Source organism: Sphingomonas sp. Leaf198 (assembly GCF_001424005.1).
GTDB lineage: Bacteria > Pseudomonadota > Alphaproteobacteria > Sphingomonadales > Sphingomonadaceae > Sphingomonas.
In genome coordinates, this window is the sequence record NZ_LMPX01000005.1 from 57,672 (window position 1) to 113,808 (window position 56,137).

General features: G+C 62.8%; 56 protein-coding genes (1 of these 56 running past the window's edge). 28 read left to right on the top strand and 28 right to left on the bottom strand.

Annotation, left to right across the window (positions count from 1 at the left end):
• Both ASG20_RS18150 and ASG20_RS18155 read left to right on the top strand, forming a co-directional pair.
• A protein-coding gene (locus ASG20_RS18150; RefSeq protein ID WP_056056175.1) for a sulfotransferase family protein crosses the window boundary here: on the top strand, positions 1-557 show its end. It extends 679 nt beyond the left edge of the window; 557 of the gene's 1,236 nt are visible here — the last part of the coding sequence; its start codon lies off the left edge, out of view; the stop codon is at positions 555-557.
• 139 nt (positions 558-696) lie between these two features.
• Positions 697-1,284, top strand: coding sequence for a phage tail protein (locus tag ASG20_RS18155; RefSeq protein WP_056056177.1), 588 nt, complete (start codon positions 697-699; stop codon positions 1,282-1,284).
• Between the two features lie 267 nt (positions 1,285-1,551).
• Here the strand turns inward: ASG20_RS18155 and ASG20_RS18160 are convergent, their stop codons facing one another.
• Positions 1,552-1,869 carry a DUF6916 family protein gene (locus ASG20_RS18160; protein ID WP_056056179.1) on the bottom strand — a complete coding sequence of 106 codons (318 nt, stop codon included), beginning with the start codon at positions 1,867-1,869 and terminating at the stop codon, positions 1,552-1,554.
• A 173-nt stretch (positions 1,870-2,042) separates the two neighbouring features.
• Between ASG20_RS18160 and ASG20_RS18165 the strand changes: the two genes are divergently transcribed.
• From ASG20_RS18165 to ASG20_RS18175, 3 genes are read left to right on the top strand one after another with little or no spacing between them, the layout of a single operon-like run.
• Positions 2,043-2,966 carry a hypothetical protein gene (locus ASG20_RS18165; protein WP_056056181.1) on the top strand — a complete coding sequence of 308 codons (924 nt, stop codon included), beginning with the start codon at positions 2,043-2,045 and terminating at the stop codon, positions 2,964-2,966.
• Positions 2,963-3,232 (top strand): PqqD family protein, encoded by a 270-nt coding sequence (locus tag ASG20_RS18170; protein WP_056056183.1) that lies wholly within the window; start codon positions 2,963-2,965, stop codon positions 3,230-3,232. The genes ASG20_RS18165 and ASG20_RS18170 overlap by 4 nt, the downstream gene beginning before the upstream one ends.
• Positions 3,233-3,290: 58 nt before the next feature.
• On the top strand, positions 3,291-4,493 hold the full coding sequence (locus ASG20_RS18175; RefSeq protein ID WP_056056185.1) for a 2OG-Fe(II) oxygenase family protein: 1,203 nt from the start codon (positions 3,291-3,293) through the stop codon (positions 4,491-4,493).
• Here ASG20_RS18175 and ASG20_RS18180 read toward each other — a convergent pair.
• Positions 4,490-6,247, bottom strand: a complete 1,758-nt coding sequence (locus ASG20_RS18180) for an asparagine synthase-related protein (protein WP_056056187.1) — start codon at positions 6,245-6,247, stop codon at positions 4,490-4,492. The two genes, ASG20_RS18175 and ASG20_RS18180, sit on opposite strands and share 4 nt — an antisense overlap.
• A gap of 59 nt (positions 6,248-6,306) precedes the next feature.
• On the opposite strand from ASG20_RS18180, the gene ASG20_RS18185 reads away from it, so the two are divergent.
• On the top strand, positions 6,307-7,245 hold the full coding sequence (locus ASG20_RS18185) for a hypothetical protein (protein ID WP_133032094.1): 939 nt from the start codon (positions 6,307-6,309) through the stop codon (positions 7,243-7,245).
• A gap of 145 nt (positions 7,246-7,390) precedes the next feature.
• Here the strand turns inward: ASG20_RS18185 and ASG20_RS19575 are convergent, their stop codons facing one another.
• Together ASG20_RS19575 and ASG20_RS20170 are read right to left on the bottom strand one after the other, a co-directional pair.
• Complete coding sequence (locus ASG20_RS19575; protein WP_156364436.1) at positions 7,391-7,537, bottom strand: hypothetical protein; 147 nt, start codon at positions 7,535-7,537, stop codon at positions 7,391-7,393.
• Between the two features lie 104 nt (positions 7,538-7,641).
• On the bottom strand, positions 7,642-7,770 hold the full coding sequence (locus tag ASG20_RS20170; RefSeq protein WP_165899680.1) for an IS3 family transposase: 129 nt from the start codon (positions 7,768-7,770) through the stop codon (positions 7,642-7,644).
• Positions 7,771-7,837: 67 nt separating this feature from the next.
• Here ASG20_RS20170 and ASG20_RS18190 point away from each other — a divergent pair, with 67 nt between their 5' ends.
• Both ASG20_RS18190 and ASG20_RS18195 read left to right on the top strand, forming a co-directional pair.
• Complete coding sequence (locus tag ASG20_RS18190; RefSeq protein ID WP_056056190.1) at positions 7,838-9,034, top strand: putative 2OG-Fe(II) oxygenase; 1,197 nt, start codon at positions 7,838-7,840, stop codon at positions 9,032-9,034.
• The gene (locus tag ASG20_RS18195; protein WP_056056192.1) at positions 9,031-9,957 is read left to right on the top strand and encodes an HPr kinase/phosphorylase; all 927 of its coding nucleotides are present in this window, start codon (positions 9,031-9,033) and stop codon (positions 9,955-9,957) included. The genes ASG20_RS18190 and ASG20_RS18195 overlap by 4 nt, the downstream gene beginning before the upstream one ends.
• On the opposite strand, the gene ASG20_RS18200 is transcribed toward ASG20_RS18195, so the two are convergent.
• From ASG20_RS18200 to ASG20_RS18210, 3 genes are all read right to left on the bottom strand, one after another.
• Entirely contained in the window at positions 9,914-10,597 is a 684-nt protein-coding gene (locus tag ASG20_RS18200) for a 2OG-Fe(II) oxygenase (RefSeq protein WP_082471077.1), read from the bottom strand. The two genes, ASG20_RS18195 and ASG20_RS18200, sit on opposite strands and share 44 nt — an antisense overlap.
• A gap of 65 nt (positions 10,598-10,662) precedes the next feature.
• Positions 10,663-11,388: a methyltransferase domain-containing protein gene (locus tag ASG20_RS18205; protein WP_082471078.1), complete on the bottom strand. Its 726-nt coding sequence runs from the start codon at positions 11,386-11,388 to the stop codon at positions 10,663-10,665.
• Entirely contained in the window at positions 11,358-11,867 is a 510-nt protein-coding gene (locus ASG20_RS18210; RefSeq protein WP_056056197.1) for a hypothetical protein, read from the bottom strand. Before ASG20_RS18210 ends, ASG20_RS18205 begins: the two co-directional genes overlap by 31 nt.
• Before the next feature lie 137 nt (positions 11,868-12,004).
• On the opposite strand from ASG20_RS18210, the gene ASG20_RS18215 reads away from it, so the two are divergent.
• Both ASG20_RS18215 and ASG20_RS18220 read left to right on the top strand, forming a co-directional pair.
• The gene (locus ASG20_RS18215) at positions 12,005-13,180 is read left to right on the top strand and encodes a hypothetical protein (RefSeq protein WP_056056199.1); all 1,176 of its coding nucleotides are present in this window, start codon (positions 12,005-12,007) and stop codon (positions 13,178-13,180) included.
• Positions 13,177-14,370: a nucleotidyltransferase domain-containing protein gene (locus ASG20_RS18220; RefSeq protein ID WP_133032095.1), complete on the top strand. Its 1,194-nt coding sequence runs from the start codon at positions 13,177-13,179 to the stop codon at positions 14,368-14,370. The genes ASG20_RS18215 and ASG20_RS18220 overlap by 4 nt, the downstream gene beginning before the upstream one ends.
• Before the next feature lie 27 nt (positions 14,371-14,397).
• Here the strand turns inward: ASG20_RS18220 and ASG20_RS18225 are convergent, their stop codons facing one another.
• Positions 14,398-15,432 (bottom strand): phytanoyl-CoA dioxygenase family protein, encoded by a 1,035-nt coding sequence (locus ASG20_RS18225; RefSeq protein WP_231420920.1) that lies wholly within the window; start codon positions 15,430-15,432, stop codon positions 14,398-14,400.
• A 512-nt stretch (positions 15,433-15,944) separates the two neighbouring features.
• Positions 15,945-16,937, bottom strand: a complete 993-nt coding sequence (locus ASG20_RS18230; protein ID WP_056056205.1) for a site-specific integrase — start codon at positions 16,935-16,937, stop codon at positions 15,945-15,947.
• 367 nt (positions 16,938-17,304) lie between these two features.
• Here ASG20_RS18230 and ASG20_RS18235 point away from each other — a divergent pair, with 367 nt between their 5' ends.
• Both ASG20_RS18235 and ASG20_RS18240 read left to right on the top strand, forming a co-directional pair.
• Positions 17,305-18,588 carry a nucleotide sugar dehydrogenase gene (locus ASG20_RS18235; protein ID WP_056056208.1) on the top strand — a complete coding sequence of 428 codons (1,284 nt, stop codon included), beginning with the start codon at positions 17,305-17,307 and terminating at the stop codon, positions 18,586-18,588.
• Positions 18,589-18,655: 67 nt separating this feature from the next.
• A complete protein-coding gene (locus tag ASG20_RS18240; RefSeq protein ID WP_056056209.1) occupies positions 18,656-19,450 on the top strand; it encodes a metallophosphoesterase family protein in 795 nt (264 codons plus the stop codon).
• Here ASG20_RS18240 and ASG20_RS18245 read toward each other — a convergent pair.
• Together ASG20_RS18245 and ASG20_RS18250 are read right to left on the bottom strand one after the other, a co-directional pair.
• Positions 19,434-19,805 carry a hypothetical protein gene (locus tag ASG20_RS18245; RefSeq protein WP_056056211.1) on the bottom strand — a complete coding sequence of 124 codons (372 nt, stop codon included), beginning with the start codon at positions 19,803-19,805 and terminating at the stop codon, positions 19,434-19,436. The two genes, ASG20_RS18240 and ASG20_RS18245, sit on opposite strands and share 17 nt — an antisense overlap.
• Complete coding sequence (locus ASG20_RS18250; protein ID WP_056056214.1) at positions 19,805-20,128, bottom strand: hypothetical protein; 324 nt, start codon at positions 20,126-20,128, stop codon at positions 19,805-19,807. Before ASG20_RS18250 ends, ASG20_RS18245 begins: the two co-directional genes overlap by 1 nt.
• Positions 20,129-20,311: 183 nt before the next feature.
• On the opposite strand from ASG20_RS18250, the gene ASG20_RS18255 reads away from it, so the two are divergent.
• From ASG20_RS18255 to ASG20_RS18270, 4 genes are all read left to right on the top strand, one after another.
• Positions 20,312-21,007 carry a polysaccharide biosynthesis/export family protein gene (locus ASG20_RS18255; protein WP_165899681.1) on the top strand — a complete coding sequence of 232 codons (696 nt, stop codon included), beginning with the start codon at positions 20,312-20,314 and terminating at the stop codon, positions 21,005-21,007.
• A 157-nt stretch (positions 21,008-21,164) separates the two neighbouring features.
• On the top strand, positions 21,165-23,264 hold the full coding sequence (locus ASG20_RS18260) for a GumC family protein (protein ID WP_236698800.1): 2,100 nt from the start codon (positions 21,165-21,167) through the stop codon (positions 23,262-23,264).
• Entirely contained in the window at positions 23,254-24,507 is a 1,254-nt protein-coding gene (locus ASG20_RS18265) for a hypothetical protein (RefSeq protein ID WP_056056217.1), read from the top strand. The genes ASG20_RS18260 and ASG20_RS18265 overlap by 11 nt, the downstream gene beginning before the upstream one ends.
• Positions 24,504-25,853, top strand: coding sequence for an O-antigen ligase family protein (locus ASG20_RS18270; RefSeq protein ID WP_056056220.1), 1,350 nt, complete (start codon positions 24,504-24,506; stop codon positions 25,851-25,853). Before ASG20_RS18265 ends, ASG20_RS18270 begins: the two co-directional genes overlap by 4 nt.
• A gap of 1 nt (position 25,854) precedes the next feature.
• On the opposite strand, the gene ASG20_RS18275 is transcribed toward ASG20_RS18270, so the two are convergent.
• Positions 25,855-27,000, bottom strand: coding sequence for a glycosyltransferase family 4 protein (locus tag ASG20_RS18275; RefSeq protein WP_056056222.1), 1,146 nt, complete (start codon positions 26,998-27,000; stop codon positions 25,855-25,857).
• Positions 27,001-27,122: 122 nt separating this feature from the next.
• On the opposite strand from ASG20_RS18275, the gene ASG20_RS18280 reads away from it, so the two are divergent.
• From ASG20_RS18280 to ASG20_RS18295, 4 genes are all read left to right on the top strand, one after another.
• Positions 27,123-28,190, top strand: a complete 1,068-nt coding sequence (locus ASG20_RS18280; protein WP_056056224.1) for an EpsG family protein — start codon at positions 27,123-27,125, stop codon at positions 28,188-28,190.
• A gap of 207 nt (positions 28,191-28,397) precedes the next feature.
• Complete coding sequence (locus tag ASG20_RS18285) at positions 28,398-28,835, top strand: sugar 3,4-ketoisomerase (RefSeq protein ID WP_056056226.1); 438 nt, start codon at positions 28,398-28,400, stop codon at positions 28,833-28,835.
• On the top strand, positions 28,832-29,935 hold the full coding sequence (locus ASG20_RS18290) for a DegT/DnrJ/EryC1/StrS family aminotransferase (RefSeq protein WP_056056228.1): 1,104 nt from the start codon (positions 28,832-28,834) through the stop codon (positions 29,933-29,935). Before ASG20_RS18285 ends, ASG20_RS18290 begins: the two co-directional genes overlap by 4 nt.
• Positions 29,936-30,067: 132 nt before the next feature.
• Complete coding sequence (locus ASG20_RS18295) at positions 30,068-31,039, top strand: glycosyltransferase family 2 protein (RefSeq protein ID WP_168371646.1); 972 nt, start codon at positions 30,068-30,070, stop codon at positions 31,037-31,039.
• Positions 31,040-31,048: 9 nt separating this feature from the next.
• Here ASG20_RS18295 and ASG20_RS18300 read toward each other — a convergent pair whose 3' ends face one another.
• The 7 genes from ASG20_RS18300 to ASG20_RS18320 form a co-directional block, all read right to left on the bottom strand.
• Positions 31,049-32,089: a glycosyltransferase family 2 protein gene (locus ASG20_RS18300; protein WP_056056232.1), complete on the bottom strand. Its 1,041-nt coding sequence runs from the start codon at positions 32,087-32,089 to the stop codon at positions 31,049-31,051.
• A complete protein-coding gene (locus tag ASG20_RS20060; protein ID WP_201780752.1) occupies positions 32,086-32,508 on the bottom strand; it encodes a DapH/DapD/GlmU-related protein in 423 nt (140 codons plus the stop codon). Before ASG20_RS20060 ends, ASG20_RS18300 begins: the two co-directional genes overlap by 4 nt.
• Before the next feature lie 106 nt (positions 32,509-32,614).
• Positions 32,615-33,511, bottom strand: coding sequence for a class I SAM-dependent methyltransferase (locus tag ASG20_RS18310; protein ID WP_056056236.1), 897 nt, complete (start codon positions 33,509-33,511; stop codon positions 32,615-32,617).
• Positions 33,512-33,597: 86 nt separating this feature from the next.
• Positions 33,598-34,563 (bottom strand): glycosyltransferase family 4 protein, encoded by a 966-nt coding sequence (locus tag ASG20_RS18315; RefSeq protein WP_330218694.1) that lies wholly within the window; start codon positions 34,561-34,563, stop codon positions 33,598-33,600.
• A 224-nt stretch (positions 34,564-34,787) separates the two neighbouring features.
• Positions 34,788-35,705 (bottom strand): glycosyltransferase family 2 protein, encoded by a 918-nt coding sequence (locus ASG20_RS19160; RefSeq protein ID WP_082471083.1) that lies wholly within the window; start codon positions 35,703-35,705, stop codon positions 34,788-34,790.
• A complete protein-coding gene (locus ASG20_RS19165; RefSeq protein ID WP_082471084.1) occupies positions 35,702-37,195 on the bottom strand; it encodes an oligosaccharide flippase family protein in 1,494 nt (497 codons plus the stop codon). Before ASG20_RS19165 ends, ASG20_RS19160 begins: the two co-directional genes overlap by 4 nt.
• Positions 37,196-37,197: 2 nt before the next feature.
• Positions 37,198-38,280: a glycosyltransferase family 4 protein gene (locus ASG20_RS18320; protein ID WP_082471085.1), complete on the bottom strand. Its 1,083-nt coding sequence runs from the start codon at positions 38,278-38,280 to the stop codon at positions 37,198-37,200.
• A 398-nt stretch (positions 38,281-38,678) separates the two neighbouring features.
• Here ASG20_RS18320 and asnB point away from each other — a divergent pair, with 398 nt between their 5' ends.
• The 5 genes from asnB to ASG20_RS18345 all read left to right on the top strand — a co-directional run bounded on the left by asnB (position 38,679) and on the right by ASG20_RS18345 (position 43,730).
• On the top strand, positions 38,679-40,643 hold the full coding sequence (asnB, locus tag ASG20_RS18325) for an asparagine synthase (glutamine-hydrolyzing) (RefSeq protein WP_056056241.1): 1,965 nt from the start codon (positions 38,679-38,681) through the stop codon (positions 40,641-40,643).
• Between the two features lie 100 nt (positions 40,644-40,743).
• Positions 40,744-41,739 carry an NAD-dependent epimerase/dehydratase family protein gene (locus ASG20_RS18330; RefSeq protein WP_056056243.1) on the top strand — a complete coding sequence of 332 codons (996 nt, stop codon included), beginning with the start codon at positions 40,744-40,746 and terminating at the stop codon, positions 41,737-41,739.
• A 205-nt stretch (positions 41,740-41,944) separates the two neighbouring features.
• Positions 41,945-42,184, top strand: coding sequence for a hypothetical protein (locus ASG20_RS18335; protein WP_133032097.1), 240 nt, complete (start codon positions 41,945-41,947; stop codon positions 42,182-42,184).
• A 125-nt stretch (positions 42,185-42,309) separates the two neighbouring features.
• Entirely contained in the window at positions 42,310-43,323 is a 1,014-nt protein-coding gene (locus ASG20_RS18340; protein WP_168371648.1) for a M48 family metalloprotease, read from the top strand.
• On the top strand, positions 43,320-43,730 hold the full coding sequence (locus tag ASG20_RS18345) for a J domain-containing protein (RefSeq protein ID WP_056056249.1): 411 nt from the start codon (positions 43,320-43,322) through the stop codon (positions 43,728-43,730). Before ASG20_RS18340 ends, ASG20_RS18345 begins: the two co-directional genes overlap by 4 nt.
• Before the next feature lie 34 nt (positions 43,731-43,764).
• Here ASG20_RS18345 and ASG20_RS18350 read toward each other — a convergent pair whose 3' ends face one another.
• The 7 genes from ASG20_RS18350 to traA all read right to left on the bottom strand — a co-directional run bounded on the left by ASG20_RS18350 (position 43,765) and on the right by traA (position 52,642).
• Entirely contained in the window at positions 43,765-45,024 is a 1,260-nt protein-coding gene (locus tag ASG20_RS18350; protein ID WP_231420924.1) for a sugar transferase, read from the bottom strand.
• A 202-nt stretch (positions 45,025-45,226) separates the two neighbouring features.
• On the bottom strand, positions 45,227-46,114 hold the full coding sequence (rfbA, locus tag ASG20_RS18355; protein ID WP_056056253.1) for a glucose-1-phosphate thymidylyltransferase RfbA: 888 nt from the start codon (positions 46,112-46,114) through the stop codon (positions 45,227-45,229).
• Positions 46,111-47,040: a dTDP-4-dehydrorhamnose reductase gene (gene rfbD / locus ASG20_RS18360; RefSeq protein WP_056056255.1), complete on the bottom strand. Its 930-nt coding sequence runs from the start codon at positions 47,038-47,040 to the stop codon at positions 46,111-46,113. The genes rfbA and rfbD overlap by 4 nt, the downstream gene beginning before the upstream one ends.
• On the bottom strand, positions 47,037-48,092 hold the full coding sequence (rfbB, locus tag ASG20_RS18365; protein ID WP_056056257.1) for a dTDP-glucose 4,6-dehydratase: 1,056 nt from the start codon (positions 48,090-48,092) through the stop codon (positions 47,037-47,039). The genes rfbD and rfbB overlap by 4 nt, the downstream gene beginning before the upstream one ends.
• A gap of 11 nt (positions 48,093-48,103) precedes the next feature.
• Complete coding sequence (gene rfbC, locus ASG20_RS18370) at positions 48,104-48,706, bottom strand: dTDP-4-dehydrorhamnose 3,5-epimerase (RefSeq protein WP_330218695.1); 603 nt, start codon at positions 48,704-48,706, stop codon at positions 48,104-48,106.
• Positions 48,707-49,061: 355 nt separating this feature from the next.
• Positions 49,062-49,745 (bottom strand): DUF6118 family protein, encoded by a 684-nt coding sequence (locus tag ASG20_RS18375; protein ID WP_056056261.1) that lies wholly within the window; start codon positions 49,743-49,745, stop codon positions 49,062-49,064.
• 11 nt (positions 49,746-49,756) lie between these two features.
• The gene (gene traA, locus ASG20_RS18380; protein ID WP_056056262.1) at positions 49,757-52,642 is read right to left on the bottom strand and encodes a Ti-type conjugative transfer relaxase TraA; all 2,886 of its coding nucleotides are present in this window, start codon (positions 52,640-52,642) and stop codon (positions 49,757-49,759) included.
• A gap of 151 nt (positions 52,643-52,793) precedes the next feature.
• Here traA and ASG20_RS19170 point away from each other — a divergent pair, with 151 nt between their 5' ends.
• From ASG20_RS19170 to ASG20_RS18390, 3 genes are read left to right on the top strand one after another with little or no spacing between them, the layout of a single operon-like run.
• A complete protein-coding gene (locus ASG20_RS19170) occupies positions 52,794-53,102 on the top strand; it encodes a conjugal transfer protein TraD (protein ID WP_082471087.1) in 309 nt (102 codons plus the stop codon).
• A gap of 58 nt (positions 53,103-53,160) precedes the next feature.
• Positions 53,161-53,367 carry a conjugal transfer protein TraD gene (locus tag ASG20_RS18385; protein WP_056056264.1) on the top strand — a complete coding sequence of 69 codons (207 nt, stop codon included), beginning with the start codon at positions 53,161-53,163 and terminating at the stop codon, positions 53,365-53,367.
• A 1-nt stretch (position 53,368) separates the two neighbouring features.
• Positions 53,369-54,883, top strand: coding sequence for a right-handed parallel beta-helix repeat-containing protein (locus tag ASG20_RS18390; RefSeq protein ID WP_133032098.1), 1,515 nt, complete (start codon positions 53,369-53,371; stop codon positions 54,881-54,883).
• A gap of 415 nt (positions 54,884-55,298) precedes the next feature.
• On the opposite strand, the gene ASG20_RS18395 is transcribed toward ASG20_RS18390, so the two are convergent.
• On the bottom strand, positions 55,299-55,589 hold the full coding sequence (locus tag ASG20_RS18395) for a type II toxin-antitoxin system RelE/ParE family toxin (protein ID WP_056056269.1): 291 nt from the start codon (positions 55,587-55,589) through the stop codon (positions 55,299-55,301).
• Positions 55,586-55,852: a hypothetical protein gene (locus ASG20_RS18400; RefSeq protein ID WP_056056272.1), complete on the bottom strand. Its 267-nt coding sequence runs from the start codon at positions 55,850-55,852 to the stop codon at positions 55,586-55,588. Before ASG20_RS18400 ends, ASG20_RS18395 begins: the two co-directional genes overlap by 4 nt.
• Between the last annotated feature and the right edge of the window lie 285 nt (positions 55,853-56,137).

Genomic DNA, 56,137 nt, shown 5'->3' on the forward strand with positions numbered 1-56,137 from the left:
AGACGCGCCGCGTCGTCTTCAAGCTCGACAGCTGGCACGCAGTGGCGCTGCCGCTGTTCCGCGCGGCGTTTCCCGAAACGCCCTGGGTGTTCCTGTACCGCGATCCGGTCGAGATACTCGTCTCGCAGCAGCGGCAGCGTGGCATCCACACAGTGCCGGGGCTGTTGCCGGCGAGCATCGTCGACATCGCGGGCGGCGCGGCCATGGCCGCGGATCGCTATGCGGCGTGCGTCCTCAAGCGGATCGGCGAGGCGGTCCTGGATCATTGGCCCCTCGATCATTCGCCGTCGGGAGGCGGACTGCTGGTCGACTATGCGGAAATGCCGGATGCGGTCGTCGATCGGATCGCCCCGCATTTCGGATTCGTGCCCGACGCCGGCCAGCGCGCTGCGATGATGCAGGTGGCGACGCGCGACGCCAAGGCGCCCGACCGGCGCTTCACACCCGACACTACCGCGAAACGACGCGATGCGACCCCCGAGATCGAAGCGGCGCGCGTCCTAGTCGATCCGGTCCATGCCAGGCTCGAGACCTTGCGCAAGGCCTCAAAACCATGACCCAGCCTGCAACAGTATAATGTTTGCGCTAAACTTGATCGAAAATCGATCATGATTTTCGTTTTTGCTGTCATCTGCATGATGTTGACTTCTAGTATCAATATATCGATTGTAACCTCTGACCAGGGGAGAATGTCATATGGGTGCCGAACCATTTTTAGGCGAAATCTGCATTCTCGGGTTCACGTTTGCACCATCTGGCTATGCTTTATGCAATGGGCAGATCATGTCCATCGCTCAGAACACCGCGCTGTTTTCCTTGCTGGGCACGACTTATGGCGGCAACGGCTCGACGACGTTTGCGCTCCCCGATCTGCGCGGTCGCGCTCCAATCCATTTCGGACAAGGGCCTAGCCTTGCGCCATATGCCCAAGGCCAGGTCGGCGGTATAGAGGCAACCACGCTTACGACTGCTCAGTTGCCCGCGCATACGCATGGTTTCGCCGACAACGGCTCGGCACTGAACGCGATAACGACCAAGGCAACCTCTCAGATACCGGCTGCGGGCTCGTTTCTGGCCAGGACCGTCGACGGCAGTACGTCGGGCGCCCAGCCGCTCATCTATGTCCCGGCAGGTACAGCCGGCACGTCCGTGGCAATGGGCGGCCTGAACGTCGCAGGGACCATTGCACCCACAGGCCAGAACCAGCCGGTTCCGATCATGCAGCCGTATCTTGTGCTAAACTATTCGATAGCCCTCCAGGGTATTTTCCCGTCGCGCAACTAGCGCCGGGATACGCGGGAGTTGGTGTTGAACAAGGGGCGTTTTGGCAATAATCGGGGCGTGATCGAGCATACCGAAAAGCTGTCCGATAGCCCCCCGCCCGGCGGTCATCTGCCGCACGGACCGCTTCAGAGCCGACCGCTTATTACGAGGCCCATGTACGTCGAAAACCGCTGCGATTTCGATATCTTCGGAGTCCAGAATGACGGTTGTCGAACCTCGACAGCTACTCGGCAAAACCTCTGCTCCAGCCGCGAAAATTCGCGATACTCAGTTGAACACCGCCTGGTAATAATAGCCCGGTTCACCGGACAGGGGACGCGAAATCTGCACGATATCGATCCGGTCGGGGCCGAACCCCTGGCCGCGCAGGACATAGGTGCCCGACGTAAGCATGGCTTCCGGCGCGGAACGGAAGATCAGAATGAACGGCAGCCGATCGAGCTTGGCATGATTGGCCAGCGAAGTCGCTTCGACAAGGTGCAGCGCGACGGGTTGCGGATCGCAATCGGCCATCAGTGCGGATCCGACCAACGGAACGAATTCGGCGAGATGGATAGGACGGAAAAGCGGCACGCTGTTCGACATCCCGCAGGCTTAGCATCGCGCCCGCCCCGATCACAGCGTCCATCGACGGATATGCCACCGATGTCGATCCGATTGTCGGCATATCGACCGCAACTTCTGAAAGACCGACCGGCCGCTCCGGTCCTCCCGGCTTCGGCGCGGTCCGAGCCAGTATCGAAAAGGGAACGATCATCATGACCGACGGCGGTCTTCATGCCGGCGTCGATCGCCAGCGCTGCATCGGGTTCGACCGAATACTCGATACCGACCGGCGCATCCGAGGCACCCTTGCCGCGTCACCAGCAGTATTGGCATCGCGCGAGAGGGGAGACCCCATCGCGATCGGCTGGCAGCCGGCGATCGCGGTCTCCGCCCATCCCCGGCCAATCTGGTCGCAAATCGGGGAGTATCTGTACTTCAACGCGCCGGCGGTCGCCGAATATCGCTGCACACGGGCGCTGATCGACGTGACTCCATTCGCAGGCGCGCCCGACGCGGCGGTCGAGGCGCTGCTGGTCGCGACCGCGCTACCCGCGACCTTGTGGATGCGCGGCGACGTCATGCTGCATGCCGCGGCGATCGTCCCGCATGACTGCGACGACGATGGCGCGCTGGCGATCGCGGGCGCTTCGGGCAGCGGCAAGTCGCGGCTTGCCGCAGAATTCCTCGCGCGCGGTGCCTCACTGGTCGCCGACGACAGCATCGCGGTTCGCCGCCAGCATGGCCAGGTGCGGTGCGCCGGACTTGCCGGTGGCTATCACCTGGAACGGCATCTAAAATCGAACCCGGCGACCAGAGACACGACCGAGCGCGCCTTCCACGCCGTCGCGGAGCACCGCGCGCGGGGCTCGGCTCGGCTGGCGGCGATTGTCGTTCTCGAAGACGATCTACAGACCGATCGGACTCGCTTGCACGGTGTCGCGGCGGTCGAAGCGCTACTGGCGAACCGGCACCGCGCCAGCGTGCCGCGCCGCTGCGGCCTCGAGCCGCGCGGGCTCCGCGATGTGGCACATTTTGCGCGAACCGTCCCCGTCTGGAAGTGGCCGAGACACGACGCGGATGCGCTGCTCGACGACGATGTTCGACACATGATCATGCAAGAGAAGGGACAGCAATGACCGAGACACTATGGCAGCGGACCGACGAATGGGTAGGCACCGAGGTCGAGGACAGCTTCGTCATGATCAACCTGGAAACGGGGACCTATGTAACGCTGAACCCAACCGCCAACGCGGTCTGGGACATGCTCGAGACGCCGCGGACGCAGAGCGCGGTCGAGGCGTCGCTGCTCGACCAATTCGACGTTACCGTAGCGGACTGCACGACCGCGGTGACGACGCTTCTCGCGAAGATGCACGCCATGAAGCTCGCCGCACCGGTCTGATCACACCGAACTGATCACACCGATCTGGTCGTCGTCGCTTGCAACAGGGGAGGGGCCCATGCTGATACGTCCCGAACCCGCTAAGGCGCTGAGCGCACGCCAGGAATGCGCCATCCTGACCCATGCGGTTGCCCGCAATCCCGGATCCGCATCGTTGCGCCTGCGGCTAGCGAGGCTGCTTAACCAGCTCGACGCGTTCGACGAAGCGATCGCCGTGCTGACCGCGCCCGATGCCGCGACGCCTAACTCCCCCGATTACGGTGCGTGCATGGCGCTGGCGGCGGCCTGGTTCGGGCGGGACCAGCCCGGTGATACGGTCCGCGCGCACCATACCGCGATCCGCGCGGAGGCGCTCGCCACGACCAGTACACAGCGCAGCGCGGCGCTGGCCGATCAGGGCAAGGCGTTGCTGCGGCTAGATCGTCTCAACGCCGCGCGCGATCGGTTGACCAAGGCGCTGCGACGCGATCCCGGCAACATGCCGGCCTGCCGACACCTCGCCACCGAATTGCTGCGGACTGGCGACACCGAGGCGGCGATCGCGATGACCGACCGGCTGGCGGCGCAGGGCATCGGTCATGCCCGGCTGTTCATGGCACGGATGCTCGCCTTCGCGCAGCTCGACCGGATCGCGGAGGCGCGCGCGATCATCGATCCGGAGCGGTTCCGGCATCGCCGGATCCTGACGCCTCCGCTTGGCTGGGCGGATATCGCGGCGTTCAATACCGCACTCGTAGAGGAACTGAAGACGCACCCCGGGCTGCGCTACGAACGCCACGGTACCGCATCGCGCAGCACCTGGCGGATCGATGCGCTGGCGACTGGCGCCGCACCGATCGCGCGCGCGCTGCTGGCACAGATCGCGGAGACTGCGGAACGGCATGTCGCCGCGTTGTCGGACATCGCGCATCCCTGGCTTGCGGCACGTCCCGATCGCGGCGAGCTGCGGAGCTGGTGCGTCATCACCGAAGGCGAAGGCTTCGAGCAATGGCACGCGCATCCGTTCGGCTGGATGAGCGGGGTCTATTACGCTCAGGTCCCCGATACGGTCGTCACCGGCAGTGATGCCGGCGGGTGCATCGCGTTCGGTCTGCCCGATGGCTTGATCGGTGCCGACAGGGCAGCGCAGTTCGGCGAGGATCTGGTCCGCCCGCAGCCGGGCTTGCTGATGCTGTTCCCGTCGCACAGCTATCACCGCACGTTCCCGCATGGTGCCGAAGATCGCCGGATCTGCGTGTCGTTCGATATTTGGCCTGCTTAGGAGCGCGCGCGCCACCAGGTCAGGAATTCCGCGGTGATCGCGGTCAGTTGCACCTCGTAGGATTCAGCGAAGTTTGTCGGCCCGCGCTCGGCGACCTTTGCAAGCGCCTGGTCGAGCCAGTCGAGGTCGATCCACTCCTGCACCTCGGCCTTGCGGAACTCGGCGATCCGCCCGCGCGCCGCAGGCGCCTGGCGTTGGAGCCGCGCCATGTGATCGGGCGATGCCGGCCTGCCCGAGCGCCGCAACCGGATCGTGTCGGGCAGATAACCCGCGAGCATGTGGCGTACCGGCGCACGATCGAGACCGTCATGGACGAGAAAGCCCGCCGGAAACCCTGCGAACAGCCGAAGCAGCCGCACGTCGCGGAACGGGAATTCCATCCGCAGCGCACCCGGATAGAATTCGTTCGGATGGAGCAGCGCCTTGTCCGCGCCGGGTAGATACCCCCACGCGTCACGCGGACGCCGGACCTCGTTTTTCACCGTGGCAGCGGGGGGCGCGCGCATCGCCTCAGGCAGCGCGCCGAGACGCTCCGCCGACAACCGGACATGGAACGCCCCCCCCGCCGGCTCCACCGCGGTCCCCGCCAGATAGCGGCGCACACGTCCCGCGGTGCCGCGCAGTTGCTGCCGCATCGTCGTCAGCGCGAACTTACCCGTCAGTGTCGCCTCGCCGAACGAGCCGTCGAACAGCGCGGTCGCGCCTAGCGCCTTGCCGCGCATCTGAAACGTCTCGGTCAGACAGTGCCGCACCGGCATCGGCGGACGACTCGCCCCGCCCAGGATCAGGTCGGAGGGGCGGTAGATATCGGCGTTTTCGGGCGGCGAGACATGCTCGGCGGTCAGACCGATCCGATCAGCGACCGCATCGGCGAACACGGCTTCGTCGACAAGCCCGCTACCGGGCGGCGCGACCGAGGTCAGCAGGATCATCCGCTGGTCCGCCGCCCGCTCGCGCGCAGCCAGCCACGCGATCGTCGAGGAATCCAGCCCGCCGCTGAGCAGCACGCCCGGCACCGCCGTCCGGGCGATCCGCGCCCGCAAAATCGTCTGCATCGTTTCTTCGGACGCGACGACCGCATCGTCGAACGACCCTGTCCACCGAGGCTGCGGGACTAGGATCGCTGCGACATCACGGTAGATGCCGTCCGCCATAATCGTTAGCCGCGTCGCGGGCTCGAGCTGCCGGACCTTGGCCAGCATCGTCCGATCACCCATCTCCTCGCGCAGCGCCGCACGTAGGTCAGCACGCCCGATCGACGCCAGCAACCCCATTTCGTCGAGCCGGTTGCCGATCCACGCAATCCGTGACAACGCGAACAGGTTCGGGGCGACCGCGACGCGCGGACCGTCGACTGCGAAGAACAGCCGATCGCGCCGCGCGGCCGACATCGTCAACACCAGCCGGCGGTCCCGACGATCCCAGTGGAGAAGCGACCACTCACCGATCATCTCGGCCGGGGTTTCGCTTCCGAACCGGTCCAGCGCGGCGCGCGCGAGCAACGCTGCAGGCAGCGTCGGCGGAACGTTCAGCCGCACCGCTAACGCTTGCGGTTCCTCGATATGGCCAACAAGGATGGTCAACGCATCGTCCGCCTCGATCCGGTGCAACGCGGTGCGATCTTGCGGGTCGACCTCATGCGCGAACGCCGCACCCGACACGTTGCCGCTATCCAGTCCAAGCGCGGCGACATCGCGCGGATCGACCGGTCCGCCATCGAGACGGAACAGACCGTAGATTCCGCTGCTCAGCATTGTACCGACCCATGATTGACGCGCGTGCGGCGTCGGATAAACAATGGCGGATGCCCGACATGGATCGTCTTGCCGCCAAGAGTGCGCTGCGCGAAGCGATGGCGCGCAACGCCTATGCGCGCGGCGAAGTACGCATCGCCGATCCCGATCTGACCGAACAGACCTGGCTGGTCGCGTCGCATCGCGGGCTCTTCGCGATCTCCGCCGATGGCGGGCCGGGGGCCGGCGTGGAAACCGCCAGCGTAAAAACCATAGTCTATGGCTGGTTCTTTGGCCTTTGCCGGCACCACGACGTGCTCTACGTATTTGAGAATTGCGGACACCGCGACCGCACCATACCGATGGGGCGAATCGTCCGTTTCGATCTTGCCGGAGACCGGCTGGCCACGCCCGAGGTAATCGTCATCGGGTTGCACACCAATTGCCACCAGATCGCAGTCATCGATGGGCTGTTGTGCGTACTCGACACCGCGAACCAGGCGATCCTTCGGTTCACACTTGAAGGCAACGCGGTCGACGTCCAGCGCCCGTTCGCGGCCGCGCCGCCATACGACACCAGCGGTGCGTATCTGCATATCAACGCGATAGCAGCAGTCGGCGACCGCACGGCGATCATGCTTCACAACGGCAAGGCGATCCCCGCAAAGACTAGTGAGCTCGCTTGGCTCGACCGCGACTGGCGGGTGATCGAGCGTCAGCCGCTGCCCGGGTATAGCTGTCACGACATCGTCGCGGACGAACGCGGGATGCTATGGCACTGCGACTCGATGGCCGGCGACATCATGGCCGCGGATGGCACGCGTGCGCATGTCACCGACACGCTCATGACGCGAGGACTGGCAATCACGCGCAATGCAATCATCGTCGGCATGTCCAGTTTCGGCCCCCGCCATCTGCGCAGCAAGCTGCATGGCGGAGTCGTGATACTCGATCGCGCGCTCGAACTGCGCATGACGATGGTCCTCGATGGATCGCCGACGGATATTATCGCACTGTAACAATATCCTGTCGCGACGGCCGTAGCGACGCGCTTCAACGACAACCCGAACAATACCCCGTACCGTCGGCTCGTACCGACGACGCAGAACCCCGACGCAACGACGTAGCCACGCGATCAAGCGCTCCGGCGTACGCTAGGAGCGATCAGGACCTCTGGCAATCCGGGGAGGGGTTGCCCCCGACATCGTTACCCAAACCAGGTGACAGCGCGGTTTCACGGACATCGAGTTCGCGAATTTCAGGTGCGATCCAGGTCTTGCGCTGGCCTGAAGGAATGATCTGATCTGTCATTGTACTATCCTCGTATACTGCGTCCAAGTCTACGCAATGCCCTATAGGTGCGATCTACGCCTGTTTTTCTCTCATAGACAAGAGATTCGATTATCCATCGATTTTCATCTGCGCACGTCGTTGAACCAACGAATATACTCAAATTGGTTTTTCTTTAGCAGGTATAGCCTTTTAAAACATATGTTTCCATATATAATTTCGCCGATAACTGATCCATACTGTAGAGATTGCACCAGTTTTTTATGCTGAATCGTCGCAAGGGGTCATGCTTGGTGAATTCGCCGAACCGTGAGAGCGTTCATGTTGCAGCGCACTAAGATCGACCTTGAAGTCGCCAAGCAGTTGACGCTTCCGCAAGAGTTGGCGATCGTCCGAGCAGCCTATGCCCGTCATCAGGGGCTCGTGGTCCGCAGCCGATTGGCGACGCTTTTGCTGGTTTGCGATGCGTTTGACGACCTTGTCACCTTGCTGTCGCCACACGACGACCTGAATTTCCTCGAAGAAATGCTCTTGGCCCAAGCATGCCTTGCCCGCGAGACGCCGGAGGATGACGACCATGCGCGGCGCGTTGCGAACCGCGCGCTAGCGTCGGCGACCAGCGACGTGCAGCGCGCGGCCGCGCTCGCGGTACGCGGCAAGGCGGAAATTCGGCTCGGCGCAGTCGAGGCGGCGCGGACGACGCTTGATCGCGCGCTGCGCTACGACCCGCGCGAGAAGGACGCCTGCAAGCGGCTCGCTGCACTCGATCTCGCCGCGAACGATCCCGCTGCGGTGCTGGCGATGGTCGAGCGCCTGACCGCGCGCGGCGCCGCGCATGCCCGATTGTTCGCCGCTCAATCGCTTGCCTTGGCGCAGGCTGGCGCGATTCAGGCGGCACGCGCAGCGACCGGGCAGGGAGAACTCACCGCGATGGCGACGCTCGCACCGCCGCCCGGCTGGGACGACATCCACGCGTTCAACGCGGCGCTGGCCGAGGAACTACTTGCGCATCCGGGGCTCCGCTACGAACGCTATGGTACCGCATCGGCACGGACTTGGCGGATCGATTCCCCGGCAACGCGCGAAGCGCCTCTGGTCCGCCTGCTGCTCGCGCATATCGCCGACGCGATCGCGGCGCATCTGGAAGGCCTGGCCGATCTCGACCACCCCTGGGCCCGCGCACGACCGACCGCGGCGATGCTGCGCAGCTGGTGCGTCATCACCGAGAGCGACGGTTTTGAAACTTGGCACGTTCACCAATTCGGTTGGCTGAGCGGAGTCTATTACGTCCGGGTTCCGGACTCGATCACGCACGGCGAGGACCCAGGCGGATGCCTAGCGTTCGGAATCCCCGAAGACCTGGTCGGGGATGACGCCGCGTCCGCGTTCGGCACGCGGACGGTGCGGCCGCACGACGGCCTGATGCTCGCCTTTCCGTCGCACAGCTATCACCGCACCTTCCCGCACGGCCTGATCGAGAAGCGGATCTGCGTCGCGTTCGATCTCAGGCCGCTGTGAGCGAAGAGTACCGCGCATCGGCGTTCGGCCTAACATGGCATTCGGACATCGCGCTCGACGGCTTCGACCAATGGTCCCCGACACTTGATACGCCGCGACCCTGCGTGCGCGTGACGCGCGTCGCCGCGCTTGCCGACCGCGGGCCGGGACACGCGCTCAACCGGGGACAACTCTATCCCGACGGCATCCGGCTCGGCTGGGGAGACGCGGTCGTTTTCGACATGATCGATGGCGCCCGGATCGACTATCTGCCCGGCCCCGGCTGGCGCGGCTCGCTGCCGTTCACCTTCTACAGCACGATCAGCGCGGTGACGCTGGCGTGGCGCGGCACGATCCCGTTCCATGCCTGCATGGTCGAAGTCGACGGTTGCGCGGTACTGATCGCGGGCCGATCGGGGGCAGGTAAATCGAGCCTCACCGCAGCGCTGCTCAGGCTCGGCGCGCGCCTCGTCGCCGACGATCTGGCCGTGATCGGTGTCGCCGACGGCCGGATCGAGGCGCTGCGCGGTCGCCCGACGATGCGCCAGCACCGCGATACAGCCGCGCGGATCGACGCCGATCTTCGCGTACCCGTGCCCGACGACCCGCGCGGCAAATGGCTGGTGCGTCCGCGCGCGCGCGCAGCCGATGTCGCGCTACCGCTTGCCGGCCTGCTGACACTGACTGACCGGCCTTTGGCGCTCGACGCACGCGCGAAGCTCGCCGCGCTCTCAGTGCATCTCTTCCGGCCGAGGTGGCTCGCCGCGCTCCCGAACCAAGCGGTCCGCCGCCACGACCTGCTGAAGATCGCCGCAGCGATACCCATCGCCACCTTGCCCGCGATCGCGACATTCGACCCCCACGATCAGAAGGACCGCGCCCACCGGGCGCTCGCGCAGATCAGGACGATGATCGCGGCACGGCCTGCACGAACCAGCCAGTGAACACGCGCCGCGGTCCCCCGCTCGCCAACGGCAGAACGCGGTGTTCAAGGTCGCTGGCAATATCAAAGATCAACGCGGTCCCGGCACGATCGTGACGATAGCGGACCAGCGTCTCCTGCGTCCCGGTCATACGCAGCTCGAAACTGCCCCCCTCATAGGCGGCATCGGACAGGTTGATGGTAATCCCGAGTTTGCGAGCGCCTGCCGCATCGTCGTGCGTGTCGTTATGCCAGTCGAGCGCGTCTAAGCCGTTGGCGCGGTTCTGTACGAGCCGTCCTTCGACGCGGTGCAGGTCGTGGCAACCGGTGACCACCTCGATCCAGTGCAGGAACGACGGACGACTGAGCACGATGTTCAGCGCGGCGCCGACCCGCTGTGGTGCCTCGACCTCGCGCGATCCAAGCTGGTCGACATGGTCGGCGACGAACCCCCCGCGACGACAGCGATCAAGCAGGCTGGCGAGCAGGTCAGGGGCTATGAGGTCACGACATTCGATCGCACGCTGCCGTTTGAAATCCTGCGCAGCGCCCGCGGGTGCGACGAGTATCTCGGTACGTTGCGCACCAATCGCGATCGGCCGCCCCCCAAGACCCGACAGCGAAGCCGGTTCGAACGGCGACGGCATGATTGATACGGGCATTTCCCCTTCCCCATAAAAGCGCGCGATAGGCCAACGAACCCGCGCGCAGGGATCGCGTCAAGCCGCTACCGTTTCAAGAACACGAACGCGGCGTAGTTGTCGTGGGGTAACAGCCGATCGTCGGCGCCGTAAAACGGGCCCGGTTGTAGCTTTATGCCCGGTGTCACGATCGCCCGGTAGCGTACCGCTACAGGGGCGTCGGTGAACCGGAAATTGCATCCCCACAGGATGAGAAGCCCCCCCGGACGGATACATCGGTCAAGCGCGTCGACCGCCGCGGCGAACCGCGAGAACGGGAGCAATCGGGTACAACGGTCGGGACGCCACGCATCGAGATCGCCGTGGCGCAGCACCGACAGGCAGAACACCGCATCATATCCCTCTGCCGTCAGCACGTTCGGCGTATCGGCACAGGCGAACCGGATCTGCCCCAGCCCCAGGCGATCGGCGGTCCGTCGAGCCTGCGCGATGCAGGCAGGGTTCGCGTCGATCGCGTCGATCCGCGCATGCGGCAGATACCGCGCCAGCGTGACCGCTTCCTCGCCCGTCGAACACCCGAACGACAACAGGCGCGGTGCCGGATTATCCCCTAATCGCGCCGCCACGGCTGCGAACAATCCCGGATGCCGATCCAGTCGCGTCACCGTGGCAGGCTGAAACAGCTGTGCGCCCCGCCGTCCGGCGTCGAGCCGCCCGCGGCCGAGCGGCGTCGCCAGCGCCCGAACAAAACGAACGAGGGCAACGAGCCTCGGGAACGCTTTCAGGCGGTTACGCACGAAAGTCGCAACCATGTCCGCATCGCCGGAAAGCGCGGAGCCCCATCACCCGGGCGTGCCGCCATCCGCCAATATTGCAGCATCGGCAGCCCGATAAAGCTTCCCCAAGCAAACGCCGCGATCAGATAGTCGGGGCCACCCTTATAGCCTGCGTGGAACAGCGTGGCCGTAGGGATGCCGATCGCCATCGCCGCGGCATAGGACCAGGCGATCGCCGCCATCTCTTCGGCGGGATCGTCGCCGACCTGCGACAGCGTATCCCAAAGCGCCGGATTGGTCACCGCAAGGTGCCCCGCCTCGTGGAGCAGGTCGCCGATCCGGCCCGGCTGCGCGGGGTCGTACACCACCGCGCCACCCCGAACCGTCATCGCCAGCAGAACCGCATCGGCAGGCACGATCCCGACCGCGGCCGTCAGCCCGATACGCTCCAGGAAAGCGAGAATATCGGCCAGTTCCGGCGCATTGCCTAGCGGAGAAGGGTGCCCGGTCTGCATGTAGACACGTCTACGCGTCTACGACCATACCGGCAAGGCGCGCGCAAATACCCGCTTGTTAAACGCCCGCCAATGGCCGACCATCGATCCGCACGCGTCGCTGTGCGGGTCGAATTCCTTCTATCCAGGAACCGCGCATGACCAGGATCGTGCTTTTCGCAGTATCGACGCTTACGCTAGCCGGCCCCGCAGCCGCGCAGGTCGATCCGGTCGCGCGCGCGATGGCGGCGAAGGCGCTCTCGGTCGCGACTGCACCGACGACGATGAAGACGACGATCGTCGGTGGCGAGCAACCCGATACGCCGGCCGTCTCGGGCGCTTCGGGGACAATCGGCAACTCGCCGATCCAGGTCAACGGCAGCGCCGCCAACGACACCGGCTATCTTGCATTCAAATACGGCGCAGACGGCAAGGGGGTGACCAATTACTGGGTCAAGACGCGCAGCCCGGCGATGAACGGCTATGCCGCGGTCCAGAACGGCGATCGCATCGTCGTCGACCTGTGGCAGGCGGGCACCGGCGGACAGACCGGGCATGTCGGCGGGAGCCGGGTCACCGTCGACAATGCGGTCTTTTCGGCAGGCGAGGTCGCCGGGCGCTGGGCGCTGTTCACCGGCACCGGGGTCGCGTCGTCACAGGTGAGCAAGCAGTATCCGGTTCGCTACGGCACGATGAACGCGATCGTCGCCAACAGCTATCAGCAGGTGATTTTCCCTGGCGGCGTCAACCCGGCGCTGCCATCGGCGGGGAGCAATTTCGGCGGATGGGTGGTGATCGGCGCGGGTGCGGCGTCGCCCGGTTTCGGCGCGCTGAAGTTTCTGCGGTCGGGCGCCGCGCTGCTCGCCACGCCTGAGGCGGGCGCGTTCGAGGTCGATGCGAACGCCCGGCCGTATTTCACCGCGGCCGACGGCGTCCGGCGCGGCGTCATGCTCGCCGACACCAGCGATCCGAGCGTCACGGTGCTGCCGGGCGCGGGCGCAGGCGCGACCGTCACGATCGACGCGAACGGCAATGCGGGGGTCGTCCTGCTGGTCACGGGCCCGGGACCCGGTAACGGACCGGGCAGCAGACCGGGCGCGGGGCTTGGCGCGGGCGACCTGTTCACGGTGACCTATGCGCATGCCTATCCGTCCGCCAGCTACCCGGTGATCTCGGCCGCCAACGCAGCTGCGGTCGCACTGGTCCGGAACGGCTATCTGACCGCGACGAAGACAGGCTTCACCGTCAGCGTGCCGATCGGTCCTGGGGATGGCCCGGGCGCAGCGCTTCCGACCGGCAGCTATGCCATCACCTTCAACGCACCCGGCGCTTGACCCGACCAGCGCTTCCCGAGCCGGCGTTTCCCGAGCCAGCGCACCGGTCGATGGTCTCGCCCGAATTCGCGTTCGTCTGCGCCTGCGCCGGACCGCTCGCCACATCCGACACGGACGGCGATCTCGACGGTCCCTCGCTCGCCGCGATAGCCCACCGGCATCAGGTCGTGTCGCTGGTGGTCGAGGCGCTCAAACGACACGGCCGGCCGATCCCGCCGGCGCTTGCCGCGCGCCACGATCCGCTGGCGCCGCTGCGCGCGGCACGCGAGGCGATCCGGTTGCGGACGCTGTTGCTGGCGGAAGAGATCGAGCCGATCTTCCTTAAGGGGAGCGCGCTGGCGGTGCTGGCCTACGGCGCGCTCGCCCGTCGTCAGTTCAGCGATATCGATCTGCTGGTTCGCCCCGAGGATGCCCGCCGCGCAGCTGCGCTGCTCGAGAACGCCGGGTATCGCGCACGCAGCGATACGGGCGCCAATCTCGCAAACAGGGTCGCGCGGCTCTCGCCGCTCGCCAAGGACATGGAAGTGCGTCACGCCGGCACCGGCCAGATCGTCGAGCTTCACTGGCGCATGACCGACGCTCTGCGCGAACGCCCGGCCCAGGATCGCGAAGCCGTCCAGTGGGTAGACCTGGCCCCCGGCGCAGCCGTCCCCACGCTCGCGACCGACGCGCTGTTCGCCTATATCTGCAACCACGGCGCCGCGCATATGTGGGCGCGGCTGCGCTGGCTGGCCGACGTCGCGGCGTTGCTGGCGCGCGAGCCCGACGGCGGGGACCGGCTCTGGCACGCCGCGGTCGCGCGCCGCCAGGGTCGCGCGGCCGCCTCCGCCATCCTGCTGGCCCGGCGGTATTTTGGCACGCCCGTCCCGCCAGCCTTCGCGGCCCCCGTATCGCTGCGCCTGAGGTTGCTCGTCGCACTGTCCCGACGCGTGATCGAAGCGGGTGGCGGCACCACCGAGCTCGCCCGCACGCGCTGGCGCGGCTGGGCCGAGATGACGGGCAAGCTGCTCGTCGCGTCGAGCCCCGGCGATCTCGGCGGATGGTGCGTCCGCCTGCTGTTCTCGGCGTCCGATGCCGAGGCAGAGCCCTCGCGCTTCTGGTTCGTGCTCCACCCGCTGCAGCGCATCCCGAGGCTACTCAAGCGACGCAGGCTGCGGCAGGACCTGCGCCGCACGCGCGAGCGCGCCTGAACCCCGCAAGTCCCTGAACCCCGCACGTCACAGCCAGCGACGCGTATCGGGCCAGCGCATCGGCGACATCGTCACATACTGCGCCATGCGCGGACGATCCGCGGTGTTGGCGCTGGCGCCATGCGGCAAGTCCTGGCGCCAGATCACCAAGTCGCCCGCCGCTGCCGCGATCGGCACGGCTTCGCGCGTCAGGTCGATCGTCCGCGGGTCGCGGGTCCCGAGCGTCTCCAACCACCCTTGCGCCAGCCGGTGATGGAAGCCCGGAACGACGCGTAGCGCCCCCTGCGTCGCCTCGGTATCGGTCAGATAGAGGATCGCCTGTGTCTCGAACGGAATCTCTCCGGCCAAGCTGGTGTCCCAGTGCAGGTTGGGCCCCGGAAACGCGTAGCGATCGGTCACCGGTGGGTTGAAGCTCAATCGATCGGTCGACATCAGAAGGTCGGCATGACCGTAAAGCTGGGCGAACCCGCGATGCACTCGCGCCGATCGACGCGGGACCTCCATCGTCGGGTGCTGGAACGCCTGCACCATGATGCCGTTCTCACCGCGGCCGTACCAGCTGGCCCGATCGGCCGGCGTGGCCGCCTTCAGCCTCCACAAATGCGCCGTGATCGCGGCCGCCTCGTCGCGCGTGATCGCCTGGTGCAGGACGACGACGCCGTCGCGCGCCCATGCGGCCATTTCGACCTCGGAGAACACCGGTTCGGCCGCCATGATCGCCGCTTGTCGCCTCAGCTCCGCATCCGGTATCGGCGCGTCGTCGTACCAGGCATGATAGCGCGCGATCGCCGCGCCGCGCGTGCCGTCAGATGCCCCGCCTGCCGTCGCCTCGGTCCAAGCGACGAACGCGTCCCACGCAGGACGCTCCCGACCGAGATACGAGATCGTCTGCTCCAGACCCAGGCCCAGCGTATCGAGCAAGGCGCGCAACGGCACGGGCCGCGCCGCGCCGCGCGCGACGCCACCCGTCACGCTTCGCCATACGTCTTCGAGGCCGCGTATCGTTCGAAAATCCAGCCGACCATCGGTCATGTCTTCGCTCTCGCCCACTGCCAAGCTCATCAATAGTTTTTTCACGATTGAATTGACGCGCTTAGCAAAAAACATTTCCAAATAAATAAATAGTATCGGACTTCATCTGAATAACTCTTTGATATCTATCCAATTGTATTTCTATATGTCAGATTCTTGCAATTAATATATATTACGATTGATCTATGCCGCTCTACACAGGTATCACTATGCTTCTTTCATAAAAGTTTTATTTTCTGTATTTGCCCGACTTATCTATATTTAATTATCTCATAGCATCAATGACAAACCATCATTATCAAAGGCTTATCCATGAGACCATTAATAGTTGAAGCCTTGCTCATTGCCTTGCTAGCGACTGGATGGTATATTTACACTAAGATGATGGAATCTAAGAGAAAGCACCGGTTTGCTCGCAAACGTGCGCGCGATGCGCTCGCATGGCAGAAGGTGTTGGACAAGAACGCCGCGGACCGCGCAATGGCCGACACCGCCACAGGTTCGGCCTGAGGCTTGGAACCTATCCGATACGGCCATACCATCTAGAGAAAGCGCTCTCCGGCGTGGTCGCGGAAGAGTTCGTGGTTGCGGACATAGTCGGACAGGATCTCGAGCGACTTGTGTCGGCTGACCTCCTTCATCTTGAACACCGTCGCGCCTTGTCGCGCCGCCTCGGTCAGGAATCCGGCGCGTAGCGAATGGCCCGAGACCTGCGCCGGATCATAGCCCGCAGCCGCAGCGCGGGCCTTCACCACCAGCGCCACGCCGCGGTCGCTCATCGGCCTGGTCGTGATCCGCCCCTGCGGCGTGAGCTTGCGGAACACCGGCCCCGTGTCGAACCCGGCACAGGCGATCCACGCCAGCAATAACGCCTTGGGCCGGATCCGCCGGCCCTCGGGGATCGCAATGATCGCGCCCTCACCTTCCTGGTCGGTCTTGGATTTGCGGACCGTGATCATCAGTCCCTCGGGCGTGATCGCGACATCGTCGATCTCGAGCGCGACCAGTTCGGACCGGCGCAAGGCCGCAGCCATGCCGATCGCCAGCAACGCCCGGTCACGGACTGCGCGCACGCTGTCGCCGTCGCATCCGCGCAGCATATCACGCAGCATGTCACCGTCCGCGGCGCGTTTCTGTACCTTCCTGATACCGTGCGTGCGGCGGATACCCGCGACGGCATTGCGGATCGCGACCGCCCCGGGCTTTTGCTGCGGCGGATCATACCCAGCCTGGGCATGCATATAACCGATCGCCGCCAGCCGGCGCCCGATCGTCGAGGGCCGCACGCCGGCCTGTGCTTCGGCCGACAGGAATATCGCGACGGACTCGGGCGCGGCGGGCAACGACGTGATCGCGCGCGGCGCGCACCAGGCCTGAAATATCCGCCAATCGGAGTCATAGGCCCGCCGCGTCGCCGGCGCGCGCGCGGCGGCGACATAGGCGCGCGCCGCCTCGATCTCGTCGTCCAGCAACAACGGGATCAACGGTGTCGACGCAATGCGCGTGAGCGCGGTATCGTCGAGGTCGTCGTTCATGCGTCGGTGCCTTCGCCTGGAGCCTGTTCGGTGGCCCGGTTTCATCTACGATCGAAAATACGGTCGGCCGACCTGTCGCCGCGCAGCCGGCCGCCCGCCCCAAAACCAGCTGGTTCGTTTATTCCGAGAATAACGATTATCGGAATAAACGAACTTGTAAACGACCGTGATATGGCGTGCTCGACGATGCTCGAGGCTCCGGAATCGACGGTGCGGATCGTCGCGTCATCCGCGCGAGCGCTGTCGACGGGATTTACGCGTCCTTTCGCAGGACGCCGGACGGCGCCGCTGTAATGATCGCGACTTGTCGTTACGCCGGTTAACGGTATGGAACCGGATTCTTGCAGAACATGTAAAGGTGTCGAACATGGTCGATAACACGCGCGTAATAGTGATCGGGCTCGGCTATGTCGGGTTGCCGCTCGCTGTTGCGCTGGCCAAGTCGTTCGAAACCTGGGGTCTCGATGTCGATACCGGCCGCATCGCTGAACTCGAACGCAAACATGACCGCACCGGCGAAATCGACGCCGATCGTCTCACCGCATCGAGCCTGCGCCTGACGACCGATCCCGCAGCCTGTCCGGATGCCGATTTCTACATCGTCACCGTGCCGACCCCGGTCGATGCGGACAACCGGCCGGATCTCGGCATCGTGATGGCGGCGACGCGGACCGTCGGCAGCATGTTGAAGCCGGGTCGGCGCTCGATCGTCGTCTATGAGAGCACCGTCTATCCCGGTGTCACCGAGGACCTGTGCGGCCCCGAGCTCGAACGCATCAGCGGACTCGTCTGCGGCGAAGACTTCTTCCTCGGCTATTCGCCCGAGCGGATCAATCCGGGCGACCGCGAGCATACCGTCGACCGGATCACCAAGGTGATCTCCGGCCAGACGCCCGAAGTCCTCGAGGCGATCGCCGACCTGTATAACAAGGTGACGACGGGCGGCGTGTTCCGCGCCGCTTCGATCAAGGCGGCCGAGGCAGCCAAGGTGATCGAGAACGCGCAACGCGACATCAACATCGCCTTCGTCAACGAGATCACGCAGATTTTCTCGAAGATGGACCTGTCGGTATGGGACGTGCTCGCCGCGGCGGGCACTAAGTGGAACTTCCTGAAGTTCGAGCCAGGTCTCGTCGGCGGACACTGCATCGGCGTCGATCCCTATTATCTCGCCCACCGCGCGACCGAACTCGGCTGCGATCCGCGCATCATCCTGGCCGGCCGCGACATGAACGACGGTATGGCCACATGGGTCGCAAAGGACGTCCACGACTGGCACGCGGGTGCGGATGCTGCGCGCGTCGCGAAGGTGCTGATGCTCGGGCTGGCGTTCAAGCAGGACGTGCCCGACCTGCGCAATTCGAAGGTCGCCGATCTGGTCGCCGCGTTCCAGGGTCTCGGCCATCAGGTCGACGTCCACGATCCGCTCGTCTCCGCGCCCGAAGCGCTGCACGAATATGGCCTGGAACTCGTCGCCGCGCCCGTCGATGTCTATGATCTGATCGTCCTTGCCGTCCCCCACCGCGAACTGGTCGAGGATTTCGCCCGGTTTACGAGCCAGTTGGCGCCGGATGGCGGGATCGTCGATCTGAAGAACGCGCTCGCCGGGTCGGGACAGGTGCCCGATGGAATGAAGCTATGGACGATGTGACAATCGCGCCTACATGCAGCCGGAGCGGTCATCGTGCGGCCGCCCGGGTCTGCGTTCGAGGTTTTGCGTGTTTTCTAAGCTGTTCCGCCGCATGTCGGCCTCCGTGTCGTCGAAACCCGTGTTCGCAGGGCCACCCGGCGCGCGTCTTTACGCGATCGGCGATATCCATGGCCGGCTCGATCTCGTCGACGATCTGCTCGGCCGGATCGAGGACGACATCGCCGACCGACCGGTGGAGACCGCAGCGGTGGTTTTCCTGGGCGACCTGATCGATCGCGGCCCGGAGTCCGCCGGCGTCGTCGATCGGTTGCAGAGCCTCCGGCATTTTCCCGCCAAGATGCTGTTCATCCTCGGCAATCACGAAGAATTCCTGCTGCGTGTCCTGAACGGCGAGCCGGGAGTCGCGCATGACTGGCTCGGCTTTGGTGGCGATGCCTGCGCGGAGAGCTACGGTGTCGCGACCGCCGCGTTGCAGGCGATGGACGAACAGCGGATCGCCGAAGTGCTGCGCCAGGCGATTCCGGCCGCGCATGTCGCCTTTCTGAAGACCTTCGGCGACACCTTTCGGTTCGGCGACTATCTTCTGGTGCATGCCGGAATCCGGCCCGGCGTGCCGATCGACGAGCAGCAACCGCGCGATCTGCGCTGGATCCGCCAACCTTTCCTGTCCGATGCGCATGATCATGGCTGCATGGTGATCCACGGCCACACGATCAGTGACGGTGTCGACCGGCGTATCAACCGGATCGGAATCGATACCGGTGCCTATCGGACCGGCATCCTGACCGCCGCGGTGATCGAAGAGGAGGATCTCCGCTTCCTGGCGACGGGGCCGCAGCAGGCGGTTAGCGCAGTGGCCTGAAGCGCTGAAACTCCGGTGAGTCCCACCGTGCGGCCAGCACGATCACGAGGGGAGGCAACGTGGTCAGCGCGATATCGACGAGCATCGGGCCCGGCCCCCAGGGGTAGCTGTCGATATGATAGCGAATGAAGTCGAACGCTTCGTTGATCAGTTCGAGACCGAGGACGAGGATCAACGGCAGCCAGGACCCCAGTGGCCGACGCAGCAGCCAGCCAAACCCCAGCGTCAGCAGCACGCCGAGCAGCAGATGGAAATCATGATGCGTCAGCCCGGACGTCGCTGTCAGCCAGACCTTGAACACCTCCCAGTCTAGAACGATCCCGACCATAGCGCTGCTATGCGCAACAACGCCCATCAGTCTGCCTTCCCCGGCGCGATTTCAATTATCGGCGTACCGGGCATGTCGACAAATTCGGCCTGCGTCACACCGTGATCGTGCAGTTTGAACATGATTTTGGCGAGACACTTCGTTCGTGCAGCCCGCGGAACGATGATCCTGACCGGTCGACCGGCCGCCCATTCGGCTGCGTATTTCTTGAAGTCGGCATTTCGCAACGTCCGCCCGGCACTCGACAGATCGCATTTTCGGGATTTCGCCACGACGATAATTTCGCTGGGGATCTCATCAGGCTCTGCGCTATTCGACAGAAACAGCGCAAGAGCGGTGATCAGGATCATGCAACCGCATTCGCTACCCTGGCTACGCTGTCAACACAGTCTCGATCGCTATTGCGACAAGGGCCAGCTTATTGCCTGTCTCATTGAACATTGCAGTGCTCGACTTGCGGCAGACCGGGGTTAATTGTAGGTGTGCATCCGTGCATCACGGGGATGCAGGGTCGGTTGCAGGGCAGTGACATTATGAAAATCGGATTGATGGGCCGGACGGCCATCATCGGTCTCGCCTTGCTGCTGGCGGCGTGCGCGTCGACGCGCGGTGGAAAGATCTCGTATGATTCCAGCAACTTCGGCACTCCCGATGCACCCAAGGTCGTCGCGATCGACGATACCTATAAGCTCGCCCCGCTTGATACGGTAAGCGTCATGGTATTCCAGGTCGCCGATCTCAGCCGCGACTATGACATCGATCAGAGCGGACGCATCACTATGCCGTTGCTCGGCCGCGTCGATGCGGTCGGCCTCAGCACGACCGAGCTCGGCACCGTGATCGGACACCGGCTGGACGAGAAATACCTGCGAAACCCGAGCGTTACGGTTTCGTTGAAGTCGTCGGCCAGCCGCGTCGTCACGGTCGATGGATCGGTCCGCCAGCCCGGCATCTATCCGGCAACCAGCACGCTTTCTCTGGTTCAGGTCATTGCACTGGCGCGCGGTACCGACGATCTTGCCAATCCGCGTCGCGTCGCCATTTTCCGGACCATCGGTGGGAAGCGCATGGCGGCCGCATTCGACCTGACGAGCATCCGCCGTGGCGAGATGAAGGATCCGGAAGTCTATCCCGGTGACACGGTCGTCGTAGACGGATCGGCGGTCAAGAAAACACAGCGCGACCTGATGCAGAGCCTGCCGCTCGCGTCCATCTTCCTGGCGCTTTGACGCCCCGCCTTTAGGACTTTTGTACATGGCAAGCCCAGGGGCCGTGGGTCCTACAAACCTGACCGTGCAACCGGATCAGCGCCGCGATCTCGCCCCTTTGGCCCCGGAAAGCGGGTATGGCGGGTATGGAACCACGAATAACAGTCGCGAACTGTCGTTGTCGCTGCTGTGGCGCATCGCCGTCGAATGGCGCTGGCTGATCCTTGCAGCGATCGGCACCGGTATTGCCGCAGCGGTGCTCATCACGCTGCTGACACCTCTAAAGTATCGCTCCGTCGCCACGCTTGAGCTCAACCCACCCGAGGTAGAGATCATGGCAGACGAAGGGAATAAGGGTGGGCGGCAAAGCAGCGGGCGCAACGATACCAATTTCGTCGGCACGCAACTTTCCCTGCTTGGCAGTCGAGCGCTCGCCGAACGCGTCGCACAAAATCTCAATCTTGCTGCCGACCCGGCAATTGTCGGTGAGAGTACCGATCGCACCGCCAACACCGAGATCGCGGCAGGGTTCGTACAAGGCGGAACGAAGGTAAAGCTTCAGCCACAGAGCATGATCGTTATCGTATCGTTCGTTGCACGCAATCCGCAACTTGCAGCGAAGGTCGTCAACGGTATCACCGACGCATATATCGCGACCAATCTAGAACGACGCTACCAGTCGTCATCCTACGCGCGGGAATTCCTTCAGCGCCAGATCGCGACCACACGGCGTGACCTGGAAAAGTCGGAACGCGGGCTTACCACCTATGCGCAACAGCAACGGCTGATCAGCACGGGTAGCAGCGAAGAAGGTAGCGACACCAATTCGCTGACCGGTAGTTCGCTCGTCTCGCTGAACACCGCTCTTGCCGCCACCCAGGCACGCCGGATCGCAGCCGAACAGAAATATCGCGAGGCGACCCTAGGCGGTGCAACGACTGAGGGAAGCGCTAACGCTGCACCGTTACGCGCGCAGATCGCTGCGCTCGATGCCGAATATCAGCAGAAACTCCAGACGTTCCGTCCCGACTATCCCGAAATGGTCGCGCTCAAGGCGCGTATCGATGCCTTACGGGCGTCAGTGGTCACCGAGACGCGCACCGCGAATTCTGATCGCGTCGGCACGCTCCGTCAGGATTTCCAGGCGGCACGCGCCGAGGAAGACCGACTTCGTGCGCAAGTGTCCGGGCTTAGCGGCACGGTGCTCAATCAACGTGGCCGGCTGATCCAGTATAACATTCTCAAGCGTGACGTTGATACCAACCGTACGCTCTACGATGCGCTTTTGCAGCGCTACAAGGAGATCGGGGTCGCTGGCGGTATTGGCACCGCAGTCGCGTCGGTGGTCGATCGCGGCCTGGTTCCGGGCGGGGCGTTTTCCCCTAACCTGTATCTCAATCTTTTGATCGGTGCCGTCCTGGGCTTTGTCGTCGGCATGCTGGCGGCGATCGCCCTCGAGTTCATCAACGACACGATCAAGACACCCGACGACGTCCGCAACAAGCTGCAGCTACCTTTCCTGGGGGGCATCCCCACTGCCAAGAGTGCAAAGCCTGTCGAGGAGTTGAAGGATACGCTGTCGCCGGTCGCCGAGGCCTATCTGTCGACCGCGTCGGCCATGCAGTTCGTGACCGAAGGCGGCGCACCCAAGACGCTGCTGGTCACCAGCACGCGTCCGGCAGAAGGTAAATCGACGTCGGCGTGGGCGCTCGCGCACAGCTTTACGCGGTTGGGCAAGTCCGTCCTGCTGATCGATGCCGACATGCGTCGTCCCGCCTTCGTTACCGGGCGCGACAATATTGGCCTCTCGCATATCCTCACCAACACGGGTTCGCTGAGCGAGCACGTCCTGCACACCGATGTGGAGGGATTGTGGATCATGCCATCGGGCACCATTCCACCGAGCCCGCCCGAACTGATCGCCTCGGCGCGCTTCGCGTCGCTGCTCGCCGACGCCTCCTCGACGTTTGATGTCGTCGTGATCGACGGTCCACCGATCCTTGGTCTCGCAGATTCTCCGCTGTTGTCGTCGATCGCGCAGGCGACGCTGATGGTGATCGAATCCGGCCGCACCAGAACACGGGCAGTCGTCGAAGCGCAAAACCGTCTGCGGACTGCGGGCGCGCATATGGTCGGCGCCATCCTGACGCGCTTTCAAGCGCAGGCATCGTACGGCTATGGCTATGGCTATGGACAGACCAAGGATCAGTATCGCTACGTTGCCGACGACAACGACAAGAAGCGCCGGATCATGCTGACGATGCACGATGAGCCGTAAGAACGGCAGACGTACGCCGCGCAACGCCCTGAGCGTTCGCGGCATGGCCTCTGCTGCGATCCTGGCGGTCGCGGGCCTATCGCTCGGTTGGCTGTCGTTCAAATCCGCGATGGTCAATACGCTGCCGACTTCGTCAGGCGAAATCGTACGTTTGGCTGCCGATGATCCCGGCGTCGTACTGGGTCGAACAGCCACAAGGCTCGTGGCGCAACACGGTATCCTCGATGCGCAAACTCTCGACGCCGTCCGGCGGGCAGCTGCGGCCGCGCCGCTGGATGCGCGTGCCTATCTGATCCTCGGGCATCAACAGTTGCTCGACAATACACCGGACCGCGCGGTCGCGACGCTGGAAGCCGGACAACGGCTCGATCCGCGCCAGCGGTTGATTCATCTGTTGCTGCTCGATCGCTATCTGCGGACCGCGCACTACGCCGACGCCGCAATGCAATTCTCCGTCCTCGCACGCATTCTCGGCGCGGCGCAGGCACCGATTGCGACGGCGATGGCACAGATGACGATGGCGCCGGAAACCCGCGAGGCGGTCCGCCGCACGCTGAACACAGATCCGGTACTCGAACGCGCGGTGCTGATTGCTCTGGCCAAGTCGGCCATCGCGCCGGATGCGATCTTCGCGCTCGCGAGCCCTGCGGCTAGCGCCGATGCAGGCAATGCCGAGAGCTGGGGTCCCGCTCTCGTAAACCGGCTTGTCGAGCGCAGCCAGTACGCAGCCGCGCGGTCGGTATGGCAACGTATCTACGGCATATCAGCTGCGCAGGCCGCGATGCCGATCACCAATGCCGGGTTCCGCGACACCAAGGCAGCCCCCCCGTTCGACTGGACGCTGACCGCCAGCAGCCTCGGCGCAACGGATTTGCGGAGTGGGAGTATGGCGGTGGAGTATTATGGGCGGGACAGCGGTGCCTTGGCGAGCCAGTTGCTGGTGCTGCGGCCGGGGCGCTACCGCTTTGCGATCACCGTCGATCCGGGCAAAACCGATGCCACCACCACGCTAGCCTGGACGCTGGCCTGCAAGGCCGCGGCGTCCGACACGCGCGATACGCTGATGACGCTTCTCGTCACCGCAACCGCCAAACCGCACCGTATCGCGGCCGATGTCGTGGTACCGGCAAACTGCCCGAGCCAGATCCTGACGCTGCGCGGCGAAGCCGGCGAGTTTCCCTCGCCGCTGAGCGTGACCCTGCGCGATCTGGATCTTCGCCCCGTACCGGACTCCACTTCATGATCCGCCACGCGATCGTTCCCGTCTTCCTTCTCGCCTGCCTGCTGCTCGGAGGCGCGAGCGCGGCGGGCTTCACCGCCAACTTCATTCTCCAGATCACGAGCCTGCCGCTGATCGGCTGGGCGCTGTGGACGATGCTGCAGGAGCGTCCGTCGGCACAGATTCGCGCGCTACTCGGCCTGCTCGCGATCTTCGTCTTGATAGCGGTCCTGCAACTCGTGCCCCTGCCGCCCGCGCTGTGGACGCTGCTGCCGGGCCGCGCCCCGGTCGTGGAAGGCTATCGGCTGCTCGGCATCCCACTGCCCTGGCTGCCGCTGACGCTGGCCCCCGATATCGCGCCGGCGAGCCTGTTGTGGTTGCTGCCGGCGATCGCCGTGCTGTTAAGCGTAATCGTGCTCGGCGCGTTTCGCGGTCGCTGGATCGCCGCGACGATCGTCGCGGTCACGCTCGCCTCGGTCGCGCTGGGCGCCTTGCAAGTCATCGGCGGGACCGGCGCCTATCTCTATGCGATTACCAATTACGGCGTCGCGGTCGGGTTCTTCGCCAACGCCAACCACAATGCGACGCTGTTGCTGGTCTGCATCCCGTTCCTCGCCGCGCTCCAGGCGACACTGCTGCGGCGCAGCAAATCGCAGCGCAGCGCCTCGGCGGTCCACCTGCTCGTGGGCGCGACCTATGCGGTCATCTTCGTCGGCCTGCTGATCAATTCCTCGCTCGCGGGGATCGGCCTCAGCGTGCCCGTGGCGCTCGTCTCGTGGCTGACGTTCGGGCGCCGCCGCAGCGCCGTCGTCCAGCGCGGCCTGATCGTCGCCACCGGGCTGGTCTCGCTGGCGGCCATCGTCACGATCGTCGTCGGTCCGTTCGGCAACAACCTGTTCGGCGCACAGAAGGCCAATGCCGAGCTGTCGCGCCAGACCTCGTTCGCGCTCACCTTCCAGGCGGCGCGCGCGTATTTCCCCATCGGCTCGGGCACCGCCAGCTTCCAGCCGGTCTATCACATGCAGGAGCCGCTCGCGTCGGTCACGACGACCTTCATGAACCATGCGCATAGTGACTGGCTCGAATTACTCCTCGAAACGGGCGCCGTCGGAATGGCGTTCGCGGCGCTATTCCTGGCATGGTGGGTAATCCGCCTGCGCGCGATCTGGCGGGTCGAAGAGCCCGATCCGTTCGCCCAGGCCGCGGTCATCGCGACCGCCGCGATACTGCTCCACAGCGTCGTCGACTATCCGCTGCGCACTGCCGCGTTATCTGCGGTGTTTGCGGCATGTATCGGCCTCATGTCGGGGGTGCGCCCCTATACGCAGCGCAGTCGTGCCCCCTCCTCGGCGCGGCATCTGAGCCTGTAGCTCAGGGCTGCGCTACCCCGGAGTCGGCAACCGCGCCGGCGGTCACCTTGGCGATCGCCTCGAGATACCGCGCTTCGACGACCGACACGTCGAATTCGCGCTCGGCAATCTCCCGACTGCGACGCCCCATCGCCGTCCGCTCAGCAGGGTCGAGCGCGAGGAAGGCAAGCATCGCGTCGGCCAGCGATCGTGCGTCGCGCACGGTGCACAGGAACGCGTTCTCGCCTGTCCGCGCGATCTCTGTACAGCCGGGAACGTCGGTCGCGATCAGCGGCCGCCCCATCGCAGCCGCCTCGAGCAGCGAGCGCGGCATGCCTTCGCGGTACGACGGCAGCACCACAGCTGCGGCGAGGACCAGATGCGGCCGCACATCGGCAGCCTCGCCGAGATAGCGCAGCGTGCCCTCCTGTCCCCAGCGCTCGACGGTAGCACGATCGATCGCGGTCCGGTTCTGGACGTCGAGGAAACCGAGCAAATGGAATTCGACGTCGGGCCGGCTGGCGCGGACGATCCGCGCGGCATCGGCGAACTCGACCACGCCCTTGTCGCGCAGCAGCCGTGCAACCATCAGGAAGACCAGGGGCGCGCCATCCCCTGCCGGTTCGGGAACGAACTGCGCCAGATCGATCCCCGAGCCCGGGAGCAGCACGGTACGCTCCTGACGGACCAGCCGCTGTTCTACGAACAGATCGCGGTCGTGACGGTTCTGGAAGAAGACGGTGGCCGACCGGGCGAGCGCGGTTCGGTAGAGCAGCCGCACCACCCGCGTCACCAGGCCGATCTTGATGAACGCGGTGCCGAGGCCGGAAATGTTGTTGATGACCGGAATACCGAGCGCGTGCGCGGCCAGCGAGCCGTAGACATTGGGCTTGATCGTCCAGCCCAGGAACGCGACCGGGCGCACCTGTTTCAGGATATGGAGATACGCCGCGGCAAGCTTCAGGTCGCGGACCGGCGAGAGTCCCTTGCTGTCGATCTCGATCGAAAAATACCGGACGCCCAGCGCGACGAGCGCGTCGCTATGCGCGTCACGCGGCGCGATCACGACGACGTCATACCCTTCGCGCTGCAGTCTAGCGATCAGGTTGCGACGAAAATTCACGATGTTCCAGGAGGTATTGATCGACAATACGATAGCGCCAGCCATGACAGTCGGTTCATCCCTTTCCGGTTATGGCGCAGGCTCTACCGGGTAGACCTGCCAAGCGCGAGCGCTATAGCTGCGTCGGTGGATCGCATGAACTCCTCTTACATTGTGCCGAGGCGGACGTGACGGCGTATTGGATTTTGTTTGCGATATGGGCGGCCGGTGCGGTTCAATTCGCCCGTCGGCAATATCAGGCGTACAATCTCGCATTTTATATTTTTGCTGCCACGCTGACGGCGCTAATGATCGGGCTCCGCTATGATGTCGGCGGCGACTGGTACACCTATCTACACATGTATGAGACCATTGCGTTCCAGACGCTCGGCCCCGCACTGACGACCACCGACCCAGGATATGCGCTTTTGAACTGGATGTCCGCTGGCGCGGACTGGGGAATCTGGTTTCCGAACCTGGGTTGCGGCATCCTGTTCATGGCAGGCCTCGCGCGACTTGCGTGGCGGCAACCCAATCCGTGGCTAGCCGTCTTGGTCGCGGTACCATATCTCATAATCGTCGTCGCGATGGGCTATACGCGCCAGGCTGCGGCGATCGGCATCATCTGCTGGGCAGTCGCCGACGCATCGCCGAAGCGGCTGGGTCGGCTGGTGCTGATGATCGCCTTCGCGGCCCTGTTTCACAAGACTGCGATCCTGTTCCTGCCCATCCTCCTGCTTCCGGTGGTAGTCCGCAGTCCGTTACTCGGCATCGTGGGTGCGATCGCATTCGCGCTGCTGTTCAACGTTTTTCTGGGCAGTTCTTCCGACGATCTGATCAACAACTACGTCAACAGCGACTATAATTCGCAGGGTGCAGCCATTCGCGTAGCGATGAACGTGATCGCGGCCATTGCTATGCTGCTATTGCGAAATCGGCTCGGGCTGGAAGACTTTGCAAAGAGTTTTTGGACGAACTGCTCGATCCTATCAATCTTGTCTGTCATCGGCCTATTAGTATTTTCGGCCTCGTCAGGCGTCGATCGTATCGCCCTGTTCCTGATCCCGTTACAGGTGGTGACGTTCTCGCGTATTCCCTACGTGCTATCGACCACTGGCCGATCGCATTTGTCGGGAGTGCTGGCGGTAATCGGTTACAGTTTTGCAGTTCAGTTCGTTTGGCTCAATTTTGCCGATAACGCTGAGCTGTGGAAACCGTACGATACAGTGCTTAGGGCAGATGACCTCGGACAATAGCCGGCTTGATCAGACCTCGACGTCGACGCTGTACGTCGGACCCGCCGTCATAAACACCCGTAAATCATTGGGAAGAATATATCGAGAGTTTGGGTCCTACATACGACATCGATGACGCGTCGAGATCGGCTGAGCCTGCTCATTGCACTGCCGTGGTGCGGCTGATACTGGCGGCAAATGAATGCTTTTCAACCTGATGACAGCCAAATGCCGTCTGTCGAAGTACCATTGCAAGGTACGTCCGACCCGCTGATTCGGCAATTGCCGGTACTGGGCGATCACCGCGGCAGCCTGATCGCGATCGAGGGGGGGAGCACCGTACCGTTCGACGTGAAACGCATTTACTACATCTTCGGGACGCAGCCGGGAGTGGAGCGGGGGTTTCACGCGCACGTCGCACTGCGCCAGCTCGCCGTCTGCGTGGCGGGGAGCTGCGAGATGATCCTAGACGACGGGCGGGAAAGAACCACGTATCTGCTCGATCGCCCCGATCGTGGGCTTCTGATCCAGGCCATGATGTGGCGGGAAATGCGTAACTTCTCTGCGGATGCCGTGCTGCTCGTTCTCGCCGATCATGCCTATGACGAAGCCGATTACATACGCGACTATGACCGCTTTCTCGAGACGGTGAACAGCCTGACATGACGATCTCCTTTCTCGAATTAAAACCTATCTACGACGAGTTGAAGGACGAGATCGATACCGCGATCGCCGAGGTCATGGCCAGCGGCTGGTTCGTGGGCGGCCCCATCTGCACGCGGTTCGAAGAGCGTTTTGCAGATTTCTGCGGTGCCAAGCACTGCGTCGGCGTAGGCAACGGGCTGGATGCCCTTCACCTAGCGATCCGCGCGCTGAGCATCGGTGCCGGCGACGAGGTCATCATCGCCAGCAATTCGTTCGTAGCGACGGCGCTGGCCATAACGATGGCTGGCGCTACCCCGATTTTCGTCGAACCGGATCCGATCAGCAGCAATCTTGATCCCTTGCTGATCGAGACGAAGATTACGCCCCGAACCCGCGCGATAATCCCGACGCACCTATACGGCCAGCCGGCCGATATGGCGCCGATCAAGGACATCGCCGATCGCCATGGCCTGAGACTGATCGAGGATGCGGCCCAGGCGCATGGTGCGCGATATCGAGGACAGCGCGTCGGCAGTGGATATGGCGATATCGTCTGCTGGAGCTTCTATCCGTCGAAGAATCTCGGCGCTTTGGGCGACGGCGGAGCGATCACGACCGACGATGCCGACCTCGCCGAACGTATCCGCGTCCTGGGGAATTACGGTTCGCGTCTGCGTTACGTGAACGAAGAGCGCGGGGTCAATTCCCGGCTCGATCCGCTTCACGCCGCGGTGCTGGCGGCGAAACTGCCCTATCTCGACGCGTGGAACGCCCGCCGTGCCCAGGTCGCGGCTCTCTATCTGACCGAGTTGGCGGATTGCCCGATCCAGTTGCCGCATGTGCCCGAATGGGCCGACCCCGTCTGGCATCTGTTCGTCATCCACTCGCCACACCGCGACGCGATCCGTACCGCCCTGGCGGAGCAGGGAATCGCGACTCAGCTTCACTATCCGATCCCGCCCCATCTGCAGCAGGCCTATACCGATCTGGGGCTTGGCGAAGGCAGCTTCCCGATCGCCGAGCGGCTTGCCCGAGAAACGCTGAGCCTGCCGATAGGGCCGCATCTTGCCCTCGACGATGCCAGGCGAGTTGCCGAGGCTATCAGGAAGTGTGTGATATAAGCCGATCGCTGCCTGATGTGGCGATCTTTTCAATCAATCGCGTGTCCTGTTCACACGGATCAGGGCACCGCCGGGCGCCAGATACGATACCTATGCGGCATGTTACTCAATGCCATTCCAACAGGATCATCCATGATCAATTCTGAGCACCCTTTGGTCAGTGTGATCATCCCCGCCTATAATCACGATAAATATGTCGAGCGCGCAATTCGCAGTGTCTTGACCCAGACCTACCGCCACATCGAGTTGATCGTGGTCGATGATGGATCAACCGATAATACGCTCGCGGTGATAGAGCAGGTTCGCAGCAAGTCGGAAAAAGACTTCAAGATCATAGCGAAAAAGAATGGCGGCGTATCGTCCGCACTGAATGCCGGCATAGCCGCTTCGCACGGTGAATATATTGCGATACTGGCGTCGGACGACTGGTTCCTGCCCGAAAAGATCGCGCGGCAAATCGCGATGTTCAGCGCGGCAGGTCCGACGACGGGCATGGTCCACGCCAACGGTTTGATTCAGAGCGAGGACGGCGGAGCACCGGTGAATCTGCTTGGCAGCTATCGGCCCGCCGAAGGTCTGTGTTTCAAGGAACTCGTTGCTCGCGGCGTTACCGCGATCGCCCCAAGTATCATGGTACGGCGATCGGTGGTCGACGAAGTCGGCGGATTTGACGAAACGCTCGTTGGCGAGGATCTGGATTTCTATGCAGCGGTCGCAGCCCATGGCTACGCGATCGGATTTGATCCGACCCCACAAATCGTGAAATCCGCCCGAGCAGACAATCTGGCGACGAGGGTCGAGTTGTTCTTCAACGATCCGTTCATAACGCTTGCCAAATATCGCGACCGTTTCACCGCAGCAGAATATCTGGCGATGGAGAACGGTTTTTATGCCGGCATGGGTCGCGCTTCGGCGGGAGTCGGTGAGTTTGCCTTGTCTTGGAAGGCGTATCTGACGCTCTTCCGCCGACGGCGAAATGCCGCACCCCTTGTGGAATTCGCCGCTCAGAACGCACGATACCTTGTACTTGCCGCCTTACCGCGACCTCTGCGCTCCCGTCTCAGACGCGCGCGCGCTGACATTCGTTCTAAAGCCGATAGGTGACAGAGCGGCTCACCTAGCTTTCGATGTTTGTCTAAGCTGTTGCAGGCGGGTTCGTGCGATCATGGGCAGAACGCGAATTCCGACGGCGCTCTTCATCCATCGGCGACTTGCGAAGCGGAGCGTCATCAGTCGCGACGATGTGCTCAGATCGCTCCATCGGCCTACGCGATCGAAATAGGCGATATCGCGAGCGATCCGGTTGGATAAGGGGAATACGCCTTCAGCCTGCCGCCCATGCCATCTCCTGAAACTGTCGAGCGTTGTCCCGAAGGCGGCAGAACGCCGCTGCCATTCACGGTCTGCCCGTTCGATCGCTTCGCGATCGGTCCCGGCTGCGCTCTCGAAATTGGTCAGGGCGCCCGAATGGCGGCGATATTGGACCAGCACGTCGGGAACATGGGCAATGCGAGCGTCCATCGACGCGAACGCCAACCCGAGCCAGGTATCTTCGAACAAGACCATCTCGTCGTTCCGGGGTCGGCCCAGCGCCTTCAAGTGCTCTATGTAGTAGACCGACGAGGCACCGTGAATGTTTATCCCCTTGGTCTCGGGAATATAGTCCTGCGGAGAAAAGCCTGAATCGTCGAACCGGTAATGATCGTCGATGATCGTGCCGATGTCGTCGATCACCGCATAGTCGGCGAATGCAGCCGCATAGGGCTGGCGGGACCATGTAGTGGCCATGACTTCGGTGCGCCGGGGCAGCGACACGTCATCCGCCGCGCTGACGATAAGCAAACTGCCCGATGCCAGCTCGGCTATGTCCAGGAGGTGATGAAGGACCCCGCGATTGGTCGGGCTACGGCGCACCACAAGGCGATGCGGCCCCTCGTACGTCGCCGCGACCGCCTCCATACGGCGCATCGTTCCGTCGGACGAACCGTCGTCACTGACGATGATCTCCAGATTCTCGTAGGTCTGGGCAAACGCCGCACGCATCGCGGTTTCGACGAACTGCTCCTGGTTGAACGCCATGATGCAAAAAGTGAGCAAGGGCGGTTTAGCGATCGCCACGACGCTATCATCCGGCATGGTGCTGGCGCCGGTCATTGGACGGCCCGCGCGGGATTACCCACCATCGTCGCTCCCGCCGGCACGTCGCGGGTCACGACGGCCCCCGCGCCGATCATCGCGCCTTTGCCGATACGCACGCCCGGCAATATAATCGCACCGGCACCGATGCTAGCCCCCTGCTCGACCACGGTTTGCGCGTAAGCCGTGGGATGCTGCTTGGAACGGGGCCGCTTGTCGTTGGTAAAGGTGGCATTGGGCCCGCAGAAAACGTCATTCTCCAGCGTTATGCCATCCCAGACATAGACGCCGCACTTCAGTGTCACGCGGTCGCCCAATATCGCGCCGCCCTCGACCAAAGTATGGGCGTTCAGATTGCAATCTCGACCGATCACGGCGCCGGCCAGGACGACGGAGAACTGCCAGATGCGGGTTCCCTCACCGATGACATCGGACATCACGTTTGCCAAAGGGTGAATCATCTTGGGTATCCGATATGGAGAGAATTGGTGCACGGTCCTGCGGGTGACGCCTACGGAGTACTTAACCGTCACGCGGTATAGTTCACCCTAACTTGCGCAGCCAGACGAAGAGGTTGCGGCGGTCGTGATGCTGAAACCAGGGGCGGATCATCTCCTTTGCAAACGTTTTCGGTTTGCCGAGATCGACAGCGCCGCGGTGCTGCAAGAAGGCAAACCGATGACGCATGCTGGGCAGGACCGGCTCCAGCCCTGCAGCGGCTGCCATCGCCTCGATTGCCGGCCGGGAGAAGAGGTTGACATGTTCCAGCGGTTGAACCGGCACGATCGTCGGATAATCGCCGGCATACTCTCCATCACGCAGAAGCTTTATGAGCGACATCTGGTCCGGGGCGGTCGGCACCGATATCTTCAAGATGCCACCAGTGCGCAGAGCCTGAGCCAGACGCCGGAACATATCGAGCGGTGCAATCAGATGCTCGAACACCTGCTCGGTGTTGATGAAATCGAACTGAAGCGTATCGATCTCTTCCAGATCGACGGCCTTCACTCCATGTGAACGCGCGAAATCCATGCGCGACTGCGACAGGTCGGATCCGTAGGATTGGCAACCGAGGATCGCTGCTATGCGCGCCCACAATGCCCACCCCATGCCGAAATCCAACGTACGCAACTCCTGTAGCGGAACGCCCAGATACGACGCGGCGGCCATCACCTCATGCGCATCGCGGGACAGCAGCGGTGCCCGGATATCGCGCCGATACGTATCGATTTCCGCTTCCGGATCCTGCGGGTTCTCGACCCAATCGGTATAGAGATCGCGCAGCAGCTCGTCCGAACCGACATTATGCTGATATACCAGATCGCACTTTGCGCATTGATCAAGTCGGTAGGTCGCGCGTGAAAGCCTTACGGTATCGACGCCGTAATAGGTCCGGACAAACGTACCGATCCCGGCCTGATCAAACCCGCTTTCGAACAATATCGTGCTGTCCGGGCATTCGCACGCAGGGCAAACCGTCCGAGCCTCAAAATCATATAATGACCGAGAGGGCGTTCCAAATGCTGTCATATCGCCTCCAGTGCGGTCGCATAATCGCCGACGGCACGATCCAAAGAGAAGTGTGCAAGACCGATCTCGCGCGCGTGTCGCCGAATGTCTTCGGCGTCGGCCCTCATCAACCGTTCTTCTAGCCACTCGGCCGCAGCGTCGTGGCCTGCACTTTCGTCCATGAAGACCCCTGCCGCGACCGCGCTCCGCACGTCACCGATCGCTGCCGTGCCGACCACTGGCGTTCCACACAATAGATATTCGGCGACCTTGACCGGTGCGACCGCGCGCATGGAGAATCCGGTGTTCCGGTATGCGGTAGCGAGATCGGCGCAGGCAAGATAGGCCGATACCGCATCGGGTGGGACACGGCGGACGATCACATGGTGCGGGCTGTACGGCACGGCGGCCAGGGCGTCAGGCACCAGGTCGGGCGAGCCGGTCAGGATCAACAGCTTGGCATCGGGCCGCTTGCGCCGCACCGCAGCCAGCAATCCGACGCTTTCATCGAGCCGATATTGCGGCCCTACGGATCCGGCATACACAATCAGCGGCGCATCCGTCGCCACCCCCAATTCGGTCCGGATACGCACCCGTTCGGCTTGCGGGATGGGCGCGAACAGCGTTGCGTCGCGCCCATTGGTAACGATACGCACCCGGGCCGGCGATACCATCGGCCCAGCCCGCGCGAGAAGGATATCCCGGGCCGCATCGGTACGGGCGAGCGTGATATCGGCCTTCCGAACCATCGACGCCTCGATCTCGCGCAGCAATCGATAGGGCGCGCCATTCGCATCGAGCCCCGCAAACTCCACCCGCTCGTCCGCCGGCAGTCCGTCCGCATCAAATATGATAGGCTGCGTCCAGCGACGACCCGCCAGAATGGCCAGCGCCGGCATCAGGCTGCGCGGCATGATGACATCGCTACCGAACGCCGCAGCGGCCGACCGCACGGCGCGTGCGCCGACGACTGCGGTCGCCATCGCCCCCATGCTGCCCCCGCGCCGCAGAACACGGTGAAGGCGAAGACCGATACCGGCCTCGGCGCAGAGGCGCTTCAGCGGCTCGGCCGTGTCACCGGAACCCCAGCGAAACTGCAAGATGTCGAAATGAAACCCCCTGCCCCCAAGAGCCTTGAAGATCGGAACGAAGAGACCTTCGACATAGCTGACCTGCGGGCCATCCCATGTGACGAAAAGAACTCTCTTCACCTATGGCGACCATGACGGAGTAAAAAAAAAGGACGAACCAGGTATATCGCAACCCTATATGGCACATCCATAATAATCCAAGGTATATCAAGTGCAACTACACTTTTAGCGATATCCAAAATTACCAGCTTATCTCTCGCAGATGGAATTCCCCTTTTGACTATAGCTAGTAGGTTTAAAATAATGTTGTTTCTCGCGATGCGTAACTTGTCAACGGCAACACCGTGTTGGACAGCAAGCTGCAGAGTTCGCATATTTGTAAGAGCTTGCCCTAATATTTGCTGAGCAGTATATTCGCGAGTCCTGTCACGATATAGGTAAACTCCGTGATTTCCACCTACCTGTGCAGCAGATAGAAAAATATACCGCGTAATTACCTCGTCATCCGAGTGACCATGAAAATCAAATTCATTTGTGGCCGTATCGTAAACTTCTCTTTTAAATACACCCATAGGATGAATTGCCCATCCACCGATCGTTCGACCAAAAGCCTCATTTCCACTAATAACCTCTGTTAATGGTGGTATATAAAAATGAGTCTTTCCACTCGGATCAAGTCTTAGCATAGTATATATTGAAATATCAAGCTGACGATTAACTAAGTCCGAAGCCGCATCTCTTACTGCTTTGGGACCAAGAATATCGTCAGAGTCGAGAAATGTGATCAACGGATAGGAAGATAATGCTATGGCTTGGTGCCGAGCCCTTGCCGCCCCCACATTAGCAGAATTACGAATTATTTTAACTTTAGGTATATTAGCTAATGTTACCAATGACACTGAATTATCCGTTGAAGCATTGTCAATGACAATGACCTCACCAATCATGTCATCGGTAGTATCGATGGAGTTAAGACACTCAATAATATAGGATGCGTCGTTCCACATTGGAACAATGACCGATACTAGCGTCATAAGCGTACCGACCCTTTGAATTTTCCGATGATCCGCCTCAGGCGTTCGCCTATGGCTGCATCAGCGGCGCCTATCGCTTTCAGTCCACGGACTCCGAAAACTGTTGCGACCAGCATACCGACCATAAGCCCTGCAATGTGCGATTCAATCGAAACCAGACATATGCCAACTGCGCTAGCGCACACGACCAGAGTTACTGCCCAGTTTTCCCATGATAATCTTACACCCCGCCGCATACTTAATATTACCGACACTGCAACCGACGATATCAGGCCAGCAGCATATCCAACGGCAATACTGTCGAGGCCCAGCGTCGCAAAAAATATCCATGGCACTCCAACCAAAAATACGTCAAAAGCTAATTCCGCTGCAATAAATCCTAACGCACTACGTGTAACTATAAGAATATATCCAAGCGCCCAACTTAGTATTTTTAGACTATCCGCAGCTACTTGCCACTGAAACAATGGTACGGCATTAGAAAAATCTTTACTGTATAGTAATGGCATAACCCATGGCGCCGCAGCTACTGCTGATATTAATATCGGCGCCGACAATATCAATGCTAGTCTATATTGTTCATTCAATATATCAGTAAGGCCGGAAGAATTATCTGCTGAAGAACTAAGTTTAGGGAAATATTCTACGCTCATAGCGGCTAAAACTATGCTGAGATTCACATTGGTTAGGGTGTAGGCTGCCTGAAAGAAGCCCGCTGCCTGAAGATTACCGCGCTCGGTAATAATCCACCTTACCCAAAGCTGGCCAAAATTGCCTATCCAAGCCGCTACGGATACGCCGATACCGAGCATCAAGAGCGCACGCCACTCGCCCAGAACCGCTTTATCAAACCGGCGCCAAGGCATGCGGGGCACTCGACGGAAATAGGGAACCGTAACCAGCAAACTTGCCAGCGGCATTGCAAGCACCGCCATATACAGGCCCGGTGTTCCAGTCGCGGCAACCGCGATTACGCCAGCAATCGCACCGAGCACAGAACCATAAATGCGGATACGGGCAATATCGCCGATACGGCTGTAAACCTGAAGAAAGACAAGTTGCGCGGCGTTGATCACCGCGACTGCAACCGCCAGAGCAATCCACGGCACGGTTGGCGAAGCGCCGGCACCCTCTGTATAGAACCTCTCAAACCCCCACAGACCGACCCCGCCGACGACCGCTGCGACAAGCGCAAAATACCAGACCGCAGACTCTGCTAAAGACCTCGCTTCGGTGTCGGTATCATGCTCGCTAATCTGCCGCACACCGCTGACGCCAAGATTTAGGCCCGCTAAAGCCGAGCCCGTGGACCATAGTACGTTAAGTAGGCCAAACAGACCGACGCCGGCAGGGCCCGTTAAGAGCGCAATTACCTTCATCCGGCCAAGACCGACTAGCAGCGATATCACCGTAGCTCCGCCGATCAGACCGGTGGACCGCAGCGTCCGCTTCATCGATTCGTTGCGGTTTTCCACGGCGCTATTTTCCAAGGCTATTTCCCACGGCGCCGACCTTGCGCAGCATCACGGAAGGCATCGGCCATTGCCGATTGTTGCGACTGGAGTGAATAGTGCGCCTCGACCCGTGCTCTACCATTCGCACCCATGGTGGCACGCAATCCGGCATCGTTCATCAGCAAACCGATGCGATCACGCCAAGCCTCGGGCGACGTGCACAGAAAACCCGTCTTGCCGTCTTCGACGATCTGGGCATTCACCCCTACCGGCGACGCAAGCGTGGGGAGTCCGCACGCCATGTATTGAATCAGCTTGTACCCGCACTTGCCACGCGCCCATGGCTCATCCGGCAACGGCATGATGCCGATATCGATCTGCTGGACTTCAGCGATCTCGGTCGCTTCCTGCCACGGAATATTGTCCACGCCGGCATGGCAATCCGCCATCGGCCCTGCGCCGACCGCGCGAAACCGCCAGCCGGCGCGCTCGATAAGAGGCAGCAGTACGGGCAATATCGGTTCGACGTAGCGCCACGTCGATGGCGACCCGATCCACCCTACCGTCCCCCCCCTGGACGTTGGCGAACTGTCCTGCTTCGTGGGAATATAGGCTTCGATGTCGACCACGGTGGGAATGACCCTGACATCGGCGTGCGATCGCACATACTCCGCCAGATACGCATTGCCAGCGACGACCAGCGCCGCATGGTCGAGCAAGGTGGCGATCTTCCCACCTAGCGCCTTGCGGACAGCACCATTGGCATGAGCATCATATTGGTGGAAGATCGCATCATCCATATCGATCATGAATGGCGGGCCGCCCTTCATCGCCAGCAGCTCCACAAAAGCCGGCATGAAAGGCAGCGCCTCGAAATGTATCCAATTCAGATCATAGTCGTGGTTCTTCAACAGAACGCCAAGCCTGTTGATATAGGACTTCGCGACCAACAATCTGTTTTTTGGTTTGTTTTCCGCCAAGTCACTTAAATATTGCGCGTTGAACAAAGGCTTTACGTCAACCTTAATACCCTGATCAGCCAAGAAGGGCAGATATTGCAAAAGGCGTTGTCGCGTACTTGCGGCTTGCCTTTCATATTTGGTAAGGGCAAGAACACGCATATATTGTTAAAATTTCTCTTTGTCGGCTAGCCGCTTGCTGCGCATCCTCATGATGCCGGTTTGTTACACGGTAAAGCTTTTTTTGCCATCGTCCGACGTAGCGGCTCCAGTGCGCATGCCTGTTGCCCACCGGACTTTGGTTTATCGGTCAAACGCTATCCACTCGTTCGTAGAGCCTTCGACAGTTTTCAGATCGATCAGCTGCGTGACGTGTCACCTGTCGTACACGACCTCCCATAAACGACGCGCCAGCGGATCGACGCTCTTCAGCAAGACCTTCCGGTCCGGCAACCCGGTCTCACGAGGGCAGGCCAGCCGCTGGACTTTACCGCGGCGATACGCTTTGGACCTCCCTGCTGCGGTTCTTAGACTTGCTGTCATCGCTGGGAGAGTATCGCATGTGTGGGATAGCAGGATATTGGAGCGCATCGAGCGCTACCGTCGATGCCACCCCGATGGCGGACGCGCTGACGCACCGCGGTCCCGACGATGGCGGTGCTTGGGCCGATCCTGCGGTAGGGATCGCCTTGTCGCATCGCCGCCTGTCGATCGTCGATCTATCACCCGCCGGGCATCAGCCGATGGCGTCATCCTGCGGACGCTACATGATCGTCTTCAATGGCGAGATCTATAATCATCTCGACCTGCGCCGCGAGCTCGAGGCGACCGGAGCGATCGGGTGGCGCGGGCATTCCGATACCGAGACGCTGGTCCACAGCATCGCGCGCTGGGGCCTGGATGCGACGCTCGAACGCGCCGTCGGGATGTTCGCAATCGCGCTGTGGGACCGCCACGCGCACACGCTGAGCCTCGCGCGCGACCGGATGGGCGAGAAACCGCTTTTCTATGGGTGGAGCGGGATCGGACTGGTGTTCGGCTCCGAGTTGAAGGCGTTGCGCGCCGCCCCCGGCTTTGCCAACCCGGTCGATCCGAACGTGCTGTCGCTATACCTGCGCTTCAACTACGTGCCCGCCCCCTGGTCGATCCTTCGACATGTCTACAAGGTGGAACCCGGCGTGATCCTGACACTGGGTCGCGATGCGCTCAGTGTACCGCCCGCACTGCCGCCAACCGCAGACGGTGCATCGATGCTGCCCGGTGTTACATGTCGCCGGTACTGGTCGCTTGACGCAGTCGTCGCGGCGGGGGCCGATCCGGCGATGACCGAGAGCGAGGCGCTGTCCGGTCTCGAAGCCAAGCTGACGGAGGCGGTGAAGATCCAGACGGTCGCCGACGTACCGGTCGGTGCGTTCCTCTCGGGCGGCGTCGATTCCTCGGCGATCGTCGCGTTAATGCGCAACGTCACCAGCGCCGACGTGAAGACCTTCACGATCGGCTTTGCCGAAACCGGGTTCGACGAGGCACCGCATGCCCGCGCGGTCGCCACGCATCTCGGCACCGATCATCACGAGATGTACGTGGGTGCTGAAGACGTCCGCGCGGTGATCCCCGACCTAGCGCGGATCTACGACGAGCCGTTTGCCGATTCCTCGCAGATCCCGACCGTGCTGCTCAGCCGGCTGACGCGGCAGTCGGTCACCGTCGCGCTGTCGGGGGATGGCGGCGACGAGCTGTTCTGCGGGTATAATCGCTACCTCGTGTCGCGCCGTTATTGGGATGCGGCCGCGCGCGTGCCGGCGCCGTTGCGAGCGGGTATTGGCAAGGCGCTTACCCGGTTGTCACCGGGCACCTGGGACGCGCTGACCCGACTCCCGGGGGCGCCGCGCATCTCGATGCTGGGCGACAAGGTGCACAAGGTCGGCCGGATGCTGCAAACCGAGGTCGGGATCGCCGACATCTATCGCACCTCCAGCGAGGAATGGTCGGGCGGGCTGCCGCTGACATCCGACATACGCCTGGCCGCATCGATCGATACGCCGCCTGCGCTGCGAAACGAGGCAGCCGAACAGATGATGCACTGGGACATGCAGTCCTATCTGCCCAACGACATCCTGACCAAGGTCGACCGCGCGGCGATGGCGGCCAGCCTGGAGACCCGCGTTCCGCTGCTCGATCACCGCGTCGTCGAACAGGCGTGGCGCACGCCGCTCGGATTCAAGGTTCGTGACGGCCAAGGCAAATGGGCGCTGCGCCAGATCCTGTATCGCTATGTTCCCAAGGCACTGATCGAGCGGCCCAAGGCGGGGTTCGCGATCCCGATCGGGGCCTGGCTGCGCGGTCCGCTGCGCGACTGGGCGGACTCGCTCTTGTCGGTGCAGGCGCTGGCCGAGCAGCCGACGCTCGACATCGCCGCGATCCGCACGCGCTGGACCGAGCACCTCGCTGGCACGCACGACCGGACTGCATCCTTATGGGGCGTGCTGATGTTCCAGGCTTGGGCGCGCGAATGGCATGCACGCTGAACGAAGATAGTCTTTCGCAAGCGACCGCCCTCAAACCGCCGGGCGTTGCCGTTTACGGGACCGCGCCGTAGAGGCATTTTGAATTTTCAGGAGTGACCGCATGCGCGTTCTCGTTACCGGCGCAGCCGGATTCATCGGCTTCAACGTCAGCCGCCATCTGCTCGCACGCGGTGACACGGTGCTCGGCATCGACAGCCTCAATGGATACTACGACGTCACGCTGAAGCATGCGCGCCTCGCCGAGCTCGACAAGCTGGGAGACGGCTTCGCATTCAAGCAGGTCGACTTCTCCGATCATGTCGCGCTTGAGGCTGCGCTCGACGGCGAACCGTTCGACCGCATCGTCCATCTCGGCGCGCAGGCCGGCGTGCGCTATTCGATCGAGAACCCGCGCGCCTATTTGCAGGCCAATCTCGCAGGGCATCTCAACATGATCGAGATCGCCCGCCACCGGAAGGTCGAGCATATGGTCTATGCCTCGTCCTCGTCGGTCTATGGCGGCAACGACACGCTGCCGTTCCGCGTCGAGGACCGCGTCGACCAGCCGCTGTCGCTCTATGCCGCCACCAAGAAGGCGGACGAGCTGATGAGCGAGACCTACGCGCATCTCTACCGGATTCCGCTGACCGGCCTGCGCTTCTTCACCGTCTATGGCCCGTGGGGCCGTCCCGACATGGCGATGTGGCTGTTCACCAAGGCGATCTTCGAGGGTCGTCCGATCGACGTGTTCGGCGAGGGCAATATGCGCCGCGACTTCACCTATATCGACGACATCGTTGCCGGCATCGTCGCCTGCGTCGACAATCCGCCCGCCGACGATGGCAGCGTGAAGGCAGGCGGCAGCGTCAGCCCGCACCGGATCTACAATATCGGCAACAGCCAGTCGGAGGATCTCGGCGAGATGATCTCGCTGATCGAACAGGCCTGCGGTCGCCCCGCCGAACGCCGGCTGCTGCCGATGCAGCCCGGCGACGTGCGCGATACCTTCGCCGACATCAGCGCGATCCAGAACGACCTCGGCTTCGAACCGCGGACGACGATCGCCGAAGGCGTGCCGCGGTTCGTCGAATGGTATCGCAGCTATCACGGCCTCTGAGCCATGCGATGACGGAATCTGTCTAGAACACCCCGGAAGCACCTCGGACAAAGGAACTTGCCTTTGCTCGACGAGTTTCGATACCGTCTATAAGTCTATGACGAATAGCAAAACTTGCCACTATTTGATGTGGACAAGGATCGCGATTCGGGGCTATGGAAACTGCGATATTAGGTTTTCCGAATCCTAAAAGGGGATGAAGGCAATGAAATTGAAGGCACTCTACACGGCGATGACGGCGCTTTCGCTCGTCGCAGCGCCGACCATCGCGGCAGCGGCTCCCGTCGCTACCCCGCTCACGCAGCCGGCCAAGGAATCGGTCGATGGCGACAACGCACTTGCTAGCGGTGGTGGCTTCATCGTCGCCGCACTCGCAGTCGTTGCAGTCGGTCTCGGCATCTATGTTGCCGTCGACAAGAACGACGACACGCCCAACAGCCCGTAAGCCATTTGGTTTTCGGTAGAAGAACGGCTCGGATGGTCATCCATTCCGGGCCTTTTTCTTGTCCGGACGCTTTTGTCTGCCCTCTTAGATCGATCGATTGATCGCCCATGGCTTCGGTCAATCCCATGCTTGTAATGCTCGGTATCGTCGCCGTGATCGCGGCCGGACCGGTAACCGGCCTTGTCGCTGCGCAGGCCGTACAGCCCTTATCGAAGTCGATCTCGGCGCGGGGCCCCCACCCTTCCCCTGCCCCCGCCCCGGTAGCGACCGCAGTATCGACTTTGCCGGGCCGGGAGGCGGATGGCCGGGTGGAGCGCATCGCGTTTCGTCTCGCCACCGCCGGCCGCCCCCGTTGCCCGGCGCTCGAGCCCGCTCTCGGCCTCGTGCTCCAGCACCTGTCGCAATTCGAGCTGGCCGATCGCGCGGGCATGATCGCCGGACTGTCGCTCGATCGCGGCCCTGGCGTGATCGCGGTCGTTCCGGGCGGTCCCGCGGCGCTGGCAGGGATCCGTCCCGGCGACGTGCTGCTGGGGATCGATGGCCACGCGCCCCCCCCCGAGACGGCGCTTACCATGCCGTTCGATGCCGCCCGCGCGCATGCCCGCGCCGACGCCGTTCGCGACCTGCTGGCGCACACGAAGACCACGCCGTTTGCGATCTCGCTACTGCGCCACGGGGTAGCCATGACCGTCACGGTGACGCCGCGTCTCGCGTGCCCGTCCTACATCCACCTCGCGCGCTCGGACCAGCGCAATGCCTATGCCGACGGCCTCCATGTCTTCACCACCACCGGTCTGCTGTCGACGGTCCGGAACGACGACGAACTCGCGTTCATCCTTGCGCACGAGATGGCACACAACATCCTGCATCACGCCGTCGTCATGCGGGGCAGCGAGGTCGGACACGGCATCGGCCGCAATCTGGGACGCAGCGGCCGGATCGTGCGCGCAACCGAACGCGAGGCCGATGCGCTTGGCGGAACACTGATGCTCGACGCGGGGTTCGACCCGGTCCGGGGGGCCGCCATCCTCGGGCGTCTCGGGGGAGGCGATCTCGGTATCGAGCTGTTCGCCGCGCATGACTCTGCCGGCAAACGCATCGCCGCGATGCGCGCGCTGGCCGCGGCGCGCCAACGGTGAGCCAGCGTGATTTCTACCAGGTCCTCGGCGTCGCCCGCGATGCGTCGGCCCTCGACATCCGTGCCGCGTTCGTCCGGCTGGCGAAGCATCATCATCCCGATCACGGGCAATCAGCGCACCTGCCAGGACGCCTCCACGAGGTCCAGCAAGCCTATCGCTGTCTGTCGGAGCCGAGCACAAAGGCCCGGCACGACGTTGCCCTGGCGGAAAGCGAGCGGCTCCATATCGCGCACCAGCGCCGTATTCGGAGCCGGCTAGCTCGCTATGACGGGCGCCATATCAGACGCGATTCCGGGCCCGACCCCACCCCCAGACTCGGGGCCCATCGCAGGATACGCTGGTGGGCAGTCGGGGTGCTCGTCGTGAGCGCGGCGATCGCAGCGAACGTAGCAGGCCTCGTCCGCTGACTATTGGCGTCCGCGACTGTTTGGCGTCCGCGGACTATTTGGCGCCGAAGCCGGTAAACATGATACCGATGGTGCGGAGCGCGATCAGCAGGTCGAGCCACGACGAGAAGAACTTGATGTAGTAGAAATCATAGTGGAGCTTGACGTGGACGTCGTCGAGCCCGGCGACATGGCCCTGGTTGACCTGCGCCCATCCCGTGATCCCCGGTCGCACGATATGGCGATAGGCGTAGAACGGGAGCTCGCTCTCGTACCAGGTCGACAGCGGCACCGCTTCCGGCCGCGGACCGATCCAGCTCATCTCGCCGCGCAGGATGTTGATGATCTGTGGCAGTTCGTCGATCCGCGACCGGCGCAGGAAGCGACCGATACCGGTGATCCGGTCGTCGGCATCGCGGGTGATCGCCGAGTGCCGCGCGGCGACATCGCCGGTCGTCGTCGCCTGCTCGACCATCGTGCGGAACTTGATCATGTTGAAGGGGATGCCGCGATACCCCATGCGCTGCTGACGGAACAGGACGGGTCCGGGCGAGCTCGCCCGCACCAGCAGCGCAACGACGACGAGAGGCAGCAGCAGGACCGGCAGCAGCACGATGCTCGCGACGATATCGATCGTCCGCTTGATCCCGCGATAGCCGAGCGCCGGCAGCAACGAGCCGAAGCTGTTCTCGGACAGATGCTCAATCTGGACACGCCCGGTCACCGATTCGCGCAACTGCTTGGTATGGTAGACGGGAATGCCCGAGATCGCCGCCTGCGCCAGCATCCGCTCCCATTCGGGCGAATGGTTCGACCGCAGGTCGACGACGATCGAGGCATGCGGATCGTCGGGCACGACCGGTTCGATGAGCTTGATCCAATCGATCTCGGGCGTGTCGTCGACGATGCCCGTCTTGCCCACGGGGACGTAGTACATGCGCCTGGGTGCTGCGCTCTGATTAAAATAGCCGAGCAGGAACGTCACGCCCACCGATGCGAGATACCCGGTCAGCAGCATCGAGCCGCTATAGCTCAGACGCGAAGTCAACAGGATCGCCGCAGCCATCCCGAATGTCGTTGAGAAGGCGGGCAAGATGAAGCCGAACGCGCGCGCGCCCGGATAGATCGTGACCCGCCGGAAGACGAGCAACGCCGTAACCGCCGCGATCAGCGACGTCAGCTGAGTGTTGCCCGTGCTCGAAAGGTCTAGGGAGAGCGTGCCCGATGCTACCAGCGGCGCGGCCAGCGGAACGAAATACGCCGTCAACGCCACCACCAAGAGCGGCTTGAGCAATCGAACGTCGGTATGGCTCACCCGCGTGGACCGTCCATTATCGCCGGTTATAAGCAAGAACCACCCCATACCGTATTAACAGCTTGTACGTTTTGCCGAGCCACGACCAAATTGACTTGCACAGCGCGGTATGCCCTCCACCTCTTTCCAGCAAGCATTACAATCCTGCTTGCTGCTGGAATGCGATCTTCACGTCGACAGCCTCTGCCGACAGGAGTCTTACTTATCCGACCAATCCACGATCTCGGTCAGAAACGGCGTTCAGGATTGCTCGGCCATATGCCGTCTTCTTAAACCGCTCGCCTGCTGCACGCGCCTGATCGGCGGTGATGAAGCCCTGCTGGAACGCGATCTCCTCGAGACACGCGACCTGGATTCCCTGGCGATTCTGGATGGTCCGGACGAACTCGCTGGCCTCGAGCAGGCTGTCGTGCGTACCGGTATCGAGCCAGGCATAGCCGCGGCCCATCGGTTCGACGAACAGGTCGCCGGCGTCCATGTAGAGGCGGTTCAGGTCGGTGATCTCGAGTTCGCCGCGGGTCGACGGCTTGAGGTCGCGGGCGAATTGCACCACCCGATTGTCGTAGAAATACAGGCCGGTGACCGCATGGTGCGACTTGGGCCTTGCCGGCTTCTCCTCGAGGCTGACGGCCTTGCCGCCTTCCCCGAACTCGACGACGCCGTAGCGCTCGGGATCCTCGACGCGGTACGAGAACACCGTCGCGCCGCCCTTGCGCGCAACCGCGCTCGCCAGCAGCTCGGTCAGATGCGCGCCGAAGAAGATGTTGTCCCCAAGCACGAGCGCGACGTCGTCGTCGCCGATGAAGTCTGCGCCGATCGTGAAGGCCTGGGCGAGACCCTCGGGGCGGGGCTGTTCGGCATAGGAGATCGCCAGCCCGATCGCCGACCCGTCCTCGAACAGGCGACGGTAATTGTCGAGATATTCGGGGCTCGAGATGATCAGGATGTCACGGATGCCGGCGAGCATCAGCACCGACAGCGGATAATAGATCATCGGCTTGTCGTAGACCGGCAGCAGCTGCTTGTTCACGGCCAGCGTCGCCGGATGCAGCCGCGTACCCGTGCCGCCTGCGAGAATGATGCCCTTCATCGGGAAATGTCCTTCTTGGGAGTCCCGAGCAGTTCGTCGAGGATGTTCCCGAGCGCGGTCTGCCAGGCTGGGGGACGGATACCATAGTCACGCGTGATCGCGTCATGGCTGAGCAGCGAGTTGGCGGGTCGTATGGCCGGCGTCGGATATTCGGCGGTGGTTATGCCCTGCACTTCGGCGCGGGCACCGCCGCGCGCCGCACTCTGTGCGAAGATCTCGCGCGCGAAACCGGCCCAGGTCACCGCACCGGCGTTGCTGAAATGATAAGTGCCGGTAGGGGCGGAAGGATCGTCGACGAGGCGCATTGCGATCGTCGCGAGCGCGGCTGCGAGATCGGCCGCGGACGTGGGGCTGCCATGCTGGTCGTCGACCACGCGCAATGTCGGGTTGGTCGCGCCGACGCGGAGCATCGTCTTCACGAAATTGCTGCCGTGCGCGCTGACCACCCAGGCGGTCCGGACAATCGCATGGCGCGCGCCCGACGTCCGTACCGCCAGTTCGCCCCCAAGCTTCGACGCACCGTAGACGCCGAGCGGGGCGACCGGATCGGTCACCTCCCATGCGCCGTCGCGCGCGCCGTCGAAGACGTAGTCGGTCGAGACCTGGACGATCGGGATACCGGCCTTCGCGCAGCCTTCCGCAAACGCCGCGGGCGCCAGCGCGTTGACCGCCCAGGCGGTAACGATGTCGCTCTCGGCCTTGTCGACGGCGGTATAGGCGCCGGCGGAGATCACCGCCCCCCAAGGTTCGGACGCGACCATCGCGGCGATCGCAGTGGTATCGCGCAGGTCGAGTTCGTCGATATCGATCGCGGTGACCGCCCAGCCCTCCGGCCAGGAATAGCGCTTCAGTTCGGTACCGAGCTGGCCGTTCCCGCCGGTGACGAGGATCTGCTTAACGCCGCCAGCCCGAGGGGCGTCAGTCATACCGAGAGCCCACGGCGCTGGTCGGCGCTGTGCTCGGCAACGATCGCCTGCCACCAGTCCTGATTGTCGAGATACCAGGCGACGGTCTTCTCGATTCCCGTCTCGAACGTCTCGGTCGGCGTCCAGCCAAGCTCGTCCCTGATCCGGGTCGCGTCGATCGCATAGCGCTTGTCGTGGCCGGGCCGGTCGGCGACATAGGCGATCTGCGTCGCATAGGACTGGCCGTCGGCGCGCGGGCGCAGCCGGTCGAGGATCGTGCAGACGGTCTTCACGACCTCGAGGTTCTGCTTCTCGTTGTTGCCACCGACATTGTAGGTCCGGCCGGGTTCACCCTTTTCGAACACCGCGTGTAGCGCGCGGACGTGATCCTCGACGTACAGCCAGTCGCGGACCTGATCGCCCTTGCCGTAGACCGGCAGGTCAGCGCCAGCGAGCGCCTTGACGATCATTAAAGGCACCAGCTTTTCGGGGAAGTGATACGGCCCGTAGTTGTTCGAGCAGTTGGTGATCAGCACCGGCAGCCCGAAGGTGTGACCCCAGGCGCTGACGAGATGGTCCGAGCCCGCCTTCGACGCCGAATAGGGCGAGCGCGGATCGTACGGCGTCTCCTCGGTGAACAGCCCGGTATCGCCGAGCGAGCCATAGACCTCGTCGGTCGAGATGTGATGGAACCGAAAGCGCTGGCGTGCCGCCTCGTCGAGCGACAACCAATAGGCGCGCGCCTCGGCGAGCATCGTATAGGTGCCGACGACGTTGGTCTGGACGAACGCACCAGGGCCATCGATCGAGCGATCGACATGGCTCTCGGCCGCGAGATGCGTGATCACGTCGGGCTTGAACTCGGCAACCGCCGCGCGGACGGCATCAGCATCGCAGATGTCGCCCTGGACGAAGCGGTAGCGGTTCGACTGCGCGACCCGCTCGACCGTCGTCAGCGTCCCGGCATAGGTCAGCTTGTCGAAGTTGAGCACCTCGTACTGCGTGTTTTCCAGCAGATGGCGGACTAGCGCCGAGCCGATGAAACCCGCCCCGCCGGTGACGAAAATGCGCATCAATCTATCCTTCAAACGAGCGAGACGAGCGGACAGCCATCATAGGAAAATGGGCTATCGAAGTTTGCCAATAGCGGCTGGACCTGATCCTTCGCGCTCAGCTCGGGCGTCGTACCGATCGGGATCGGCCAGGCGATGCCACCCGAACCGATTGCGGGATCGTCCCAGCGTATGCCCCGATCGGCTTCGGGGGCATAGGTGTCCGAGCACTTGTAGATGACTTCGCAATCGGGCTCGAGCGTCAGGAAGCCGTGCGCGAAACCGATCGGTATAAAAAGCTGGTCGCCGGTCTGCGCCGACAATTCCGTTCCAACCCACTTGCCAAAGGTCGGCGACCCCTTGCGAATATCGACCGCGACGTCGAAGATTCGTCCTCGAATGCACCGCACCAGCTTGTCCTGCCCCCGCGGCGGTGTCTGGAAATGCAGGCCGCGCAGCGTGAAAGCGGCCACCGACAGCGAATGATTATCCTGCACGAAACGACACTCGATACCCGATCTTGTAAAAGTATCGACGTTGTAGGTTTCGGTGAACCACCCGCGGGAGTCACCATGTCGCTTGGAGCGGATCAGTTGAACGGAAGACATTGCCGGGCGGCATAGCCTTACGCTCATTCATGAGCAATTGACCGGTTCACGATCGAGTTTATCAAAATCGCAACCCATCATGCCGGCATGCCCAATACGATGCAAATCGGTGTAGGCCTGCAATTTTTCGCTAAGGACAGAGCTCCATCCCCCCCCGATGGGAAGAAACAAAAAGTACCCGCGGCATCCATGTGGTTTTGATCCGAACACACATCATCCAGGCATTCTACGCATGTTCGTAAAGTCTGGATCTGCGACGCAGCCAGTCGTCTCGCCCGGCCTACGTAGGTGGCTCGGTCCGCCTCTCATCGCACAGCACCTAATCCAGCATCACTACGCCACGGGCGCAACACGATCCTGTCCGAACACGTCAATCCATACCTCAGCCCTCGGCCTTCACCTCGATGCTACAGTGCACGGTCTTCCTGACCTTTCCAGCACGCTTGCGACAGGCTTCCAGCGTTTCGCGATTAGTGGCTGCCAGCCGGTTACCCGCCAAGATTCCGGCGAACGCCTGCGGCGACGCCGCCCGCATCAGGCGCTGTCCGCCTTCCCACATCGGCATGCGTAACGTGCGCGCGGCCATCTGCTCCGGCCACAGCCAGTCGGGCGGCATGGCCCGCGCGAGTGGGCCCGCCAGCGTCGCCCACACGACCATCCCCAGAACCAGGCCAAGCACGAGCCCGATCATCCCGACATGACGCATCCGCCTTCCCTGCTCTTTCGCCATGACATGCGAGTCCAGCTGACGGCCGAGCTTCGTTGCTACCTCCTCGATCACCTGCCGGGCAACGGCGATGGCACGGCGATCCTCGCTCCGCCCCGCAGTACCAACCTCTATGATCTGCCGGCCGATTTCATGCGGAGTAAGCGCCAGAGCCGGACTGTTTACCATCGCATCAATGCGCTGCGCCGTCGCGGAGAGGTTCCGGGATATAATCCCCAACGTCTCGGTATAGTCCGGTGTGTTCGACGGGTCGGCGCGCTCGACCGCGCGCCGCATCAACGACACCTCGGCACGAAGGTCTTCGAAGGCCCTGGCCGCCTCGTCTTCGCCGTCCGCCATCCGCTTGTCTCCTATCGGCTAAGGTCACGATCCTGCTGCTGGTCGCGCTCGAACTGCCTCTGACGCTCGAGCATCTGCTCAATCGACGGCGCCCTTTCGATACGGATCCCCAGCTCGGGTGCGCGGCGGGCCAACTCCTCCTTCAGCATGGGGTCGTGCCGGAGGTCGTCGACCAAGATGGCCATGCGCCTCACGACGGGCCCTGTACGAGCGTCACCACGTTCGGCCTCCAGCACCCGCCAATGCTCCATGAACCGATCGGCACGCAGCGCCGGGTCGGCCCGGACGCGGGCTTCGTCGGCCAGGGCACGGGACGCGGCCCGCATGTCGCCTGCCGCGACATCCCGGGCCAGCTGCGGATTGCGCGCGAACGCCGACGCCAGATCGCTGCTGCCGAGATAGCGAGACCTGTCCAGCGCTTTGCCAGCACGCGCCAGCGCGGTTTCCTGGTGCGGCAACACCGGCAGGTATTTCTCACGCATGCGCGCGATATCAGCCGCGGCACGCGCATAGCGCTGGATCGCCTTCACCTCGCCCGGCCGGCTCGTGCTTTCGGTCACATGGTCAAGCACCTCTCGTGGCTTTGGCCTGAACCCGGCGAACATCGAGCGCGCCTTGGCCTCCACCTTCTCGATCACCGCGCGCGCGCGCTTGGGCAGCCGGATGTCGCGCCTGTCGGCAAAAGCACGAGCGGCCTCCTCGGGCTCGGCCGCATAGTCCGCCGCCATGTCCTTCGACCGGTCGCGTGACAGCACCGCGGCAAGCTTCGCGTCGCTCGCGAAATCGTCGCGACCATAATGCAGCTGCACCCCGTCACGGTGCCGCGACAGAGCGACATAGGCCGCGTGCCGGTCCATGCCGGGTGTAGCGAGCACGTCGACGCGGTCGACTGTCACCCCCTGCGACTTATGGATGGTAGCGGCATAGCCATGATCGACATGGGCATAGTCCTTGAGGTCGAACCCGACCTGACGGCCGTCATCGAGACGCACATCCATATGCTCGGCCGATACCGTGTCGACCATACCCAGCGTGCCGTTCTTCACCCCCAGCCCGCGCTCATTGCGCAGGAACATGATCCGGTCGCCGGTCGCGAACTGCCGCTCACCACGCTCCGCCTGCACAGCGACATCGTCGCCAAGGTCGCCAGTTGCCCGCAGCCGTTCACGCGCTTCGCCATTGAGCGCGAGCACCTCGGCGTTGGTATGGGTGAGGATCATGCGAGTTGATCCCGGCTCTGCCCGCCGCAACCGGTCCCAGCCCTCAACCAGATTTGCTCGCGCGGCCTCGCGCGTGTCCGCCGCGTGCACCATGCCGTGCTCGCGGTACGCGCCGATCGCCTCGGGTGTCATACCGGTTGCAAGCCACCGGGTCGCATCGCGCTGCCACGCCGCCCGCTGCCGGCGAATCTCGGTGATCTCGGCCGCACCGTGCCGCTCGCTGATCGACCGGAATGCCGCGCCCGCCTCGATCGCCTGCAACTGCTCGGGGTCGCCCACCAGCACCACCTTGGCGCCGGCCTGGTCCGCAGCCGACATCAGCCGCTCCATCTGCCGCGTCCCGATCATACCCGCCTCGTCGACTACCAGCACGTCGCGGGGTCCAAGCTGTTCACGGTCCCTGCCCCATGCATATTCGAGACTTGCGATGGTGCGCGACGTGATGCCGGAACCGCTCTCCAGATTCTCGGCGGCGATTCCGGACAGTGCGGCGCCGCGTACCATGTAGCCGGCATCCTCCCACGCCTCACGCGCAACCCCCAGCATCGCCGACTTGCCACTGCCGGCATAGCCGACGACGGACGCCAGGCCCTCGCGTTCGGTAATCCGCCGGAGCGCGTCCCGCTGCTCGTCCGACAGGGTAAGCCCCCTACCCTGCGCCGCGTCCAGCGCGCGCTGGACGTGAGTGGCGGCAACGAAGTGATCCCTGCTCTCGACAAGCCTGTCGGATGCCCGCTCCAACCGCGTTTCGGTCGCGATCATTTCCCGGCTCGTGAACCGCTCGTTACCGCGCCCGTCCTTGCCCAGCGCGACGAGGTCTGGCGACGCCTTTGCAGCCGCCATCACCCGGTCATACTGATCCTTCCCGTCCGAATGCCGGAACGCGAACAGGGCGAGGTCACGGCTGGTGAACGTCGCCTGCGTCCGCGTAATCGCATCGAGCGCGATATTGGGGTCGGCGATGATGCGCTCGCCATTCTCACGCGCGATGCGGTCGTGATCCTCGAACCGCTCGGCTTCGAGCCCCTGCCCCGGTCGCCGCGAGGCAGCCGGCCCGATCTTGTGTTGCGGCTCGAGCTTTATGCCCTGTTCGGCATAGGAGCGATGGTCGATCCGAGCGTCGATCCCAAGCTCCGCCAGCCGCTCGTTGACGTGCGCGCTCCACGCCTCCCGCCAGTGCTGCAATAGTTCGTTCCGGTTCCAGTCGCGCGCCTTCTGGCCAAAACCGTCAGCCCCCACTTCGCGCATCGTTAGCATGACATGTGCGTGCGGCTTCGGACTGCCGTCCTCGGCCTTGTCCCAATGCACATTCAGATCCGCGACCATGCCGCGCTTCACGAACTGCTCCGCGACAAAATCGCACGCCAGCGAAACGCCCTGCTCGCGGGCCATCTCACGCGGGATCGAGAACTCGATTTCCCGGGCGAGCTGCGCGTCCTTGCGTTTCTCCGCCGCCTCCACTTCGTTCCACAGCGTCGTGCGATCCTGCAACCGCTCTGGCGCGCCTTCCGGCAGCATCACTTTGGAGTGAACAACGCCGGTCTTGTTCGTAAAGTTGTGATGCCGTTGCAGACGGTTATCGAAAAGTTCGGAAGCAGAGCGATAGGCAGCCGCAGCAACGGCGCTCGATCCCTTCGCGCGGCTGATGACCTTGGCGGAGAAATGGTAGATCGCCATGACGCCGCGTCTTTTACGCTTCTAAGCGCACGTCGGCAACGACGTATAAGCGCGCACTCGCGACCACTTCGTTTAGTCGCTCATGACTTAATACCGTAACGTAGGAAGGGCATAGTCGGCTTTCGTGATGAGCCATGCAGGAACACACACGATGCGTAAAGTCCGAGACTATGACGCCGAGCTCAAAGCGCTGAACGATCGCGCACGAGACCTCAAAGCAAAGAAGATTCAACAGCTTGGTGAGCTGGTCGTCGCAACGGGTGCTCAAGGACTCGAGGCTGAGACCCTTGCAGGCGTGCTGCTTGCTGCGGTTGCGACAGATGATGCTGATCGAAAGGAGGCGTGGCGCGCAACCGGCGCTGCCTTCTTTCAGCGACGCGGGCGCAAGGTCGTTTCAGACGTCGCGCAAAAGGGTCACACAAAGCCTGATAGCCATAGCAACGGCGGAGCGGCGCAATAGGGCCTTGGTCCTACGTTTGGAAGCAGCGCGGCGTCGAACTGATACGCGGGACTGGGTCGTGCAACGCCGAGAACGCACCCGCCACCTGATCGAACTGGGCGGCCTCGTCCAGAAGGCTGGCTTGGTCGATCTCACCGACGACGATCGCGCGACCATTTACGGCGCGTTACTAGAGACCGTCGGCAAGGCACGGAGTAAGGCAAATGGCGATACGCTTGCGCTATGGCGACGACGTGGTCGACGTGCTTTCAACATAGAAGAATAATATGGGTGACAGCGCAATTGGCCCGACAACCGGCGCCCCTCATCTTATGAACGCGCGACCGAATTTGGCGAATGTCGCAGCTTTATTTTTTGTCAGTAAAGTGGGAAACGGATACATGATGATCCATCGACGCGTCCTCCTTCGCGGAGCCCTGCTGGCACCGTGCGCGTCCCGCGCGTTCGCAGCGCAAAATCGCGTGTTCACGCCGGAAGAGTTCGGTGCGAAAGGCGATGGCGTAACGAACGACAGCGCTGCGATGGCACGCCTATCGACGGCAGTACGACTGTACGGCGGTGGGACTGTGGAATTTCGTCGCACGACATACGTCGTGGGTGCTCAAGGCCTCCAGGTGCAGGGCGCATTCGCCTTCCCCCCTCGCGAGCTGCTGACGTTCGTAGGATGCTCTCTACCCCTTCATCTGAAAGGCAACGGCGCGCGCCTGCTTTGCGAACCGGGCTTGCGGTTTGGGGTATTCCGCGACGGCGAACCGTTCAAACATGCGATGCCGTACCTCGGCCCAGGAGTAGCCTCGCCCTACAACTCGATGATCCTAGTCGAGGGATGCACTGCCGCCGTTCGGATCTCGGATCTCGACCTTGAAGGCCCCGGCGACAGGATAATGGTAGGAGGGCAGTACGGCGACACCGGCTGGCAAATCCTCTCGACCGGACTGATCCTCCGAAACAACGCAGGGTCGGAGATCGTAGAGCGGGTTCACACCCATAGTCATTGCCAAGACGGCATGATGATCGACGGTGTGGATGCCGATACACCCGGTGTCGAACGCAGCCTCGTGAGGGTCACGGCCGATTCCAACGGGCGCCAAGGATGCAGCATCGTTGGCGGGCGAGGCTACCGCTTTACTGGCTGCTCATTCACCCGTTCCGCGCGGGGCAGTATCAAATCCGCACCGGGCGCTGGCGTCGATATCGAAGCCGAGGGAAAGAAACACGTCCGCGACCTCGCATTCTCCAAATGCCTCTTCTCCGATAATGGGGGGTGCGGCATGGTCGCGGACTCAGGGGATACCGAACGCGTTCGCTTCGAGAATTGTACGTTCATCGGCACGGTCAACTGGTCGGCTTGGCCGAGCAAGCCGTTTTTCAAATTTGAAGATTGCACCTTTGTCGGTGCGATGACGAGGGCGTTCGGCGATAGCACAGTTGCGCGTGCAACCACGTTCGCCCGATGCACTTTCGACGACGATCCTGCGCGCTCGCCCACCCGTGAAGTCTTTGGCGGAGGCGACGCAACCGCACCAATGGTCAATCTCGGGAACAACCAGAACGTGTCGTTCGACAAATGCCGTTTCTCGGCGCTTCATGGCTCGGTTCTGCCGTGGTCGACGGGAGCGATCTATCGCGACTGCATCATGGCGCAAGGCAACCGCGCATTTGGCTATCCCCGTGGCCAATTCGTCGGAACAAACCGCATCACCGGTAAGGTCGACCTCTACAACTCGAAGATCTCCGGCGTCCTGACGGTGAACGGTCGCCTGATCCCGCCATCTCTGTGATAATAAGGGGCCGTATTGCCGCTCCCCCAACCTTTTTTCCGGCAACTTATACCGTCGTAGATCGCAATCCGGCAAGCCGATCCCGCGAAATCAGATTTGTTGGCGTGCTACGCCGGTATGGAGCAGCGTGAAGACGACCGATCACGCTGAAAGAGAGCGGGGCGCGACCGATGTCACGCCCCGCCCCTGTCACGTCCAGCGATAGACCGCTGGCTGTTAGGAAACTGCATCCTGAAACGTAGACATGTAGGCATGTCTACGCCTAGCGGTGTAGACACATCGATCGCCATCGAGTGTGTCGGGAACGCGGTGGACACGATTCACATAGGTTCCTTTCCCTCGACGCAAAAAATTCGTGAACCACGGCCGCCTTGCGAACAACCGTTCATGATCAAACCCAATGCCTGAATAGCTCTTATTGCGAGGCCCGCAGCGGGGGCCCTTGGCGGGATGCGTGGATCAGGACGAGGATCCAGACGATATCATCGGCGACCTCGTAAACCAGGCGGTAGCTTCGGTGGGGCGTCAGTTCACGTGTACCGGGGATTTCTCCCTCGTGTCCGAGCATCGGAAAAATGGCGAGCCCAGCGACCGCATCGCTGAACAGGCGGTCGATCCGTAACGCAGCGTCTGGGTCGCGCGCCTCGAGATAGTCCCAGATCGCCGCGCGGTCCTGCTCAGCTTCCGGCGTCCAGACGATCCTCACGCCCGGTCGGTGATCCGGGCGCGGCGCGCGGCGAAATCAACTTCGACCGCATCATTGTCACGCCCCTGCCCCGCATCGACCGACACGCGCGCCGCCTCGACTTTGCGGTGCAGAAAAGCGGTATGATCGTGCTTTTCGACGAACTCGCGCATGAGTTCACGGACCACCTGCGATGCCGGGCGGTGGCTCGCTTGTGCGGCAGCCATGAAGTCCGCGCGCAGATCGGGCTCGAGCTTCATCGTGAACACAGCGGGCTTAGGCATGACAATCTCGCATAGATACTGACAAGGTATATACGTCGTCGCGACACGGGTAACAATGATCGCCGCGATTTTCGATCGAGCCCGGACGCACGAAGGGCGGGAAATGGCCCTAGCCGCTCCCCGCCCCGTTACGCGTCCAGCTATATACCCGTTGCCGGGCGCAAGGCTCAGAAGTGCGTGATGATGCCGAGCATCGGACGGAAGCTCTGCGCCGTGCCGAAGGTGTTGACCTCGGCGCGGATGCGGAAGCCGGCGTTGCCGGTGATGCCCTTGAGGCCGATGCTC

Excerpts from the sequence above, each read along its gene's own strand:
- ASG20_RS18270 (WP_056056220.1), top strand. The coding sequence starts at position 24,504 with ATGATCCGCCACGCGATCGTTCCCGTCTTCCTTCTCGCCTGCCTGCTG.
- ASG20_RS18245 (WP_056056211.1), bottom strand. The coding sequence starts at position 19,805 with ATGGGCGTTGTTGCGCATAGCAGCGCTATGGTCGGGATCGTTCTAGAC.
- ASG20_RS20060 (WP_201780752.1), bottom strand. The coding sequence starts at position 32,508 with ATGTCCGATGTCATCGGTGAGGGAACCCGCATCTGGCAGTTCTCCGTC.
- ASG20_RS18210 (WP_056056197.1), bottom strand. The coding sequence starts at position 11,867 with ATGCAGACCGGGCACCCTTCTCCGCTAGGCAATGCGCCGGAACTGGCC.
- ASG20_RS18235 (WP_056056208.1), top strand. The coding sequence starts at position 17,305 with ATGGTCGATAACACGCGCGTAATAGTGATCGGGCTCGGCTATGTCGGG.
- rfbB (WP_056056257.1), bottom strand. The coding sequence starts at position 48,092 with ATGCGCATTTTCGTCACCGGCGGGGCGGGTTTCATCGGCTCGGCGCTA.
- ASG20_RS18295 (WP_168371646.1), top strand. The coding sequence starts at position 30,068 with ATGATCAATTCTGAGCACCCTTTGGTCAGTGTGATCATCCCCGCCTAT.
- ASG20_RS19160 (WP_082471083.1), bottom strand. The coding sequence starts at position 35,705 with ATGACGCTAGTATCGGTCATTGTTCCAATGTGGAACGACGCATCCTAT.
- ASG20_RS18320 (WP_082471085.1), bottom strand. The coding sequence starts at position 38,280 with ATGCGTGTTCTTGCCCTTACCAAATATGAAAGGCAAGCCGCAAGTACG.
- ASG20_RS18170 (WP_056056183.1), top strand. The coding sequence starts at position 2,963 with ATGACCGAGACACTATGGCAGCGGACCGACGAATGGGTAGGCACCGAG.
- ASG20_RS18200 (WP_082471077.1), bottom strand. The coding sequence starts at position 10,597 with ATGCCCGTATCAATCATGCCGTCGCCGTTCGAACCGGCTTCGCTGTCG.
- ASG20_RS18180 (WP_056056187.1), bottom strand. The coding sequence starts at position 6,247 with ATGCTGAGCAGCGGAATCTACGGTCTGTTCCGTCTCGATGGCGGACCG.
- ASG20_RS18275 (WP_056056222.1), bottom strand. The coding sequence starts at position 27,000 with ATGGCTGGCGCTATCGTATTGTCGATCAATACCTCCTGGAACATCGTG.
- ASG20_RS18250 (WP_056056214.1), bottom strand. The coding sequence starts at position 20,128 with ATGATCCTGATCACCGCTCTTGCGCTGTTTCTGTCGAATAGCGCAGAG.
- ASG20_RS18390 (WP_133032098.1), top strand. The coding sequence starts at position 53,369 with ATGGGTGACAGCGCAATTGGCCCGACAACCGGCGCCCCTCATCTTATG.
- traA (WP_056056262.1), bottom strand. The coding sequence starts at position 52,642 with ATGGCGATCTACCATTTCTCCGCCAAGGTCATCAGCCGCGCGAAGGGA.
- rfbC (WP_330218695.1), bottom strand. The coding sequence starts at position 48,706 with ATGAGCGTAAGGCTATGCCGCCCGGCAATGTCTTCCGTTCAACTGATC.
- ASG20_RS18225 (WP_231420920.1), bottom strand. The coding sequence starts at position 15,432 with ATGAGCTTGGCAGTGGGCGAGAGCGAAGACATGACCGATGGTCGGCTG.
- ASG20_RS18190 (WP_056056190.1), top strand. The coding sequence starts at position 7,838 with ATGTTGCAGCGCACTAAGATCGACCTTGAAGTCGCCAAGCAGTTGACG.
- ASG20_RS18400 (WP_056056272.1), bottom strand. The coding sequence starts at position 55,852 with ATGCCTAAGCCCGCTGTGTTCACGATGAAGCTCGAGCCCGATCTGCGC.
- rfbA (WP_056056253.1), bottom strand. The coding sequence starts at position 46,114 with ATGAAGGGCATCATTCTCGCAGGCGGCACGGGTACGCGGCTGCATCCG.
- ASG20_RS18205 (WP_082471078.1), bottom strand. The coding sequence starts at position 11,388 with ATGGTTGCGACTTTCGTGCGTAACCGCCTGAAAGCGTTCCCGAGGCTC.
- ASG20_RS18375 (WP_056056261.1), bottom strand. The coding sequence starts at position 49,745 with ATGGCGGACGGCGAAGACGAGGCGGCCAGGGCCTTCGAAGACCTTCGT.
- rfbD (WP_056056255.1), bottom strand. The coding sequence starts at position 47,040 with ATGACTGACGCCCCTCGGGCTGGCGGCGTTAAGCAGATCCTCGTCACC.
- ASG20_RS19170 (WP_082471087.1), top strand. The coding sequence starts at position 52,794 with ATGCGTAAAGTCCGAGACTATGACGCCGAGCTCAAAGCGCTGAACGAT.
- ASG20_RS18285 (WP_056056226.1), top strand. The coding sequence starts at position 28,398 with ATGCCGTCTGTCGAAGTACCATTGCAAGGTACGTCCGACCCGCTGATT.
- ASG20_RS18215 (WP_056056199.1), top strand. The coding sequence starts at position 12,005 with ATGACCAGGATCGTGCTTTTCGCAGTATCGACGCTTACGCTAGCCGGC.
- ASG20_RS18155 (WP_056056177.1), top strand. The coding sequence starts at position 697 with ATGGGTGCCGAACCATTTTTAGGCGAAATCTGCATTCTCGGGTTCACG.
- ASG20_RS18330 (WP_056056243.1), top strand. The coding sequence starts at position 40,744 with ATGCGCGTTCTCGTTACCGGCGCAGCCGGATTCATCGGCTTCAACGTC.
- ASG20_RS18185 (WP_133032094.1), top strand. The coding sequence starts at position 6,307 with ATGGATCGTCTTGCCGCCAAGAGTGCGCTGCGCGAAGCGATGGCGCGC.
- ASG20_RS18165 (WP_056056181.1), top strand. The coding sequence starts at position 2,043 with ATGACCGACGGCGGTCTTCATGCCGGCGTCGATCGCCAGCGCTGCATC.
- ASG20_RS18265 (WP_056056217.1), top strand. The coding sequence starts at position 23,254 with ATGAGCCGTAAGAACGGCAGACGTACGCCGCGCAACGCCCTGAGCGTT.
- ASG20_RS18160 (WP_056056179.1), bottom strand. The coding sequence starts at position 1,869 with ATGTCGAACAGCGTGCCGCTTTTCCGTCCTATCCATCTCGCCGAATTC.
- ASG20_RS18175 (WP_056056185.1), top strand. The coding sequence starts at position 3,291 with ATGCTGATACGTCCCGAACCCGCTAAGGCGCTGAGCGCACGCCAGGAA.
- ASG20_RS18315 (WP_330218694.1), bottom strand. The coding sequence starts at position 34,563 with ATGGCGACCGCAGTCGTCGGCGCACGCGCCGTGCGGTCGGCCGCTGCG.
- ASG20_RS18300 (WP_056056232.1), bottom strand. The coding sequence starts at position 32,089 with ATGACCGGCGCCAGCACCATGCCGGATGATAGCGTCGTGGCGATCGCT.
- ASG20_RS18335 (WP_133032097.1), top strand. The coding sequence starts at position 41,945 with ATGAAATTGAAGGCACTCTACACGGCGATGACGGCGCTTTCGCTCGTC.
- ASG20_RS18255 (WP_165899681.1), top strand. The coding sequence starts at position 20,312 with ATGAAAATCGGATTGATGGGCCGGACGGCCATCATCGGTCTCGCCTTG.
- ASG20_RS19575 (WP_156364436.1), bottom strand. The coding sequence starts at position 7,537 with ATGACAGATCAGATCATTCCTTCAGGCCAGCGCAAGACCTGGATCGCA.
- ASG20_RS18290 (WP_056056228.1), top strand. The coding sequence starts at position 28,832 with ATGACGATCTCCTTTCTCGAATTAAAACCTATCTACGACGAGTTGAAG.
- ASG20_RS18230 (WP_056056205.1), bottom strand. The coding sequence starts at position 16,937 with ATGAACGACGACCTCGACGATACCGCGCTCACGCGCATTGCGTCGACA.
- ASG20_RS18340 (WP_168371648.1), top strand. The coding sequence starts at position 42,310 with ATGCTTGTAATGCTCGGTATCGTCGCCGTGATCGCGGCCGGACCGGTA.
- asnB (WP_056056241.1), top strand. The coding sequence starts at position 38,679 with ATGTGTGGGATAGCAGGATATTGGAGCGCATCGAGCGCTACCGTCGAT.